General features: G+C 69.3%; 46 protein-coding genes and 1 pseudogene (2 of these 47 only partly in view). 15 read left to right on the top strand and 32 right to left on the bottom strand.

Features of this window, described 5'->3' with window-relative positions:
- Window positions 1-20 carry the 3' end of a copper homeostasis periplasmic binding protein CopC gene (copC, locus tag ACEI37_RS04080; RefSeq protein ID WP_373377455.1) on the top strand. The gene continues 367 nt to the left of window position 1, outside the view, so 20 of the gene's 387 nt are visible here — the last part of the coding sequence; its start codon lies off the left edge, out of view; the stop codon is at window positions 18-20.
- Window positions 21-959, top strand: coding sequence for a copper homeostasis membrane protein CopD (gene copD / locus ACEI37_RS04075; protein WP_373377454.1), 939 nt, complete (start codon window positions 21-23; stop codon window positions 957-959).
- Between the two features lie 30 nt (window positions 960-989).
- On the opposite strand, the gene ACEI37_RS04070 is transcribed toward copD, so the two are convergent.
- The 8 genes from ACEI37_RS04070 to ACEI37_RS04035 form a co-directional block, all read right to left on the bottom strand.
- Complete coding sequence (locus ACEI37_RS04070; protein WP_373377713.1) at window positions 990-2,141, bottom strand: HlyD family efflux transporter periplasmic adaptor subunit; 1,152 nt, start codon at window positions 2,139-2,141, stop codon at window positions 990-992.
- A gap of 41 nt (window positions 2,142-2,182) precedes the next feature.
- Window positions 2,183-4,321 carry a type I secretion system permease/ATPase gene (locus tag ACEI37_RS04065; RefSeq protein WP_373377712.1) on the bottom strand — a complete coding sequence of 713 codons (2,139 nt, stop codon included), beginning with the start codon at window positions 4,319-4,321 and terminating at the stop codon, window positions 2,183-2,185.
- Window positions 4,322-4,400: 79 nt separating this feature from the next.
- Window positions 4,401-5,753 (bottom strand): TolC family protein, encoded by a 1,353-nt coding sequence (locus ACEI37_RS04060; RefSeq protein ID WP_373377453.1) that lies wholly within the window; start codon window positions 5,751-5,753, stop codon window positions 4,401-4,403.
- Window positions 5,754-5,986: 233 nt separating this feature from the next.
- Window positions 5,987-12,643 (bottom strand): Ig-like domain-containing protein, encoded by a 6,657-nt coding sequence (locus ACEI37_RS04055; protein ID WP_373377452.1) that lies wholly within the window; start codon window positions 12,641-12,643, stop codon window positions 5,987-5,989.
- 166 nt (window positions 12,644-12,809) lie between these two features.
- The gene (locus ACEI37_RS04050; protein ID WP_373377451.1) at window positions 12,810-13,829 is read right to left on the bottom strand and encodes a helix-turn-helix transcriptional regulator; all 1,020 of its coding nucleotides are present in this window, start codon (window positions 13,827-13,829) and stop codon (window positions 12,810-12,812) included.
- Between the two features lie 449 nt (window positions 13,830-14,278).
- Complete coding sequence (locus tag ACEI37_RS04045) at window positions 14,279-14,791, bottom strand: DUF6644 family protein (protein ID WP_373377450.1); 513 nt, start codon at window positions 14,789-14,791, stop codon at window positions 14,279-14,281.
- Window positions 14,792-14,804: 13 nt separating this feature from the next.
- Window positions 14,805-15,185, bottom strand: coding sequence for a DUF6152 family protein (locus tag ACEI37_RS04040; protein WP_062803601.1), 381 nt, complete (start codon window positions 15,183-15,185; stop codon window positions 14,805-14,807).
- A 73-nt stretch (window positions 15,186-15,258) separates the two neighbouring features.
- Window positions 15,259-16,593 (bottom strand): tetratricopeptide repeat protein, encoded by a 1,335-nt coding sequence (locus tag ACEI37_RS04035; protein WP_373377449.1) that lies wholly within the window; start codon window positions 16,591-16,593, stop codon window positions 15,259-15,261.
- Between the two features lie 208 nt (window positions 16,594-16,801).
- On the opposite strand from ACEI37_RS04035, the gene ACEI37_RS04030 reads away from it, so the two are divergent.
- Complete coding sequence (locus ACEI37_RS04030; RefSeq protein WP_373377448.1) at window positions 16,802-17,245, top strand: FKBP-type peptidyl-prolyl cis-trans isomerase; 444 nt, start codon at window positions 16,802-16,804, stop codon at window positions 17,243-17,245.
- Here the strand turns inward: ACEI37_RS04030 and ACEI37_RS04025 are convergent.
- The gene (locus ACEI37_RS04025; RefSeq protein ID WP_373377447.1) at window positions 17,242-18,066 is read right to left on the bottom strand and encodes a VacJ family lipoprotein; all 825 of its coding nucleotides are present in this window, start codon (window positions 18,064-18,066) and stop codon (window positions 17,242-17,244) included. The genes ACEI37_RS04030 and ACEI37_RS04025 overlap by 4 nt on opposite strands.
- 38 nt (window positions 18,067-18,104) lie before the next feature.
- Complete coding sequence (locus ACEI37_RS04020) at window positions 18,105-20,741, bottom strand: MMPL family transporter (protein ID WP_373377446.1); 2,637 nt, start codon at window positions 20,739-20,741, stop codon at window positions 18,105-18,107.
- A gap of 188 nt (window positions 20,742-20,929) precedes the next feature.
- Between ACEI37_RS04020 and ACEI37_RS04015 the strand changes: the two genes are divergently transcribed.
- Complete coding sequence (locus ACEI37_RS04015; RefSeq protein WP_373377445.1) at window positions 20,930-21,574, top strand: phospholipid-binding protein MlaC; 645 nt, start codon at window positions 20,930-20,932, stop codon at window positions 21,572-21,574.
- Between the two features lie 30 nt (window positions 21,575-21,604).
- Here ACEI37_RS04015 and ACEI37_RS04010 read toward each other — a convergent pair whose 3' ends face one another.
- From ACEI37_RS04010 to ispH, 6 genes are read right to left on the bottom strand one after another with little or no spacing between them, the layout of a single operon-like run.
- Entirely contained in the window at window positions 21,605-22,597 is a 993-nt protein-coding gene (locus ACEI37_RS04010; RefSeq protein ID WP_373377444.1) for a lysylphosphatidylglycerol synthase domain-containing protein, read from the bottom strand.
- A 9-nt stretch (window positions 22,598-22,606) separates the two neighbouring features.
- Window positions 22,607-23,422 (bottom strand): hopanoid biosynthesis-associated protein HpnK, encoded by an 816-nt coding sequence (gene hpnK, locus ACEI37_RS04005; protein ID WP_373377711.1) that lies wholly within the window; start codon window positions 23,420-23,422, stop codon window positions 22,607-22,609.
- 38 nt (window positions 23,423-23,460) lie between these two features.
- Complete coding sequence (hpnJ, locus tag ACEI37_RS04000; RefSeq protein ID WP_373377443.1) at window positions 23,461-24,885, bottom strand: hopanoid biosynthesis associated radical SAM protein HpnJ; 1,425 nt, start codon at window positions 24,883-24,885, stop codon at window positions 23,461-23,463.
- Window positions 24,882-26,168: a bacteriohopanetetrol glucosamine biosynthesis glycosyltransferase HpnI gene (gene hpnI / locus ACEI37_RS03995; RefSeq protein WP_373377442.1), complete on the bottom strand. Its 1,287-nt coding sequence runs from the start codon at window positions 26,166-26,168 to the stop codon at window positions 24,882-24,884. Before hpnI ends, hpnJ begins: the two co-directional genes overlap by 4 nt.
- A 10-nt stretch (window positions 26,169-26,178) precedes the next feature.
- Window positions 26,179-27,351 (bottom strand): adenosyl-hopene transferase HpnH, encoded by a 1,173-nt coding sequence (hpnH, locus tag ACEI37_RS03990; protein ID WP_373377441.1) that lies wholly within the window; start codon window positions 27,349-27,351, stop codon window positions 26,179-26,181.
- A 20-nt stretch (window positions 27,352-27,371) separates the two neighbouring features.
- Window positions 27,372-28,367 carry a 4-hydroxy-3-methylbut-2-enyl diphosphate reductase gene (ispH, locus tag ACEI37_RS03985; RefSeq protein WP_373377440.1) on the bottom strand — a complete coding sequence of 332 codons (996 nt, stop codon included), beginning with the start codon at window positions 28,365-28,367 and terminating at the stop codon, window positions 27,372-27,374.
- Between the two features lie 232 nt (window positions 28,368-28,599).
- Between ispH and hpnA the strand changes: the two genes are divergently transcribed.
- Window positions 28,600-29,607 (top strand): hopanoid-associated sugar epimerase, encoded by a 1,008-nt coding sequence (gene hpnA / locus ACEI37_RS03980; protein WP_373377439.1) that lies wholly within the window; start codon window positions 28,600-28,602, stop codon window positions 29,605-29,607.
- A 9-nt stretch (window positions 29,608-29,616) separates the two neighbouring features.
- Here hpnA and ACEI37_RS03975 read toward each other — a convergent pair whose 3' ends face one another.
- The 3 genes from ACEI37_RS03975 to ACEI37_RS03965 form a co-directional block, all read right to left on the bottom strand.
- Window positions 29,617-30,777, bottom strand: a complete 1,161-nt coding sequence (locus ACEI37_RS03975; protein WP_373377438.1) for a glycosyltransferase — start codon at window positions 30,775-30,777, stop codon at window positions 29,617-29,619.
- Between the two features lie 76 nt (window positions 30,778-30,853).
- Window positions 30,854-32,233, bottom strand: a complete 1,380-nt coding sequence (locus ACEI37_RS03970) for an amino acid permease (protein ID WP_373377437.1) — start codon at window positions 32,231-32,233, stop codon at window positions 30,854-30,856.
- A gap of 274 nt (window positions 32,234-32,507) precedes the next feature.
- Window positions 32,508-33,281: an IclR family transcriptional regulator gene (locus tag ACEI37_RS03965; protein ID WP_373377436.1), complete on the bottom strand. Its 774-nt coding sequence runs from the start codon at window positions 33,279-33,281 to the stop codon at window positions 32,508-32,510.
- Between the two features lie 96 nt (window positions 33,282-33,377).
- Here ACEI37_RS03965 and ACEI37_RS03960 point away from each other — a divergent pair, with 96 nt between their 5' ends.
- From ACEI37_RS03960 to ACEI37_RS03940, 5 genes are all read left to right on the top strand, one after another.
- Complete coding sequence (locus tag ACEI37_RS03960) at window positions 33,378-34,355, top strand: Bug family tripartite tricarboxylate transporter substrate binding protein (RefSeq protein ID WP_373377435.1); 978 nt, start codon at window positions 33,378-33,380, stop codon at window positions 34,353-34,355.
- Window positions 34,356-34,397: 42 nt separating this feature from the next.
- Window positions 34,398-35,081, top strand: coding sequence for an RraA family protein (locus ACEI37_RS03955; protein WP_373377434.1), 684 nt, complete (start codon window positions 34,398-34,400; stop codon window positions 35,079-35,081).
- Window positions 35,078-36,013, top strand: coding sequence for a hydroxyacid dehydrogenase (locus ACEI37_RS03950; RefSeq protein ID WP_373377433.1), 936 nt, complete (start codon window positions 35,078-35,080; stop codon window positions 36,011-36,013). Before ACEI37_RS03955 ends, ACEI37_RS03950 begins: the two co-directional genes overlap by 4 nt.
- 94 nt (window positions 36,014-36,107) lie before the next feature.
- Window positions 36,108-37,079, top strand: coding sequence for a Bug family tripartite tricarboxylate transporter substrate binding protein (locus tag ACEI37_RS03945; RefSeq protein WP_373377432.1), 972 nt, complete (start codon window positions 36,108-36,110; stop codon window positions 37,077-37,079).
- A 23-nt stretch (window positions 37,080-37,102) separates the two neighbouring features.
- Window positions 37,103-38,026 carry an SMP-30/gluconolactonase/LRE family protein gene (locus ACEI37_RS03940; protein WP_373377431.1) on the top strand — a complete coding sequence of 308 codons (924 nt, stop codon included), beginning with the start codon at window positions 37,103-37,105 and terminating at the stop codon, window positions 38,024-38,026.
- Window positions 38,027-38,084: 58 nt separating this feature from the next.
- On the opposite strand, the gene ACEI37_RS03935 is transcribed toward ACEI37_RS03940, so the two are convergent.
- Complete coding sequence (locus ACEI37_RS03935; protein ID WP_373377430.1) at window positions 38,085-39,029, bottom strand: DUF808 domain-containing protein; 945 nt, start codon at window positions 39,027-39,029, stop codon at window positions 38,085-38,087.
- On the opposite strand from ACEI37_RS03935, the gene ACEI37_RS03930 reads away from it, so the two are divergent.
- Complete coding sequence (locus ACEI37_RS03930) at window positions 38,992-39,339, top strand: hypothetical protein (RefSeq protein ID WP_373377429.1); 348 nt, start codon at window positions 38,992-38,994, stop codon at window positions 39,337-39,339. The two genes, ACEI37_RS03935 and ACEI37_RS03930, sit on opposite strands and share 38 nt — an antisense overlap.
- An 80-nt stretch (window positions 39,340-39,419) precedes the next feature.
- Here ACEI37_RS03930 and ACEI37_RS03925 read toward each other — a convergent pair whose 3' ends face one another.
- From ACEI37_RS03925 to ACEI37_RS03890, 8 genes and pseudogenes are all read right to left on the bottom strand, one after another.
- Window positions 39,420-39,980 (bottom strand): dihydrofolate reductase family protein, encoded by a 561-nt coding sequence (locus ACEI37_RS03925; RefSeq protein ID WP_373377428.1) that lies wholly within the window; start codon window positions 39,978-39,980, stop codon window positions 39,420-39,422.
- A gap of 101 nt (window positions 39,981-40,081) precedes the next feature.
- A complete protein-coding gene (locus ACEI37_RS03920; protein WP_373377427.1) occupies window positions 40,082-41,938 on the bottom strand; it encodes an ABC transporter ATP-binding protein in 1,857 nt (618 codons plus the stop codon).
- Window positions 41,939-42,059: 121 nt separating this feature from the next.
- Window positions 42,060-43,088, bottom strand: a complete 1,029-nt coding sequence (locus ACEI37_RS03915) for a tripartite tricarboxylate transporter substrate-binding protein (RefSeq protein ID WP_373377426.1) — start codon at window positions 43,086-43,088, stop codon at window positions 42,060-42,062.
- Between the two features lie 108 nt (window positions 43,089-43,196).
- On the bottom strand, window positions 43,197-43,598 hold the full coding sequence (locus ACEI37_RS03910; protein WP_373377425.1) for a DUF4387 domain-containing protein: 402 nt from the start codon (window positions 43,596-43,598) through the stop codon (window positions 43,197-43,199).
- Window positions 43,595-44,956, bottom strand: a complete 1,362-nt coding sequence (locus ACEI37_RS03905; RefSeq protein ID WP_373377424.1) for an acyclic terpene utilization AtuA family protein — start codon at window positions 44,954-44,956, stop codon at window positions 43,595-43,597. Before ACEI37_RS03905 ends, ACEI37_RS03910 begins: the two co-directional genes overlap by 4 nt.
- 195 nt (window positions 44,957-45,151) lie before the next feature.
- Window positions 45,152-46,141, bottom strand: a complete 990-nt coding sequence (locus ACEI37_RS03900; RefSeq protein ID WP_373377423.1) for a sigma-54 interaction domain-containing protein — start codon at window positions 46,139-46,141, stop codon at window positions 45,152-45,154.
- Between the two features lie 136 nt (window positions 46,142-46,277).
- The gene (locus tag ACEI37_RS03895) at window positions 46,278-46,592 is read right to left on the bottom strand and encodes a multidrug efflux SMR transporter (RefSeq protein ID WP_373377422.1); all 315 of its coding nucleotides are present in this window, start codon (window positions 46,590-46,592) and stop codon (window positions 46,278-46,280) included.
- A gap of 429 nt (window positions 46,593-47,021) precedes the next feature.
- A pseudogene (locus ACEI37_RS03890) lies at window positions 47,022-47,264 on the bottom strand (EamA/RhaT family transporter); the annotation flags it as partial.
- A 197-nt stretch (window positions 47,265-47,461) separates the two neighbouring features.
- Here ACEI37_RS03890 and ACEI37_RS03885 point away from each other — a divergent pair.
- Both ACEI37_RS03885 and ACEI37_RS03880 read left to right on the top strand, forming a co-directional pair.
- Window positions 47,462-49,066, top strand: coding sequence for a DUF1800 domain-containing protein (locus ACEI37_RS03885; protein WP_373377421.1), 1,605 nt, complete (start codon window positions 47,462-47,464; stop codon window positions 49,064-49,066).
- A gap of 17 nt (window positions 49,067-49,083) precedes the next feature.
- The gene (locus tag ACEI37_RS03880) at window positions 49,084-50,424 is read left to right on the top strand and encodes a DUF1501 domain-containing protein (RefSeq protein ID WP_373377420.1); all 1,341 of its coding nucleotides are present in this window, start codon (window positions 49,084-49,086) and stop codon (window positions 50,422-50,424) included.
- A gap of 36 nt (window positions 50,425-50,460) precedes the next feature.
- On the opposite strand, the gene ACEI37_RS03875 is transcribed toward ACEI37_RS03880, so the two are convergent.
- Window positions 50,461-53,064, bottom strand: a complete 2,604-nt coding sequence (locus tag ACEI37_RS03875) for a penicillin-binding protein 1A (RefSeq protein WP_373377419.1) — start codon at window positions 53,062-53,064, stop codon at window positions 50,461-50,463.
- A 332-nt stretch (window positions 53,065-53,396) separates the two neighbouring features.
- On the opposite strand from ACEI37_RS03875, the gene ACEI37_RS03870 reads away from it, so the two are divergent.
- Entirely contained in the window at window positions 53,397-54,464 is a 1,068-nt protein-coding gene (locus ACEI37_RS03870) for a porin (RefSeq protein ID WP_373377418.1), read from the top strand.
- Between the two features lie 186 nt (window positions 54,465-54,650).
- Here the strand turns inward: ACEI37_RS03870 and ACEI37_RS03865 are convergent, their stop codons facing one another.
- Entirely contained in the window at window positions 54,651-55,124 is a 474-nt protein-coding gene (locus ACEI37_RS03865) for a DM13 domain-containing protein (RefSeq protein ID WP_373377417.1), read from the bottom strand.
- Between the two features lie 162 nt (window positions 55,125-55,286).
- Here ACEI37_RS03865 and ACEI37_RS03860 point away from each other — a divergent pair, with 162 nt between their 5' ends.
- Window positions 55,287-55,520, top strand: coding sequence for a hypothetical protein (locus tag ACEI37_RS03860; RefSeq protein WP_062803537.1), 234 nt, complete (start codon window positions 55,287-55,289; stop codon window positions 55,518-55,520).
- Window positions 55,521-55,546: 26 nt separating this feature from the next.
- Here ACEI37_RS03860 and ACEI37_RS03855 read toward each other — a convergent pair whose 3' ends face one another.
- Both ACEI37_RS03855 and gltS read right to left on the bottom strand, forming a co-directional pair.
- A complete protein-coding gene (locus ACEI37_RS03855) occupies window positions 55,547-57,106 on the bottom strand; it encodes a TAXI family TRAP transporter solute-binding subunit (protein ID WP_373377415.1) in 1,560 nt (519 codons plus the stop codon).
- Window positions 57,107-57,119: 13 nt separating this feature from the next.
- A protein-coding gene (gltS, locus tag ACEI37_RS03850) for a sodium/glutamate symporter (RefSeq protein ID WP_373377414.1) crosses the window boundary here: on the bottom strand, window positions 57,120-57,671 show its 3' portion. It continues 639 nt past the right edge of the window; the window shows 552 of its 1,191 coding nt (coding positions 640-1,191); its start codon lies off the right edge, out of view; it ends in the stop codon at window positions 57,120-57,122.

Genomic DNA, 57,671 nt, shown 5'->3' with positions numbered 1-57,671 from the left:
TCACGTTCACGGTGAAGTAATTGGCGCAGCCGGAATGGCTGGCCGCCGGGCTGCGCCTGGCGCTTTATCTCGACCTCGCGCTGGTGTTCGGGCTGCCGCTGTTCTGCCTCTATGCGCTGCGCCGGAACGAAAGTAGCGGCAGCTTCGCGCGGCGTTGCGGGGCACTGGCGCTGGGCAGTGCGGTCGCGGGCATCTTGCTGTCGCTGGGCGCCCTGGTCGAGATGGCGCGCGCCATGACGGGCGTGTCAGATTATGCGGCCTTGCAGGCCCACGTCTTCACCATGATCGTCACCGGGACGGATTTCGGCGTGGCCTGGTGCGTGCGCGTAGCGGCGCTGCTGCTGTTCGTACTGGCCGGCATGCAGGCGCGCCGGTCACGAGCCTCCGGCGCGGTGCTGGCCGCGTATGGCGGCGTGGCGTTGGCCACGCTGGCGTGGGGCGGGCATGGCGCGATGCACGACGGCGCGGTGCGCTACCTGCACCTGGCCTCGGACGTGACCCACCTGCTGGCCGCGGGCGCATGGGTGGGGGCGCTGGCGGCGTTCCTGCTGCTGGCATGGCCCGGGTCGATGCCGCACGGCGAGGCCCTTGCGCTGCTGAGTCGCAGCGCCAACGGCTTCGCGCGCATCGGTACCGGCATCGTGGCCTTGCTGGTCATCACCGGCGTGCTGAACTACTGGCTCATCGTCGGGCCGGTGATGCCCGAATTCGCGCCGATGTCCTACGGCGGGCTGCTGGCGGCAAAGCTTGCGCTGTTTGCCACCATGCTCGGGCTGGCGGCGGCGAACCGGTTTGCGCTGGCGCCGCGGCTGGAAGCGGCTGCGCGCACGGGAGAGCGGGGCCCGGCGCTGCAGGCAGTCCAGGCGCTGCGGCGCAGCCTGCTGCTCGAAGCCGGCACCGCCGCGCTGGTGCTGGCGCTGGTGGCGGTGCTGGGCATGCAGTCGCCGACCCCGGCATGATGGCCGTGCTGCGGGGCGGGCGGACAACCCTTAGCGCTCGCGCAAGGCCTCGGCGGCGCGGCGCAGCGGCTTGAGCAGGTAATCGAGCACGGTGCGGCGGCCGGTGCGGATCTCGGCCGTGGCGACCATGCCGGGCAGGATGGGATGGCGCTTGCCGTCGCTGGTTTCCAGGTAGGCATGGTCGGTCAGCACGTAGACGCGGTAGTAGTAGATGCGCTTGTCGACCTGGTCTTCGATGGTGTCGGGCGAGATCCGGTCGACGCGGGCCGGCAACGTGCCGTAGATCGACGGCTCGAACGCCGTGATCTTGACCGTGGCCGGCTGCGCCGGGTGGATGAAGGCGATGTCGCGCGGGCTCAGCCGCGCCTCGATCAGCAACTGGTCCCCCAGCGGTACGATTTCCATCAGCACGCCGCCGGGGCTGACCACGCCGCCGATGGTGGAGACGCGGATGTCCTTGACGATGCCGCGCGCCGGCGAATTGATGGCGGTGCGGCGCAACTGGTCGGCACGGCCTTCACGCACCTTCAGCAGCGGGCCCAGGTCGGCCATGGTGGTGGCGTAGTCGGCCTTCAGCGCCACGTAGTATTCGCTCTGCGTGGCGGCTAGCTTGGTCGAGAACTCGGCCACCTTCTGCCGCAGCCGCAGCACCTCGACTTCATTGGTGGCGCCGGTGCGCAACAGCGGGATAGCGATCTGCAGCTCGTTTTCGGCCAGGCGCAGCTGCTCGCGCAGGTTGCCGACATTCTCGCGGAAGGCACGACGGTTGGCGGTGAAGAGCTGACGCTCGCGATCGACCACCGCGGCGTTGCCGGCCAGCTCTGGCGGGAAGGCAACGTTGGCGGCATCGTTCATTTCCGCATGCAGCCGCGCGGCGCGCGCCTGCAGCGCCGCGATCCGCTCCAGCGTCTCTTCCATCGAAGCGCGCGCCTGCACCGGGTCGAGCGTGGCCAGCTGCTGTCCGGCTTCGACCACGTCGCCCTCGCGCACCGCCAGCTCGGCCACGATGCCGCCTTCCAGGCTCTGGATGATCTGGCCCTTGGACGCCGGCGTGACGCGGCCCTCGCCGATCGCCACTTCATCCAGCCCGGCCAGAGCCGCCCATAGCAGGAACAGCGTCAGCGCGCCGACGATCACCCACAGCAGGTAGCGCGGGCCCTGGGGCTGTCCGCCGATGTGCATCCAGTCCGCGGCCCCGGCCGCTCTTGTGCCCATGCCCATGTTCAGCCTCCTGACGGGTCCAGCGGGCTGGCCGCCTGCGCGCCCTTGCCACGCAGCGCGGCCAGCACCGCATCCCTGGGGCCGTCGCGCACGATGCGTCCGTTGTCGACGACGATAATGCGATCGACCAGCGCCAGCACCGCGTAGCGGTGCGTCGCCACCACCAGCGTACGCTGGCCCAGCGAGGGCCGCAGCCGCGCGATCACGGCCTGCTCGGTGGCCTCGTCCAGCGATGCGGTGGGCTCGTCCAGCAGCAGCACGTTGGGCGCGCGCAGCAGCGTGCGCGCCAGGATCAGCGCCTGCTTCTGGCCGCCGGACAGGCCCACGCCGTTCTCGCGGATGGTCAGGTCGAGCCCGTGCACCTGGTTCAGCAGCAGCCGGTCGGCGCACGCCAGCCGCAGCGCCTGCAGCATGGCCTCGTCGGTGGCGAGCGGGTCGGCCACCAGCAGGTTGTCGCGCAAGGTGCCGTAGAACAGGCTGGATTCCTGCATCACCATGCCGACGTCGCGGCGCACGTCGGCGGGATCGATCAGCGGCAAGGGCGTGTCGTTGAACAGGATGCGGCCCTGCACCGGCGTCGCCAGCCCGCCCAGCAGGCGCAGCAGCGTGGACTTGCCGGCGCCGACGCGGCCCAGCACCGCAATGCGCTCGCCGGGCGCGATCTGCAGCTGCGGGATGTTGAGCACCGGCTTTTCCTGCGGGTCGAAGCCGTACACCACCTGCTCGAAGCGATAGCGCCCCACGAGTGCGGGCCGGTGGTACGCGTCGCGCGCCGGGTCGTGGTCCAGCGGCAGGCTCAGCAGTGCGTCCAGTCCCTGCTTGCCGACGCGCGCGTTCTGGATGCGCCCCAGCACCGCGGGAATCTGCGACAGCGGCGCGATGGTGCGGCTGGTCAGGATCGAGCAGGCCAGCACCGCGCCGAACGACAGGCCCCCATCCAGGATGCCATGCACGCCAGCCACCAGCACCCCGACATAGGCCAGCTGCTGCACCGTCTGCGACAGGTTCAGCAGCAGCCCGGCGATAAAGCGCTGTTTCAGGCCGATCTCGCCGTTGACCGCGTTGACCTGGTCCCACAGCTTGCGAAAGCGCGGCTCGGCCTGCAGGGTCTTGATGTCCTCGGCCCGGTAGATCGATTCCATCAGGATCGCGTTGCGCAGCGCGGCCTCGCTCATGCCCTGCTGCGACAGCCGCGCCAGCGGAATCTGCGCCACCAGCCCGGGCAGCACCAGCAGCGGGATCGCCACCAGCGGCACCAGCACCAGCCAGCCGCCAAGCAGCCAGATGATGACCAGGAAGCCGGCGACGAAGGGCAGGTCGATCAGCACCCCGAGCGTGCTCGAGGTGAGCAGTTCGCGCAGCTGCTCCAGGTCGCGCAGCTGCGCCACCAGCGTGCCAGGCGAGCGCGGGCGCGCATCGTTGCGGATATCCAGCACGCGCGCGAAGAACATTGCCGACAGCCGCTGGTCGACCTGCTTGCCGAAATGGTCGGCGATCGACACCCGCACGGTGCGGATCAGCAGCTCCAGCACCAGTGCCAGCGCCACGCCGCTGGCCAGCACCCACAGCGTATGCAGCGAGCGCGCCGGCACCACGCGGTCCCACACCTGCATCGCGAACAGCGAGGTACCGACCGCCAGCAGGTTGCCGAACAGCGAGCCCGCGCCCAGCTCCACCAGCGTGCGCCAGTTGGCGGTGAAGATGCTGCCGAGCCAGCCTTCCGGGCGCGCTGCCAGGTAGGCGTCGAGACGGCCGCTGCGCGGCGCCACGCGTTCGCGCACCAGCAGCAGGCGCACGCTGCCGTCGCCGTCCTGCCGCGCCAGCGCCGCCAGCGCGGGCGTGCGCTCGATGGTGCCGGCGTCGGTGGGCAACTGCAGCACCGCCTTGCCGTCGGCGATGCCCGTCAGCAGGCCGATCTGCTCTCCGTCCAGCACCACCAGCGCGGGCAGCAGCAGCGGCGACAGCGCAGCCGCGGGCAGGTCGGCAAACTGGGCCGACAAGCCGGCGGCGGCGGCCATCTCGACCACCGCGCGCCCGGCGTCGGCGCGGTCGGTCCAGGCGGCGGCGCCCCGCACCAGTTCCGGCGAAGGCGACAGTCCCAGCTGGCGGGCCGCCAGCAGCAGCGCCTCGGCCCAGGCCAATGCCGGCTGCGCCGCCTGCGCCTTAGCGCTGCCATCGTGGGGTCTGGCGCCCGCCGGCGTGGTGCCGGCGCTCGGTGCATCAAGGGTGGCTTGCACTGTCGTGCTCCCGCAGCAAGGCCACGAACCTGCCGGTGGCGGCGTGCGCCTTGATGCGCGCCAGCATGCCGTCGGCGACCGCGCCGATCCATTCCTGCTCGGCCAGGAAGATCTCGCGCTCGGGATTGAGCACGTCGGTCAGGGTCCGCTTGTTGAGGATGTATTCCTGCCAGTACAGGTCCCGCGAAGCGCGCAGCAGCGCGATCATCTGCGCATAGCTTTGCGTGCGCGCCGCGGCGCCGGCCGCCTCGGTGGCGGCGGAATGCAGCGTGGTGCGGGCCAGCAGCCGCTCGTTGTCGAGCGCCTGCTGGGCGGCGCGCTGGCCCGCGCGGGCGGCGTCGATGCGGTGCCGGTTCAGCCCGCCCAGCGAGAAGTCGCCGGCGATCGCCACGCCGATCCAGGTGTCGTCATTGGCATTGGCGCGCCCGGTCGACACCGAGCGGCTCACGCCGACGCTGACCGACGGGAAGCGCTCGGCCTCGGCCAGCGTCACGCGCGCGTGCGCGGCTTCGGCCGCGGCGGCGGCGGCCAGCACCTTGGGCGTGTGCTCGATGTCGTCGCCCTCGTTGCCCAGGCCGCGGACCTCGTCTTCGGTGCGCGTGAGTTCGGCCACGCGCTCGGGCCGCACGCCGATCAGCTCGGCCAGGCGCGACGCGGCCACGTCGAAACGGGTGCGCGCGCGCAGCACCTCGGTACGGGCACGCTGGATCGCCACGTCGGCCATGGTGCCGTCCGAACTGACCGACAGCCCCGCGCGCACGCGCTGGCCAATCTTGTCGCGCGTGACCGCCAGCGTTTCGAGCTGGCGCTGCGCGGCCGCCATCACCGCCTGGCTGGCGGCCAGTTCGATATAGATGGAGGCGGTGTTGTAGGCGATCTGCTCGACCGTGTCGGACAGCTCATGGCGGCGCTGCACCAGCGAAGCGTCCGCGGCCGAGATCTTGCTGGCGGTGCGGCCGAAGTCGTACAGCAGCTGGCTGACGCCGACCGAGGCGCGTGCGCCCATGTCGTTGCCGCCGCTGCCGAAGCTGCCGCCATAGCCCGGGCGCACGCCATATTCGAGCTTGGGGTACCAGGCCGAACGCGCCACCGCGATCTCGGCCTCGCTCTGCGCCACCACCGCGTTGGCGCGGCCGATATCGGGATGCCGCGAGATCGCGATGCCGACAGCCTCGTGCAGCGCCATGCCTGCCAGCGGGATGCGCAAAGCCGCTGGCACGCCGTTCGATGTGACGGCATTCGGCGCCGGCGCGGTGGGCAGCGTCGCCGTCGCGGCAAGCGCTGGTACCGGCGCCGCAACCGCCGGCCGGGCCATCGACATGGCCGCGAGCAGCATCGCGAGCAGTGTGCCGAAAAGCGGTTTTGCCGCGCGCGAGGCGGTGAAACCGGGAAAACAGGAGAGGCCGAAGCCGGGGCCGGCGCTCGCGCCGGCGTCAAGGGTCAGTCTGACTGTGAACAAAATTGCGATGCCGTCCGGAATGTGTCGATTGCGCCGGCATGCATGCACGCATGCCGTCGGCACGGACGGCCCGGCTGCTCGCGCATGCTGCCGGGCCGGGGGCTGCGGGGTCAGACCAGGATCTGTTGGTTGGCCAGCAAGGTCTCCAGGTTGGTGGTCACGTTGTTCAGCGTCACCAGCGTCTGTGCGCTGTAGTCCGTGCCGGCGCCGTCGCGGTCGATGGTGATCACCGTATCGGCGCCCTGCTGCGTGGCGCTGAGGTACTGGCCGATGTTGTCGCCCGCATCGATGGTGGCCACGCCGTTCTGGTAGTGGGCCGGGCCGTTGGCGTCGGCAGCGTAGCCATTCAGCAGCGCGGACACATCCAGCACGTCGTTGCCGGCCTGCCCCGGCGCGGTACCCACGGTGAAGTCCGTGATCGTGTCGGTGCCGTTGCCGCCGGTGCCGTCGGTGCCGCGGGCCTCCCACAGGAACACGTCGGTGCCGGCGCCGCCGCTCATGGTGTCGTTGCCGGCGCCGCCGATCAGTACGTCGTTGCCGGCCTCGCCATTCAGGATGTCGTCGCCGGCGCCGCCGCGCACCAGGTCGTTGCCGTCGCCGGCATTGATGGTGTCGTTGCCATCGTAGCCGTAGAGCCGGTCATTGCCCGCGCTGCCCGTGAGCGTATTGCCTGCGCCATCGCCCTCGATGATCGCCGACGGCGGGGTCGCGCCGAGCAGGTTGGTCAGCACGCCGGCGCTGACCAGCTGGCTGCCGGTGGACGTGGTGGTCAGCCCGGTGGTGTCGGTCGCGGTGATCGACATGGAGTCGAGCAGGCTTGCGCTGACGCCCAGCAGGCCGCCCTCCAGCGTGATCGAACCGAGCAGTTCGTTCAGGCTCAGGTTGTCGATCGGGCCGCCGCCGATGGCGCCTATCGTCATCGTGGACGTGGGGGCGATGAACACAGTGCCAGGGTCGTTGACCACGTTGAAGGTGAGTCCCAGTTCCGCGGCCAGCGCCTGGCTGGCGTCGAGCCGCTGCATGCCAATCCCCAGCAGGCTGCCATACTGGATTACCACGCTGCTAATGTTCTCGTTGTAGTCGCTGGCGGTGAAGAACTGCTGCGCGCTCAGGTCGATCAGCCCGAGCAGGTTGGCATCGGCGATGCCCAGCAAGCCGCCGGCTTCGTTCACGGCAGCCTCGGGCGCCGCCTGCTGCGCAACCGTGAAGTTCTGGGTGGTGACCGCGCCGATATTGCCAGCGCTGTCGGTCACGTGGGTAGTGATCGTATAGGTGCCGTCCGCGAGCTGGCCGGTGGGGAACCATTGCCACGTGTTGCCGGTGACCACCGCATCGGTCCAGGTCAGGCCGCCGTCGATGCTGACTTCCAGCCTCTCGTTGGGGGCCAGCGCCGCGCTGAGCGTGCCGCTGACGACGGGCGTGGTGTCGGCAGTGATCCAGTCGCCAAGAGTGCCGGTGTCGTCGGTGAGCGCGGTGACCGCCACCGTGGCGGTCGGCGCAGCGGTATCGACGGTCAGGTCAAAGGTGGTGGTCGGCGCGCTGACATTGCCCGCGGCATCGGTCGCCGTGGCGGTCAGCGCATAGACGCCATCGGTCAGCGGCGTGGTCGGCGTGAAGGTCCAGGTCCCGGTGGTGGCATCGGCGGTGACGCTGCCGAGCAGTGTGGTGCCGTTGAAGATGCTGACGGTGCTGCCCGCTTCCGCGGTGCCGGTGAGGGTCGGCGTGTCGTCGTTGGTGCTGTCGCCGGAGTTCAGCGTACTGGTGACCGGCGCGACGTCGTCGGTGACGGTCGTGATGGCCGGCGCGGACGGTGCGAAGGCATCGACGGTGGCGGTAGCCGGTGCGCTGGTGTTGCCGGCGGCATCGGTCGCGGTGACGCTGATCGCGGTGCCGTCGGGCAGCGGCGTGCCGGGCGAATAGGTCCACGCGCCGGTGGTGGCATCGGCCGGGACGGTAGCGTCCGGGGTGCCGTCGCCGTTGGTATCGATATTGACCGTGCTGCCGGCCTCGGCGGTGCCGGAGATGGTGTTGCCGTTGGCCTGCGCGACCGTCGGCGCAGTCGGCGCAGCGGTGTCGACGGTCAGGTCGAAGGCGGTAGTCGGCGCGCTGATATTGCCTGCCGCATCGGTGGCGGTCGCGGTCAGCGCATAAGGCCCATCGGTCAGCGGCGTGGTCGGGGTGAAGCTCCACACCCCGGTGCTGGCATCGGCGACGGTGGTGCCGACCAGCGTGGCGCCGTTGAAGATGTTGATGGTGCTGCCGGCATCGGCCGTGCCGGTGAGCGTCGGCGTGCTGTCGTTGGTGCTGTCGCCAGAATTCAGCGGGGTGGCGACCGGATTGTCGTCGGTGACGCTGGTGATCAGCGGAATTGCAGGCGGCGTGGCGTCGATGGTCACCGTTGCAGGAGCGCTGGTATTGCCGGCGGCATCGGTGGCGGTGACGCTGGCGACGGCGCCATTGGGCAGTCCGCCGGCGGGCGAGTAGGTCCACTCGCCGGTGGTGGTATCGGCGGTGACGGTGCCCTCCGGGTTGCCGTCGCCGTCGAGGTCGATACCGACGGTGCTGCCGGCTTCGGCGGTGCCGGACAGGGTGGTGCCATTGGCAACAGTGATGACCGGGTCAGCGGGTGCTGCCGTGTCCACCGTCAGGTTAAAGGCAGCGGTCGGCGCGCTGATGTTCCCTGCCGCATCGGTGGCGGTAGCCGTCAGCGCATAAGGCCCATCGGTCAGCGGCGTGGTCGGCGTGAAGCTCCATTGGCCGGTGGTCGCATCGGCGACGGTGGTGCCGATCAACGTGGCGCCGTTGTAGATGCTGATGGTGCTGCCGGCATCGGCGGTGCCGGTGAGTGTCGGCGTGGTGTCGTTGGTACTGTCGCCGGAGTTCAGCGGGGTGCTGACCGGGTTGTCGTCGGTCGCGCCGGTGATGGCCGGGATCGCAGGCGGCGTGGCGTCGACCGTGGCGGTGGCCGGCGCGCTGGTATTGCCGGCGGCATCGGTGGCAGTGACGCTGATCCCCGTGCCGTCAGGCAACGGCGTGCCTGGCGAATAGGTCCACGCGCCGGTCGTGGCGTCGGCCGTCACCGTAGCGTCGGGCGTGCCATCGCCATCGAGGTCGATATCAACGGTGCTGCCGGCTTCGGCGGTGCCGGAGATCATGGTGCCGTTGGCCTGTGTGATGACCGGGTCGGCGGGTGCAGCGGTGTCGACAGTAAGGTTGAAGGCAGCGGTCGGCGCGCTGACGTTGCCCGCCGCATCGGTGGCGGTGGCGGTCAGCGCATAGGGACCGTCGGTCAGCGGCGTGGTCGGGGTGAAACTCCACGCGCCCGTGGTGGCATCGGCAACGGTGGTGCCGATCAGCGTGGCGCCGTTGTAGATGCTGATGGTGCTGCCGGCATCGGCAGTGCCGGTGAGCGTTGGCGTGGAATCGTTGGTGCTGTCGCCGGAAGCCAGCGGGGTGCTGACGGGGTTGTCGTCGGTTGCGCCAGTGATGGCCGGGACCGCAGGGGGCGTGGCGTCGACCGTGGCGGTGGCCGGCGCGCTGGTATTGCCAGCGGCATCGGTGGCGGTAACGCTGATTCCGGTGCCATCGGGCAGTGGTGTGCCGGGCGAATAGGTCCACACGCCGGTAGTCGCATCGGCGGTGACCGTTGTGTCGGGCGTGCCATCGCCATCGAGGTCGATAGCGATGGTGCTGCCGGCTTCGGCGGTGCCGGAGATCGTGGTGCCGCTGGCCTGCGTGATGCTCGGCGTGCCAGGTGCGGCGGTATCGACAGTCAGGTCGAAGGCAGCAGTCGGCGCACTGACGTTGCCTGCCGCATCGGTCGCGGTGGCAGTCAGGCTCACAGGGCCGTCGGGCAGCGGCGAGGTTGGCGTGAAGCTCCACACGCCGGTGGTCGGGTCAGCGGTGGTGGTGCCAATCAGCGTGGCGCCGTTGTAGATGCTGACGGTGCTGCCGGCTTCGGCGGTGCCCGTCAGGGTCGGGGTGCTGTCGTTGGTGCTGTCGCCGGAAGCCAGCGGGCTGGCGACCGGGTTGTCGTCGGTCGCGCCGGTGATGGCCGGGATCGCGGGCGGCGTGGCGTCGACCGTAGCGGTGGCCGGCGCGCTGGTATTGCCGGCGGCATCGGTCGCGGTGACGCTGATCGCGGTGCCATCGGGCAGCGGCGTGCCAGGCGAGTAGGTCCAAACGCCAGTGGTGGCGTCGGCCGTGACTGTGGCGTCCGGCGTGCCGTCGCCATCGAAGTCGATATCGACGGTGCTGCCGGCTTCGGCGGTGCCAGAGATCGTGGTGCCACTGGCCTGCGTGATGCTCGGCGTGCCGGGTGCGGCGGTATCGACAGTGAGGTTGAAGGCAGCAGTCGGTGCGCTGATGTTGCCGGCCGCATCGGTGGCGGTGGCGGTCAGGCTCACGGGGCCGTCGGGCAGCGGCGACGTGGGCGTAAAGCTCCACGTGCCGGTGGTGGCATCGGCAACGGTGGTGCCGATCAGCGTGGCGCCGTTGTAGATGCTGATGGTGCTGCCGGCATCGGCAGTGCCGGTGAGCGTTGGCGTGGAATCGTTGGTGCTGTCGCCGGAAGCCAGCGGGCTGGCGACCGGGTTGTCGTCGGTCGCGCCGGTGATGGCCGGGATCGCGGGCGGCGTGGCGTCGACCGTAGCGGTGGCCGGCGCGCTGGTATTGCCGGCGGCATCGGTCGCGGTGACGCTGATCGCGGTGCCATCGGGCAGCGGCGTGCCAGGCGAGTAGGTCCAAACGCCAGTGGTGGCGTCGGCCGTGACTGTGGCGTCCGGCGTGCCGTCGCCATCGAAGTCGATATCGACGGTGCTGCCGGCTTCGGCGGTGCCGGAGATCGTGGTGCCGTTGGCCTGCGTGATGACCGGGTCGGCGGGTGCAGCGGTGTCGACAGTAAGGTTGAAGGCAGCGGTCGGCGCGCTGACGTTGCCCGCCGCATCGGTGGCGGTGGCGGTCAGCGCATAGGGACCGTCGGTCAGCGGCGTGGTCGGGGTGAAACTCCACGCGCCCGTGGTGGCATCGGCAACGGTGGTGCCGATCAGCGTGGCGCCGTTGTAGATGCTGATGGTGCTGCCGGCATCGGCGGTGCCGGTGAGTGTCGGCGTGGTGTCGTTGGTGCTGTCGCCGGAAGCCAGCGGGGTGCTGACCGGGTTGTCATCGGTCGCGCCGGTGATGGCCGGGATCGCGGGCGGCGTGGCATCCAGCGTCAGCGTGAAGGCGGTGCTGGGCGCGCTGGTGTTGCCCGCGGCGTCGGTGGCGGTGACGGTCAGGCTCACGGGGCCATCCGGCAGCGGTGACGTGGGCGTGAAGGTCCAGGCGCCGGTGGTGGCGTCGGCGGTGGTGGTGCCGACCAACGTGGTGCCGTTGTAGATGCTGATGGTGCTGCCGGCTTCGGCAGTGCCGGAAAGTGTCGGGGTGGCGTCGTTGGTGGTATCGCCGTCGGCGAGCGCGCCGGTCGACGGGGAGGCGTCGTCTGTGACGCTGCCAATCACCGGCGCGGCCGGTGCGCTGGCATCGATCGTGGCGGTGGCCGGCGTACTGGTATTGCCCGCGGCGTCGGTGGCAGTGACGCTGACCAGGGCGCCGTCGACCAGGGCCGGGGACGGCGTGTAGGTCCAGTTGCCGCTGTCGTTGGCGGTAACGGTGACATCGGGCGTGCCGTCGCCGTCCAGGTCGATATGGATGGTGCTGCCAGGCTCGGCAGTGCCGGCGATCACGCTGCCGTCGCTCGGCGTGATCACGGGCGCCGCAGGCGCCGCGCTATCGATCGTCAGTAGGAAGGGCGCGCTGGCGGGGCCGGTATTGCCGACCGCGTCGGTGGCGGTGACCGTCAGCGCATGGTCCCCATCGGACAGGCCCGACGGCGGCGTGAAGCTCCAGCGGCCGTTCACGTCGGCAATGGTGGTGCCGAGCAGGGTGGTGCCGCTGTAGATGCTGACGGTGCTGCCCGCCTCGGCGCTGCCGGAAAGCGTGGGCGTGGTGTCGCTGGTGCTGCCTCCGGCAACGATCGCCGTACCGGCATCGTTGCTGGCCGCGTTGATCGCGGGCGCTGCCGGGGCCGCGCCGTCGACGGTCACCGTGGCCGGCGGGCTGGTGTTGCCGGAGCCGTCGGTGGCGGTAACGCTGACCACGGTGCCGTCGGGCAGCGGCTGCGCCGGCGTATAGGTCCAGTTGCCCGCTGCATCGGCGGTGACGGTGGCATCGGCCTTGCCGTCGCCATTGAAGTCGATGCCGACCGTGCTGCCGGCCGGGGCGGTGCCGGACAGCGTGGCGCCGTTGGTGGGCGCAACCTTGGGCGTGGCCAGCGGGGTGCCGCCGCCAACGCCGCCACCGCCGCCATCCCCGCCGCCACCGCTGGCCGCGGCCGCGATGATGCCGGCACCGGCCGCGGCGCCCAGCAGCCCCAGCAGCAATGCCGTCGAAGTGCTGTCGCCGATCGGCTCGAACAGCATGGCGGCCTCGGCCACGCCATCGCCCTGCGCACCCAGCGCCTGGCTGAAATCGGCCAGCCATTGGCCGTCTTCCTGCACGAACACCAGGTTGTTGTACTGGGCCCCGTTGGTGAAGAACCCCTGGATGCGCAGCGTGCTGCCATCCCGCATCGTCAGCAGCAGGTCGTTGCCTTCGCGCGCGAAGTTGGCGACGCTGTCGCGCTGCGCGGCGATCAGGAAGTTGGCCGGGCCGTCAGGTGAAGCAACGGTGCGGGTGCCGGGGGCGACAGGAACATCCGTGTGGTTGAGCAGAACGCCTGACGAAGCCATGCTGAGTCTCCTTCATCCTGAGTGACCGGTCGGTAGTGCATGCACAGTATTCGCGCACACACACGTTCGTCCATGCGTGATCTGTTTCAGATTCGATACAGTGCGCCGGTTTGATAGGCGCTGCGCAATCCCGATAGCGGCAGGCCCGGTGCGGCGCGCGCGCGGCTCAGCCGGGCATGCCGCCGCGGCTGGCGAAGGCCTCGTCGTTCGACGCGCTCTGGCGCGTGCGCAGCGTCTCCGAGGGCGTTTCGCCGAAGGCCATGCGGTAGTCATGGGCGAACTGGCCGAGGTGGCTGAAGCCCCATTGCCGCGCGATCTGCGCCACCGAATCCTCGAGCTCGCCGCCGCGCAAGGCGCTGTAGACGCCTTCCAGCCGCACGCGCTTGGCGTACTGCATCGGCGAGCAGCCCTGGAAGCGCGCGAACCCGGCCTGCAGCGTGCGCACGCTGACGCGCGCCGCGCGGGCAATGTCGTCCAGCGCCAGCACGGCGCGCGCATTGGCATGGATATAGTCGATCGCGCGCTTGACGTGGCGCGGCGAAGGGCCGGCGTGGCGCTGCTCCAGCAGCAGCGAGTAGTTGTGCGGGATATCGTCCAGCACGGCGTAGACCAGGGCATCGGCCAGGCTCAGCGCCAGCTCGGTCGCGCACGCGCGCATGCGCGCATCATCGCGCCGCAAGCCGGGCGCCGCGCCGGCCAGTGCGCGCGCCAGCTGCAGCGCCGGGGCATCGGCCGGGATCGACTGGTGGAATTTCACGCGCTGCACCAGTGGTCGTTCCAACAGGTGCCGCAACCGGTTGTGCAGGCGCGCGCCGTCGATCATGACCATGTCGTAGCTGCCCGGCTGCCAGCGCCAGACCCCGACCTGCTGCATGTCGAGCATAAAGGATGGCGGCATGGGCGACAGCGGTGCGGCCGGCGTCTTGCCGGTCTCGAGGCCGGCGCCTTGCGCGGCGGTCAGCAGCAGGTAACCGTCAAGGCGCTGCATCATGTCCAGCTGGATCGCCGTGGTGGTCGACAGCCGGATCACCGCCAGTTCGCCGAACTGGTGCTGCTGCAGCTCGAACTCCAGCGCCGGCGATGCAGTATGTACCGCAACCCCGGGATAGAGCTGCGACAGCGCTGCGCGGACCTGTTCCGGGCTGTTGCCCGCGACGCGCGCGGTCTGGATCGTGGCTTTGGTCATGTGCCGATGCCTTTCCTGGGTGATGGCCGAAGCCGGCCTGGCGGCGCGGATGCGCCGCCAGGTTTCCCCCACGAAAATCACGGCAAGGCCGTGATGGCAAACCGGACCTCATGATGACCCCGCGCCCTTGCCGGTCAACGCCATGCAAAGGGGTTCCCCATGTGCCGCGGCATACGGACCTGCCTGCAAGGCTCGCCGCGGCCCAATGACAGGCCGCATCCGCGGGAGCCAGGTATTGCCAGGCAAAGGCCGTCGCCGGTTTTTATCGGCAAACCAGATTTAAATAAAAATAATATCTGGCGGTGAGATTCACATTTACGACAATGTGTATCACTTTAATCGAATATTGGGGAATGTGAATACATTGTGCTTGCCGGCAAATCGACCGGGGATTGGCGTTTACGCGCAGTCGGCCGGGCCAGACGGGGGCATGGCGGCGGCGTGCCGCTTCAGACGTAGGCGATCAGCCGTCCGGCGCAGATCACCAGCAGCCACGCGGCAATCGACAGCATGGCATTCAGCCGTGCGCCGGCAGGCGGCGCCGCGTCGGCGTCCCAGCCGCGCTCTCGGTCGTGCAGGCTGCGGCCTGGTCCGGCGTGGAACCACAGCACGTTGCCCAGTGCCAGCACGATCAGGCCCAGCTTGGTGAGGAATGCCGGGTTGCCGGCCAGCTCGTCGGCATGGGCCACGAACAGCAGCACGCCGCTGGCCGCGACGGCGATGAAGGCGCCGACGGTGAACGGCAGCGCATGGCGCAGCAGCAGGCTGACCGGCAACCGCCGGCCAAGCCCTGCCAGCCGCATGTCGACCACGAAGATAGAGCCGAACAGCAGCGCCATGCCGGCCAGATGGACGATCTCCACCGCGGGATAGGCCCACGCCGAACTGCGCAGCGCTGCCGCGAACGGCAATCGCGCCAGCGTGCTGGCCCATTCCGTCCACGTGGTGAAGAGCGCCGGCATGCGGCGTGCCGGCTCAGCGCAGCTCGACCGTCTTGCCGTCCACGGTGATGCGCTCGGCGCGCAGTTCGTCCGGTTTTTCCTTGCTGGCGTAGCCGACCAGCGTGACCTCGCGGCCCACCGCGACCTTGTCCGAGGTCGCTCCGCGCGCTTCCATGCGCGACACGGGGGCCAGCACCGCGAGCCAGCGCTTGCCGCCGGCGTCGATGCGGATGTGCGCGTGCGGGTTCTCGTAATGGCTTTCGACGATCTTGCCGGTCAGCGTCATCGGTTTGGTCTCGTCATAGGTCGACCAGCCGTGGTGGGCGATGGCCGGCACGGCCGCCATGGCCAGGGCGGCGGCGCCAAGGATGGGTCGGAGCAGGGCGGGACGGAACAGGGCGCGGATGCTGGGCATGGCGGGTCTCCGGTCAGGACAGGTGCAGTATAGGCGCCGGTTCCCATCCCTGCCGCCACTCCCCTCCCATGCGTCAGGGTTGCGCGCGGCAGGTGTCGGCGCGCTGCACCAGCCGGCGCAGGCTTGGGCTGACGGGCTTGAGCGCGGCGCGCTCGGCGGTGAGCGCGAGCGCCAGGTTGCCGCTGCCGCTGCGCAGCGCTGCTTCGAGCAGGGTCAGCCCGATCACGTCGCGCTGCGCGTGGCTGCCGCCGAAGCGGTGGGCCACCAGGCGCACCGGCACCAGCAGCTCGATCGCGGTGGCGTAATCGCCCTGCGCAAACGCGATCAGCGCATCGGCCACCGGCAGCCCTACTTCCCGCGACATCATCGCGTTGGTGCCGTTGCCCAGCGCGGCCCGCTCCAGCGCGGCGCGCACCTGGTCGGCCGCGGCGGGGCGCTGCGCGCCCAGGCTGGCCATCACCGCATGCACGTCGTTGAAAGCGTAATAGCCAGCCGCGCCGCGGCCGAGCCAGTCATCCGCCACCGCATGCCAGCGCCGGCCCACGTCCACGCCGCGCAGCTGCAGCCGCCACAGCAGCGCGGAGGCATCGACCAGGTCCAGCGCGATCGCCGGCGCGGGTCGGCTGATGGCGCGGTCGTACAGCGCCAGCACCTCGTCGGTCCGGTCGTCTTCCAGCAGGAACAGCGCCAGGTGCCACCAGTTATGCACCGCCAGCATGTTGTCCTCGGCCCAGTCCTGGCGCCGGCCTTCGAGCCAGGCAATGCCGTCGGCGAGCCGGCCCTGCATCTCCATTACGTGCGCCACCGCATGCACCGCCCACGGATCGCGCGGCTGGCACTCCAGCGCGCGCCGTCCGGTTTCCTCGGCGCGCTCGTAGAGCTGGGTTTCTTCCAGGCCGAACGCGTGCATGCCAAGGACGTAGCCGTAGCCGGGCATGCCGGCATCCCAGTGCGGCAGCGCCTGCGCCACGCGGTCGCGCAGCATGGTCGACTGGCCCAGCAGGAAGTCGCCCAGGTGCGCGGTCTGCAGCGCGAGCAGGTCGCGTGGATAATCGATCACGATGTCGCCATAGCAGCGCACGGCGCGCTCGAAATCGCCGTCGAGCCAGGCGCGCGCCGCGGCGATATGGCGGCGCTCGCGCTCGTTGGCGCGGGCGTGCAGCGCTTCGCCGGCCTCGACGCTCTGGCGCAGCATGGGCTCGGCGGTGCCGTCGCCTGAGGTCACCATCAGCGCGGCGCGCAGCGCGTGGCCCATGGCGAAGCCGGGGTCGTCGGCCAGCGCGGCGTCGATCACGGCAAGCGGGTCGCCGTAGTAGCCGTTCAGCAGGCGCAGGGCGGTCTCGTACTGCGCCACCGAGCGCGTGTTCAAGGTTGAGACCACGAGGTCCCTGGAATCCGTCAGTGCCATGACCGTCTCCGTGCGCCCGCGCGGCGGCAGGCTGTCACGAACCATCGTAGACGGCAAAACGCCCGGTGTAACGGGCGCGCCGCGGTGCGGCGCACCATGCCTGCGGGCGGTGCGGCCGCGGTGCGCGATATGCCGCCGCCGCCATACCGGCGGCGCGCGTCGGTTAAACTGCCGCATCCCCAATCACGACCTCGAGAGCAGGCCTTCCATGAAAACACTCGCGCTTTTCCTTGGCACCCTGACCCTTGCCGGCGCCGCCTGCGCTGCCGGGCCGGCCGCTTCGGCGCCTGCCGCCCCTGCTGCCCCGGCCGCGGCGCCGCAGACGCTGGCATCGGGCATGACCATCCAGCACCTGATCAAGGGCACCGGCGCCTCGCCCAAGGCCACCGACACGGTACAGGTGCACTACCGCGGCACGCTCGCGGACGGCACCGAATTCGACAGCTCGTACAAGCGCGGCCAGCCGATCTCCTTTCCGCTCAACCGTGTGATCCCGTGCTGGACCGAGGGCGTGCAGGCCATGCAGGTGGGCGGCAAGGCACGCCTGACCTGCCCGCCAGGCACCGCCTACGGTGCGCGCGGCGTGCCGGGCACGATTCCGCCGAACGCCACGCTGACCTTCGAAGTGGTGCTGCTGGGTATCGGCAGCTAAGCGCCCTGTCGGGGTGCCTGCGGTGCCTGCGGCGCCTGCGGCTGCGCGGGCGCCGGCGTGCCGGCGGGGGCTGCCGGTGATGCTGGCACCGCGTCCCCGCCGGCGTCCTCGTCATCCCCGTAGTCCGGCAACGCAGTGTTCTCGCCGAGCAGGTAGCGCCGCCGCTGCAGGTACGCGTCGCGCACAAAGGCGTACTTGTCCAGCGCCGCCAGCTTGAGCAGGTCGGTCGCGCCCAGCAGGTTGGTGCGCACGTCGACCACGTTCATCCCGTACACCGAGTTGCGCACCGCCGGCTCGGCATAGGTGGTGGGATCGAACCAGAAATTCACATACAGGCCCGCGCCGTCGCGGAACGAGCTGGGGCCAAACAGCGGCAGCACCAGGTAGGGCCCTGACGGCACGCCCCACGTGCCCAGCGTCAGCCCGAAATCCTGCGAGTGCTTCGGCAGCCCTGCCGGCGTGGCGAGATCGATCAGCCCGCCCAGGCCCAGCACGGAATTCATCGCCACCCGCATAAAGCTTTCCGCCGCCGCCACGCCCTTGCCCTGCAGCAGGTTGTTGGCAAAGTTGCCGATGTCCGCGAGGTTCGAATAGAAATTGCTGACCGCGGCGCGCACCGGCTCCGGCGTGACTGCCTTGTAGCCCTTGGCCACCGGCGTGGCGACATACTGGTCCAGCTTGTCGTTGACGGTGAAGAGGGCGCGGTTCATCGGCTCCAGCGGATCGTCCGGAGTGGCTTGCGGGCCGGTGGCGCAGCCCGCGAGCACAGTTGCGGCGATGGCGGTTGTGGCGAGCGTCGGAAAGCGAAGCGGAACGGGCATCGAGACAGGGTGGGTCGGTCGCGCGGGCGGAAAGAGCGTCAGGGCCGGGCCGGCTGGTCCGGTCCGAGGGGACCCTCTTCGCGCGGACGGCCCATCAGGATCGGCTGGAAGAACACCGCGCCGACCAGCGTGCAGGCCAGCGCCAGCGCCAGCAGCTTGCCCATGCTGGCGGTGCCGGGATGCTGCGACAGCCACAGGCTGCCGAAGGCAACCGCGGTGGTTGCGGCGCTGTACAGCACGGCGTGCGTCAGGCTGGACTGCAGCAGCTGGGTCTTGCCGTGCCGCCAGGCAATCACGTAGTAGATCTTGAAGGCAACCCCCACGCCTAGCAGCAGCGGCAGCGCGATCACGTTGGCAAAGTTCAGCGCAATGCCGAACACCACGCACAGCTCCAGCGTGACGATGGCCGATACCAGCAGCGGGATGAGCGTGCGCAGCACGTCGCCGAAGCGGCGCAGCGTGATCCACAGCAGGATGGTGATCGACAGCACCGCCCAGGCCCCCGCCTGCGCAAACGCGGTCATGATGGTATCGGCCGAGCCGCGGATCGAGATCGGCCCGCCGGTGGCGGTGGGCGCCACGCGCTGCACCGCGGCGATAAAGCTTGCCAGCGCGGCTTCGCGCTGCGCACTGGCGGGTGGCGGCAGCTTCGGGCTGACGTTGACCAGCGCGCGCCCGTCCGCGGCAATCCAGTCTCGCACCAGCTCGGGTGGCAGCGTCTGCTGGCTGACCGCCTGCGGCGTCAGCGCCAGCTTCAGTTTTGCCAGTGCCAGCTGCAGCGGCAGGGCGATGGCGCGCTCGGCACGGTCGCGCATGGGCGCATCGGCTGCGGCCAGCTTCTTCAGCGTGGCGGAAAGATGCGCCGCTTCGGCGGCGCCGGGACCAGGATGCTCGTCGGCGGCGATGGCCAGCTGCCGCGCGGCGTTGCGCAGCGCATTGACGCGTGCGCCGTCGGTGGCGGGCGCCGCGGGGGCTTGGGTCAGCGCCGGCATCAGCGCGGCAGATGCCGCTGCGATGGCCTGCAGCTTGGGCGGCTGGTCGTCGGGAATAAAGCTCTGCAGCGTGACCGCGCGCGCCACTTCGGGCAGCGCCGCGAGCTGGCCCGCCAGCGCGTGCGCGGCTGCCAGCGACGGCGCCAGCACGCTGACATCGTCGGTGCCGGCCTGCGGCGCGTCCTGCAGCGACAGCAGCGTGGCCATCGATTCGGACTGCGGGTCCTTCAGGTGCAGCGGGTCGAAGTCGAAGCGCAGGTGCGGCAGCAGCGGCGCGCCCGCGAGGATGGCGAGCAGCGTCACCAGCAGCACCGGCTTGCGGTAGCGGTCGAAGAAGCGGTCCGCCGGCGCCAGCCAGGCAAAGCCCGGCGACGCAGATTCGCCACCGGGCCTGAGCACGGCGATCAGCGCCGGCAGCAGCGTGAAGGTGGTGGCGAACGCCACCACCATGCCGACGCCGGCGATCAGGCCCAGCTCGGCCACGCCGCGATAGTCGGTGGGCAGGAAGCAGAAGAACGCCGCCGCCGTAGCCGCGGCGGCCAGCGCCAGCGGCGCGCCGACGGCGCGTGCGGCCAGCCCCAGCGCATCGACGATATGGTCGCGGTCATGGCGCTCGGCGCGGTAGCGCACGCCGAACTGGATGCCGAAGTCCACGCCCAGTCCGACGAACAGCACCGCGAAGGCCACCGAGATCATGTTCAGCGCGCCCACCATGGCCAGTCCCAGCGCGGCGGTGATCAGCAGCCCGGCGAACAGGCTCGCCAGCACCGCCACGATCAGCCGCGCCGAACGCAGCGCCAGCCACAGGATCAGCACCACCGCCAGCACCGTCAGCGCGCCGTTGAGCACGGCGCCGTCGCTGACCGAGGCGAATTCATCGTCGGCCAGCGCCTGCGGCCCTGTCAGGCGCACCGAAGCCTGGTAGCGCTGCGCCAGCTGCAGTTCGTCCGCGGCGTGGCGGATCGCGCGCGCGGCCGCGGCGCCGGCTTTGAGGTCGCTGTAGTCGAGCACCGGGCTGAGCGCGACATAGCGGTAGACCTGGCCGTCGGGGCCGGGCTTGAGGCTGTCGTCGAGCAGCCCCGCCCACGACAGCGCGGCGGGCTTGCCGGCCAGCACCTGGTCCAGCGTGCGTGCGCTGCTGCCCATCAGCCCGGCCATGTCGCCCAGCTTGACCTGCCCCATCTGCAGCGGCAGCGCCAGCGTGGTGGTAAGCACATCGGACAGGCCGCGCAGCGTCGGGTCGCGCGCGAGGGCGTTGACCAGCGGACGCGCCTGCGTCAGTTGCTGCGTCAGCTGGTTGACTTCATCGGTGCCGGCGAACAGCAGCCCGTTGCGCGCGAAGAAGGCGCCGCCGCCGGGCTGGCTGACTGCGGTAAAACGCGCCGGCTGCCGGCGCAAGGCTTCGGCCAGCGCATCGGCGGCGGCATCGGCCAGCTCCGCGGCCGGCGCCTGCACCACCGCCAGGATCATCTGGCCACGCTGCGGAAAGGCCTTGGCGATGGCCTCGTCGCGCAGCGCCCAGGGCGCGTCGGAATCCAGCAGGCGGCCGATGTCGGTGTTGATGGCGAAGTTACGGGCCACGTAGGTGCCGCTGGCCGCCGTCAGCAGTGCCGCCAGCAGGATGACGCGCCACGGCCAGGCGGTGGCAAGCCGGACGATGCGTGTCAGCAGCGAAGTCAGCATGGGCGGATCCGGAAGGAGCACGAACCGCGAGTATATCGGCTGGCGCCGTGCGGCATGCGCCATGCGGTCCCCGGCGCAGCCGCGATGCGGGCCGATCCGCTATACACTGTCAGCCGGTGCCGGCCGGGGCGCCGTGTAGCACGGCGCCGCCGCCACACCCTCTTCAGTCATTCCCCGCTCTTGCATCCATGGCGATTCACCGTTTGCTTTCCGTGGCGCCGTTTGCGGCGATGGCCATGGCATCCGTCGTGCACGCCCAGGCAATCCAGCCCGGCGACCTGCGCGCCAGCCCCGAGCGGCTGGTACAGGCCGCGGTGGAGGGCGTGATCGGCACCATCCAGTCCCAGCCCGAGACCCGCGCCGGCGACCTGGGCAAGATCACCGCGGTCGTGCAGAAGCAATTCCTGCCTTACACCGATTTCCAGCGCACCACGCGGCTGGCGCTGGGCAGCGCCTGGCGCACGGCCACGCCGGAGCAGCAGCAACAGCTGTACGAGCAGTTCCAGACGCTGCTGGTGCGCAGCTACGCGGTCTCGCTGGCGCAACTGCGCGAGCAGAACGTCAGGTTCCGCTACCAGCCGGGCAAGGCCGCGAGCGGGGCGACAGATGTGGTGGTGCAGACGCGCGTGATCAACAATGCCGACGAGATGCAGATCGACTACCGGCTGCAGCGCACCGCGACCGGCTGGAAGATCTATGACATCAACATGATGGGGGCGTGGCTGATCGAGGTGTACCGCAAGCAGTTTGCCGACATCGTCGCGCGCAACGGTGTCGACGGGCTGGTGAAGTACCTGACCACGCACAACGCGCGCCAGGCGTCGGAGATCTGAGCAGGCCTTTGCTGCCGCGGCGGCCGCGCACTAGGGCGCGGCCTGCCGGCGCCGCCAGCGGCGCAGTTCCACCCACTGCCATGACAGCAGCGCCGGCACCCCGAACAGGATCTCGCGCGCGCGCCTGACCAGCGCCAGCGCCAACGCAACCTCCGCGCTCATCCCCAGCACCTGGCCCAGCAGCATCACCACCGCTTCCTGCACGCCCAGCCCGGCCGGCACGAAGAACGCCACGTGGCGCGCGGCCTGCGTCAGCGACTCGATCGCCAGCGCCTGCCAGAACGGCACCGGATGGCCCAGCAGCCACAGCGCCAGCCAGATCTCCAGCGTGCCGCTGAGCAGCCCGGCCAGTTGCCAGCCCAGGGCCTTGGCCAGTTCGCGGTGGCGCCGGTTGAGCGCGCGGATATGCGCGTCCAGGCGCGCGCCGTCGATCAGCGCGACGATGCGGTGGTCGGCCCCGAACAGCCGGCGCGCCGCGCCTTCCAGCTTCTCGAAGAGCCCGGCGTGGCGCAGCGACAGCGCGAACAGCACCGGCACCGGCAGCGACAGCAGCAGGCCGGCCAGGATGATCCACGCGCCGGCGCGCTGCTGCAGCGCGACCACCAGCATCAGCACGCCGGTGGCGGCAAACAGGTATTGCGAGAACATCGTCACCATCACTTCGACCACCACGCTGGCGGTGACCGCGGTGGTGTCGTGGATGCGCAGCCGCGTCAGGCGGATGCCGACCAGCTCGCCGCCCACGCCGACCGTGGGCAGCAGGCGGCCCACCGCCTCGCGCACTGCGGCGACCCACCACAGGAAGCCGACGCCGGCACGTTCGTCGGGATCGGCGGAGGTCAGCAGCACGCGCCAGCCCTGCGCGTCGAGCAGCAGCGGCAGCGCGTGCAGCGGCACCAGCCACAGCAGCGGCCAGCCGCCCCGGGCCATCACGGCGGCGATATCGCTGGCGCCCTGGTGGATCACCAGCGCGGTCAGTGCCAGCAGCCCGAGCAGTCCGGTCAGGTAGGCCAGGCGTTTCATCGGCAATCGTCAGCCGAACAGCCTGCCGCCGAGCACATCGGCAAAGCCGCCGCGCCGGTGGGCAGCCTGCTCCAGCGCCGCGCGCACGCGTGGCGACAGCAGCGCGGCGAGTTCGTCGGCATGGCGGTAGCCGTGCATGGATGGAGCGATGGTGGCGCCGGACACCACCGCCGGATGCAGGTAGATCTCGCCCACGCCCGCGGGCAGTTGCGCCAGCGCCTGCAGCAACGCGGCCTCGTCCATCTGGCCGCTGCGCGCGATGCCGACCACGTAGTCGTTGTGCGCAATGCCGGCGCGGTCCAGCCGGCGGCGCAGCAACGCCAGCCACGGGCGCAGCAGCCAGGGCGCGCCCGCCTCGCGCGGCAGCCGCATGGCGCGCAGCCCGTAGTCGCGCCCGATCGACAGGATCAGCGACAGCACGGTCGGATGCAGATGGAAATGCTTGTGCGTATTGACGTGGTCCAGCGCCAGGCCGGTGGCGGCGAAGGCCTCGAATTGCGCGCGGATTTCCGCGGCAAGCTGGCGGCGCACCGCGGGCAGGAAAAAGTAGCGGCAGCCATCCAGCGCCATGGCCGAGCCGAAGCGGCCGTGTGCGTCGACCAGCGCGGGGATGCGCGCGCGCGGCAGCGTGGCGGGGCCGTCGGCCAGCACCAGGTGCAGCCCCACGCGCAACGCGGGCAGCCGGCGCGCGCGCGCCACCGCATCGGCCACCGCGGGCGCGCCCACCATCAGGCTGGCGGCGTTGAGCACGCCGTCGCGGTGGGCCAGCTCCACCGCTTCGTTGACGGCCGGGTGCAGCCCGAAGTCGTCGGCGGTGACGATCAGCGCGCGTTGTTCCGCAGCGGTAAGCGCCCGGGCCAGGATCAGGCCTCGTGCGAGCGCAGGAAGCGGAAGAACTCCACGCCTTCGCGCAGGCGCCGCTTCATCATGTCCCAGCTGCCGAGCATCTCGCGCACGATCTCCCAGATCTTGCCGGGGCGGAAGTAGAAGCGCCTGTAGAAGGTCTCCACGCCGTGGTAGATATCCTCCTTCGACAAGTGCGGGTAGCTGATCGCCGCCAGCTGCACGCCCTGGTCGTTGACCAGGTTGATGACCTTGTTCTCCTCGAGCCAGCCGTTCTCCACCGCCTGGCGGTACAGCGTGGTGCCGGGGTAGGGCGCGGCCAGCGAGACCTGGATGGTGTGCGGGTTGATTTCCTTCGCGTACTCGATGGTCTTCTCGATGGTCTCGCGGGTCTCGCCCGGCAGGCCCAGGATGAAGGTGCCGTGGATCTGGATGCCGAGCTTGCGGCAGTCCTCGGTGAAGCGGCGCGCGATGTCGGTGCGCAGGCCCTTCTTGATGTTCAGCAGGATCTGGTCGTCGCCGGACTCGTAGCCCACCAGCAGCAGGCGCAGCCCGTTTTCCTTCATGATCTTGAGCGTGCTGTACGGGACGTTGGCCTTGGCGTTGCACGACCACGTCACGCCCAGCTGGCCCAGCCCGCGCGCAATCTCTTCCACGCGCGGCTTGAAGTCGGTGAAGGTGTCGTCGTCGAACATGATCTCCCTGACCTCGGGCATGTTCTCCTTGATCCATTTCACCTCGGCGATCACGCTTGCGGCCGAGCGCGTGCGGTAGCGGTGCCCGCCCACGGTCTGCGGCCACAGGCAGAAGGTGCAGCGCGAGCGGCAGCCGCGCCCGGTGTAGATCGACACGTAAGGATGCTTCAGGTAGCCGATGAAGTAATTCTCGATCTTGAGGTCGCGCTGGTAGACCGGCGCCACGAACGGCAGCGCGTCCATGTCCTCGATCATCGGGCGCTGGCCGTTGTGCTCGAGCGAACCGTCCGGCAGGCGATAGCTGAGCCCCAGGATGTCCTTGAGCGGCTTGCCCGCGGCCACGTCCTGGCAGGTGTAGTCGAACTCCTCGCGGCAGACGAAGTCGATGGCGTCGCTCGCGCCCAGCGTGCCGCCGGGATCGACCGCGGGCTTGGCGCCGACCATGCCGATCATCACGCCGGGATGGCGCTGCTTCAGTGCCTCGGCGAATTTGGCATCGGTGGGGAACGACGGCGTGCTGGTGTGGATGATTACCAACTCATAGTCCGCGGCAATCTCCAGCGTCTGCTGCACGGTCAGGCCGTCGGCCGGGGCATCGAGCACGCGGCTGCCGGGCACCAGCGCGGCGGGCTGCGCCAGCCAGGTGGGATACCAGAACGACTTGATCTCGCGCTTGGCCTGGTAGCGCGATCCCGCGCCGCCATCGAAGCCGTCGAAGGACGGGGCCTGCAGGAACAGGGTTTTTTTCATAGCGGCCTCTCGGTATGGATGCCGGTGAAAGGTGGGGTGGGTGAGGACTTCGTGGCGGCGCTGGCCCTCTCCCCCAGCCCCTCTCCCGCGCGCGGGAGAGGGGAGCGAACCCTCGGGACTTCTGCGTCCGCTTGTTTTCTCCCCTCTCCCGCTTGCGGGAGAGGGGCGGGGGAGAGGGCCGGCGCTTGCCCGGAGTGCTGCCCGTGATCGACCGGCAGCACCTGCTCCCGCCACCACACCCGCTTGCCCGCCAACGCCAGCGCCCAGCACGCCAGCAACAAGGCATCGCGCAACGGCGCCCGCAGGGCCGCCGCGACGCTCCCCGCCAGCACGCTGCGCGCCATCACGCCGACGGCCGCCGCGGCGATCACCAGCGGCAGCGGCGCGAGCCACACGCCCAACGCCAGCATCGGCCAGGTGAAGGTGACGAAGCTGAACGCATAGCCCGCAGGATTCAGCGACGCGATCGTCCGCATCCACCGCAACTCATGCCGCCACAGCAGCGTGAAGCCGTCTTCGGTGATATCGGTCTTCACCACCACCTCCGACAACACCGTGCGCAAGCCCTGCCGCCGTGTCAGTTCGCCCAGCCAGAAATCGTCCGCCAACAGGTTGCGCAAGGCCTCGAATCCGCCGATCGCCGCCAGCGTGTCGCGGCGCAGCGCGATGGTTGCGCCAAAGGCAAAGCGGCGCGAGCCGCCCGCATGGGCGATGCGCACCGCCGGCGCGAACCAGTCGTCGATGAACTGCGCGCCCAGGCGCGACCAGAAGCCGCCGATGGCATGGCCGCGGTACAGGCAGGTGACCACGCCGACGTTGTTCTCCGCCAGCGGCGCCGTCACGAACGCCAGGTAGTCCGGTGCCACCGCGACGTCGCTGTCGGCGATGACCAGCGCATCGTGCCGGGCCGCGCCGGACAGGTTGATCAGGTTGCTGACCTTGAGGTTGCTGCCGTGCACCCGCGGATCGATCACCAGTGCGATGTCGCAGCCCGGGAAGTCGCGCCGCAGCCGCTCCACCACCGCGATGGCGGGATCGTCCGCGGCACGCACCCCGAACACCAGCTGGAAGCACGGATGCCGTTGCCGGCAGAAGGTTGCCAGGTTGGCGTGGAGCCGGGGTTCTGCGCCGCACAGCGGCTTGAGCACGCTGACCGGCGTGGCAGCCATGGCTCCGCGTGGCGCAGGCTTGCGCCGCGACAGCCAGGCCGCGGCCAGTGCATAGCCAGCCGCCACGCAGACCAGCGCTGCGCCGGGCAGGATGCTGGCAAGTCCGGCGGCCATGGCAATGGCTTCAGTGCGTGGCGGCGCTGGCAGGCGCCTCGGCCGGCCGCGGCTGCTTCGCTGGCGGCCGGGTGCGCTGGATTTCCTCGAGCTTGATCTCGACGTGGCGCGAGAACACGTATTCGGCCGGCCGCTGCCGGTCCAGCGCAATGTCCGGCGCCATCGGGCCGCTGGTACGCACGCCGCGCAGGCTGACGCCGAGCGCCTTGAGCGGATGCGCAAAGGTGTCTGCCACGGCGGTGGCTTCGTAGCCGCTGTGCACCATGCAGTCGGCGCATTTCTCGTAGTTGCCGGTGCCGTAGGCGTCCCAGTCGGTCTCTTCCATCAGTTCGCGGAAGGTCGCGGCATAGCCTTCGCCGACCAGGTAGCACGGGCGCTGCCAGCCGAATACCGTGCGCGCCGGGTTGCCCCACGGGGTGCAGTGGTAGGTCTGGTTGCCGGCGAGGAAGTCCAGGAACAGCGTCGACTGGCTGAACGCCCAGTTCTTGCCCGCGCGGCCGCGGCTGAGGATGTCGCGGAACAGCTGGCGGGTCTTGCCGCGGTTCAGGAAGTGCTGCTGGTCCGGCGCGCGCTCATAGGCATAGCCCGGCGACACGGTGATGCCATCGACGCCCAGCGCCTTGACCGAATCGAAGAACCTGGCCACGCGCTCGGGCTGCGCGTCGTTGAACAGCGTGCAATTGATATTGACGCGGAAGCCGCGCGCCTTGGCCGCGCGGATCGCCTCGACGCAACGGTCGTACACGCCTTCCTGGCACACCGAGCGGTCATGCATCTCGCGGTCGCCGTCCAGGTGCACCGACCAGATGAAATACGGGCTGGGCTGGTACTGGTCCAGCTTCTTCTCCATCAGCAGCGCATTGGTGCACAGGTAGACGAACTTGCGCCGCCGGATGATGCCTTGCACGATCTGCGGCATGTCCTTGTGCAGCAGCGGCTCGCCGCCGGCGATGGACACCACCGGCGCGCCGCACTCGTCCACCGCCTCCAGGCATTGCTGCACCGACAGGCGCTGGTTCAGGATCGGGTCGGGGTAATCGATCTTGCCGCAGCCCGAGCACGCCAGGTTGCAGCGGAACAGCGGTTCGAGCATCAGCGCAAGCGGATAGTGTTTCTGCCGCGACAGATGCTTGCCGACGATATAGGCGCCCACGCGGGCAACCTGCAGGAGCGGAATGGCCACGACAGCTTCCTCTGGTTGGTTCAGCCTGCAATGTTCTCGTTGGCGGCAGGCGCGGCATCCGTGCCGGACTGAAGCGATGCCGCCGGCGGCTTCACGTCGGCCAGCTCGGCCGGCAGCCGGAACTCGGCATGCTCTTCGCGCCCGGCCATGGTGCTGACCTCGACCGGGCCCAGCCGGCGCAGCGCCGCGATCACGTCTTCGACCATGGCCTCGGGGGCCGAGGCGCCGGCGGTGATGCCGACCACGTTGGCGTCGCGCACCCAGGCCGGGTCGAGCTCGCTGCCTTCGGCGATCAGGTAGCTGGGCACGCCGCTTTCGGTGCCGATCTCGCGCAGGCGGTTGGAGTTGGAACTGTTGGTCGCGCCGATCACCAGGATCACGTCGGCCAGCTTGCACAGGTCGCGCACCGCGCTCTGGCGGTTCTGCGTGGCGTAGCAGATATCGCGCGTATCGGGGCCGACCAGGTTGCTGAAGCGCCGTCCGAGCGCGGCGATGATGTTGCGGGTGTCGTCCACACTCAGCGTGGTCTGCGTGACGTAGGCGACCGGGGTGTCGTCGGGCAGGTCGAGCTTGCCGACGTCGGCCTCGTTCTGCACCAGGATCACCTTGCCGGGAATCTGCCCCATGGTGCCTTCGACCTCGGGGTGGCCGGCATGGCCGATCAGGATCACGGTGCGGCCGCTGGCGGCGTACTGGCGGCCCTGGGTGTGGACCTTGATCACCAGCGGGCAGGTGGCGTCAATGGCATGCAGCTGGCGCTGGCGGGCATCGGCGACGACCTCGCGCGAGACTCCGTGCGCGCTGAAGATGGTCACCGCGCCGGCCGGCACTTCGTCCAGTTCTTCGACGAAACGCGCGCCCTTGTCCTTCAGTCCCTGTACGACGTGCTTGTTATGCACGATCTCATGCCGCACGAACACCGGCGCACCGTGCTTCACGAGGGCGCGGTCGACGATCTCGATCGCGCGCACCACGCCGGCACAGAAGCCCCGGGGCTGAGCAAGAATCACCTGCATGGAGTAGGCCCCCGACCCTTTTGCTACGGGTTTCAGTGTTTGGGATCGCGCAACGGAAAACCATGCCCGGGATCGAGCCAGACCCACCGGAGCCAGACCCACCGGAGATCCGCCGCGGATCACATTTTCCTCGCACGGTGGTTACTATATACCCGACACGCCGGCTTTGTCTGGCGCCGCCATGGTCGGCGCAGGGCCGGCCGGCGACGCCGCCTTGCGAGGAAACGGGCTGATGAGCAAAAACGATGACGTGCTGGTGACCGGTGCTGCGGGTTTCCTGGGCTCGGCGGTGGCGCGCCAGGCGCTGGCGCGCGGCTGGCGCGTGCGCGTGCTGGTGCGCCCGCAGAGCCCCCGCACCAATCTAGCCGGGCTGCCGCTGACGGTGGTCCAGGGCGACATGCGCGATGCCGCCGCGGTGGCCGCGGCGCTGCAGGGCGTGCGCTACCTGTTCCACGTGGCCGCCGACTACCGGCTATGGGCGCGCGATCCCGAAGACATCGTGCGCACCAACGTCGACGGCACGCTGGCGGTGATGGAGGCCGCGCAGCGGGCCGGCGTCGAGCGAGTGGTCTATACCAGCAGCGTGGCGACGCTGCGCGTGGCCGGCGCGCAGGCACCGGTGGACGAGACCGCGGCGATGCGCCCGCATGAAGCCATCGGCGCGTACAAGCGCAGCAAGGTGCTGGCCGAGCGCGTGGTGGAGCAACGTATCGCCGAACATGGCCTGCCGGCGGTCATCGTCAACCCGTCCACCCCGATCGGCCCGCGCGACGTGCGGCCCACGCCGACCGGCCGCATCATCGTCGAGGCCGCCACCGGCAAGATCCCGGCCTTTGTCGATACCGGGCTGAACCTGGCCCATGTCGACGACGTCGCCCACGGGCATTTGCTGGCGCTGGAGCGTGGCCGCACTGGCGAGCGCTACATCCTGGGCGGCCAGGACGTGATGCTGCAGCAGATGCTGCGCGATATCGCCCAGCTGTGCGGCCGGCGCGCGCCGACCCTGCAGCTGCCGCGCTGGCCGCTGTATCCGCTGGCCTACGGCGCGGAAGCGGCGGCGCGGCTGACCGGCAGGGAGCCGTTCCTGACTGTCGATGGACTCAATATGTCCCGCTACCGGATGTTCTTTACGTCAGACAAGGCGCGCAAGGAACTGGGGTATCAGCCACGCCCGTACCAGGAGGGGCTGCGCGACGCGCTGGCATGGTTCCGCGCGCACGGATACCTTGGCCATCCCTGAGCCGCCGGCTCAGGGGCGCAACGGGGCCTGGTTGCGGCCCTTCCACTGCCCGCCGCGCCGCAGCCGGTAGCGCCGCGCCGAGTCGAGCGTCGCGCCCAGGTAGAACAGCGCCGTCACCGGCAGCAGCGGCGCCAGCCACCACGGCTGCCGGTATTCGCGCAGCATCGGCAGGTAGGCCAGCGCCATCGCGGCCCAGGCCAGCCATGCCGGCCATAGGCCCCAGCCCAGCGCCAGCACCGGCGGCACCAGATAGGTCAGGGCCATGCCGGCGACCGCGCCCGCCAGCCACAGCGGCGAATGGCGCAGCTGCGTGTAGGCGCTGCGCGCGATCATGTCCCACAGGCTGCGCCAGTCGTCATAGGGGCGCAGCGACACGCTGTCCTCAGCCAGGTCCAGCCGGATGGCGCCGCCGGGCTTGATGCGCGCGGCCAGGCTGCAGTCGTCGATCAGCTCGCCGCGGATCGCGGCAAAGCCGCCGATGCGCGCCAGCGCCGCGCGGCGCGCCAGCATGCAGCCGCCGGCCGCGGCGGCAACGCGGCTGCGCGGATCGCGCACGCGGGCGAACGGGTAGAGCTTGGCGAAGAAAAAGACAAAGGCCGGCACCACCAGCCGTTCCCATGCCGAGGTGCAGCGCAGCCGCACCATCAGCGAGACCAGGTCGCGCCGTTCCGCCTCGGCGCGCGCCACCAGGCCGGCCAGCACGCCCGGGCCGTGGCGGATGTCGGCATCGGTCAGCCAGACATAGCGTGCGTGCGGCGCGATGCGGTCGGCGGTGGCCAGGCCTTCGGACTGCGCCCAGACCTTGCCGCTCCAGCCGGCCGGCAGTTCGCGCGCGCCGATGACGGTGAGCGCATGCGGGCGCGCGGTGGTGGCCGCGGCGGCGCGGGCGATATCGGCGGTGCCGTCCGCGCTGTGGTCGTCCACCACCACCAGCGCCAGCGGGCCCGGGTAGCGCTGGCCCAGCACTGCGGCCACCGCGCTGCCGATGACCTCGGCCTCGTCGCGCGCGGGAATGATGGCGACCACTTCCGGCCAATGCGCCGGCGCCGGCGCGGCCGGTGGCCGGCGCACGCGCCAGAAGCCGGCGCGCCCGAACAGCAGCACGGCCCAGATCGCGAGCGACAGCAGCGACAGCGCCATGGCGGCGTCGGGCACGGTGGTCTCAGTCATGCGGCCCCCTGCGTTGGCATGGTTCGGGGGCCATTTTAGGCGATGGCCAGCCGGCGGGCGCGGACCCGCCGTTGGCTCAGGCGCGGTAGCTGACCGGCCCGCGCGAGCGCATGTCGAGCGCGTAGTAGCAGATCGTCAGCAGCACCAGCCAGCCCGGCCCCACGTACAGCGCCACGCGGGTATCGGGGAAGTAGGCCATCAGCGCCACCACCAGCGCCAGGAACGCCAGCGCGATATACGAGCCATACGGCCAGAACGGCATGCGGAACGCCAGCGCCTGGCGCGCCGCCGGGGCCAGCCCGCGGCGGAACTGGATCTGCGTGACCAGGATGACGGCCCAGGTCCAGACCGCGCCGAAGGTGGAGATCGCGGTCACCCAGACGAAGACCTTCTCCGGCACCAGGTAGTTGAGCAGCACGCCGGCCAGCAGCGCGGCGATCGACACCAGCAGCGCTCGGCGCGGCACGCCGTTGCGGTCGACCTTGGCGAAGGCCGCCGGCGCCTGGCCCTGCAGCGACAGGTTGTACAGCATGCGGCCGGTGCTGAAGATGCCGCCGTTGCACGACGACAGCGCCGCGGTCAGCACCACGAAATTGATGATGCCGGCGGCGGTCTTGATGCCCAGGCGCTCGAAGGTCAGCACGAACGGGCTGCCCTGCGCGCCGATCTCGTTCCACGGGTACAGCGCCAGGATCACGAACAGCGCGCCGACGTAGAAGATCAGGATGCGCCAGAACACCGAGTTGATCGCGTCCGGGATCGACTTCTTCGGGTTGCGCGCCTCGCCGGCGGTCAGGCCGATCATCTCCACGCCGAGGTAGGCGAACATCACCATCTGCAGAGACATCAGCACGCCCGAGGCGCCGTTGGGCATGAAGCCGCCGTGCGCCCACAGATTCGAGATGCCGGTGGCGACGCCGCCGTTGCCGAAGCCGAACACGATCATCGCGCCGCCGCCGATCAGCATCAGCACGATGGTGACGATCTTGATCATGGCGAACCAGAACTCGAACTCTCCATAGGCCTTGACCGCCATCAGGTTGACCGAGCCCATCGCCGCCAGCGCGGCCAGCGCCCAGATCCAGCGTGGCACGTCGGGGAACCACATGCCCATGTAGATGGCCACGGCGGTGATCTCGGCCACGCAGGTCACCAGCCACAGGAACCAGTAGTTCCAGCCGGTCAGGTAGCCCGCCAGCGGGCCCATGTGGTCCTGCGCATAGCGGCAGAACGAGCCGGCCACCGGGTTGTGCACGGCCATCTCGCCCAGCGCGCGCATGATCAGGAAGATCACCGCGCCACCGATCAGGTAGGCCAGCATGATCGCCGGGCCGGCCATCTTGATGGCATTGCCCGCGCCCAGGAACAGGCCCACGCCGATGGCCGATCCCAGCGCCATCAGCCGGATATGGCGTTCGCCCAGGCCGCGTTGCAGATGTTCTGCGCTTGCACTCATTCTTCGTTGTCTCCGTGTGATCTGAATGGCCGCGCCAGTCCTTGTGGGACTGGCGGGGGCAGAGAACTTTTGCGTTTGCGGCGCACGCAAACGGAAAAGAGCGGGCAGGTTAATCAGATAACGGGGATATTTGTTGCTGAATTCGTGCTGAAATGCAGGAAAAGTTGCTGGCGTCGCGGGATGGTGGGTGGCTGCGCGCAATGACATGGCACGCCCGGGGAGGGCGCGCAGGGAGCCGGCACGGTGGCCGGCCGGGAATGCAAAGACGAGGCGGTCAGGGATGCCAGGTTGCCGGCTGCCTGTCGCCTTGCAGCGCGGGCCGCTGACTGCCCGCCATCGCATACGACAGCTTGTTCGCGGCGTCGACCACGGTCTGCGCCAACTCCAGCAGCCGCTCTTCGCCAAGCCGGGAAGTCGGCCCGGAAATACACATTGACCCCAGCAGGCGCCAGTGCAATCCGAACACCGGTGCGGACACGCTGGAGACTTCGGCCTCGCGCTCGCCGAGCGACAGGTGGAAGCCGCGCCGCCGGATCATTTCATATAGCTCGCCCGGCTCGCCGGAAAACGCCAGGATCACCCGCCCGGGCGAGCCGCTGTCCAGTGGCAGCGCCGCGCCGATCCTGACGTGATGGCGGATCGCCTGCGGGCCCTCGACACGGACCAGGCAGGTTCGCTGCTGGCCCTCGCGCACGTAGAACGAAGCGCTTTCACCGGTCTTGATCGTCAGTTCGCGCAGCACCGGCTCGACCACTTCCTGCTCGTTGAAGGTGGCCTGGTAACACGCGCCCAGCCAGCCGGCGGCGCGGCCAAGGCGCCAGTTGCCGTCTTCCTTCTGCACCAGGTAGTTGTCCGCCGCCAGAGTGCGCGCCAGCCGCAGCACCGTGGTCTTGTGGATGCCGGTGCGCCGGCTCAGCTCGGCCAGCGACAGCTGCGGGTCGTTAACGCCGAAGGCTTCCAGCACGCGCAGCGCGCGCGTCACGGCAATCACGGCGCCGGAGCCTTCCTCTGCGGCTGAAGCGTTGATGGAATCACTTTTAGGGTTCATGGCACGAAATGCGGTGCACTGTGTGAAACGGCATTGTATGCCGTGAAACGATGCACCACAATCCGAATCACAACGAAACCAGATTCGGAGACACCCATGCAGTCGAGATCCCGCCGCGTCATCCTGGCTCTTGCCACCCTGCTGCTGGCATCCGCCAGCGTCCATGCCGCGTCGCCATATCCCACGAAGCCCATCCGCGTGATCGTGCCGTTTCCGGCCGGCGGTGGCACCGACATCATCGCGCGCGAGGTCACCAATACCGTGGCCAAGTCGACCGGCTGGGTCTTTGTCGTGGAAAACAAGCCGGGTTCAGGCGGCAACCTCGGCGTCGACGCGACGGCCAAGGCGCCGGCCGACGGCTACACCATCGCCCTGGGGCAGACCAGCAACCTGGCCATCAACGCCTCGCTGTACGAGCGGCTGCCGTATGACCCGTTGAAGGACCTGGCGCCAATCAGCCTGGTCGCCTCCGCGCCGCTGGTGCTGGTGACGCACGTCAACTCGCCGTACAAGACCATGAAGGACGTCATCCAAGCCGCCCGGGCCAAACCGGCATCGCTGAATTTCGCCTCGCCCGGCAATGGCACCGTCGCCCACCTTGGCGGCGAGCAGCTGCAAAGCACCGCGAAAGTCAGGTTCACCCATGTCCCGTACAAGGGCGCGGCACAGGCGGTCAACGACCTGATGGGCGGACAGGTGGACCTGTACATGGCGTCGGTGCCGACACTGCTCGGCCATATCAAGAACAACAAGCTGCGGCCGCTGGCAGTGACGTCGGCGAAGCGCGTGGCGGACCTGCCCCAGATTCCGACCGTGGCCGAGTCCGGCTATCCCGGCTTCGAGACGGCGACGTGGTTCGGCTTTGTCGCGCCGGCCGCGACGCCGAAGGACATCGTGGTGCGGCTCAATGCCGAGTTCAACAAGGCGCTCCAGTCCCCGGCGCTGGCCAGGAAGCTGAACGAGCAAGGCGCGTCGGTGCTGACGGGCACGCCCGAAGCCTTCACCACGCTGATCAGGCAGGACATCGGACGCTGGGCCGCGGTCATCAAGGCCTCCGGCGCCAAGCTGGACTGATCGTTGCCGACCCCTATCCCTTTCATCTTGCCGGAGTTTTCCATGACCTTGCCCAACATCATCAAATCGTTCGAGCGCGTGCCCGCCGCCGTGGTCGAGCGTGCCGCCCGCTTCCAGCCGGCGATCCTGTCGGATGTCGGCGGCCGCCGCGGCGCCCTGCATGGCCGCATCCGCGCCCTGCGTCCGACCATGAAGGTCGCCGGCCCCGCCTTCACCGTCGAAGTCCGTCCCGGCGACAACCTGATGATCCACGCCGCGCTGGCGCTGGCGCAGCCCGGCGATGTGCTGGTGGTGGACGGCAAGGGCGACCAGACCTCCGCGCTGATGGGAACCATCATGATGCATGCCGCGCGCCAGCGCGGGCTGGCGGGCGTGGTGATCGATGGCGCCGTGCGTGACAGCCTGGAACTGGAGGACATGCAGTTCCCGGTGTTTTCGGTGGGCACCAATCCCAATGGCCCGACCAAGGAAGTCGGCGGCCGCATCGGTCACCCGATTTCTGTTGGCGGCGTCACGGTGAATCCGGGCGACTATATCTGCGGCGACGCCGACGGCCTCGTCGTGGTCGAGCGCGGCAAGATCGAAGCGCTGCTCGATGCCGCGGCGAAGAAGGAAGAGGCCGAAGCCATGCGCATCGCGCAGATCAAGGAGGGCAACACCACCGCGCCCTGGCTGCTGGCATCGCTGGTGACGGCCGGCGTCCTCAAGCAGGGAGAAGCGCTGTGACCGGCAGGGACGTCATTATCGTCACGGGTGCGGACCTGGCACCGGAAGCGCTCGCGCTGCTTAGTGACTACCAGATCGTGTTCGCGGGCAAGAAGCCGCAGACCGACGAACTGGTCGCGTTGGCGCGGCAGCACAACCCGGTCGGCATCATCGTGCGCTATGGCAGCGTGACGGCCGAGGTCATGGATGCGGCGCCGGCCTTGAAGGTGATCTCGAAGCACGGCAGCGGCATCGACGTGATCGACCAGAAGGCCGCGGCCGAGCGCGGCATCGCGGTGAAGGCCGCGGTCGGCGCCAACGCCGCCGCGGTGGCCGAACATGCCTGGGCGCTGATCCTCGCCTGTGCCAAGGCGGTGCCGCAGCTAAACGAGCGCATGCGCGCGGGCCATTGGGACAAGTCGATTCACAAGACCATCGAGCTCAATGGCCGCACCCTGGGCATCGTCGGCCTGGGCGAAATCGGCCGCCGCGTTGCGGCGACCGGCCTTGCCATGGGCATGCGCGTGATCGCCTTCGATCCTTATGCGCAGGCAGTGCCCGCAGGTGTCACATTGGTCAGCGAGCTGCCGCAGCTCTACCAGGCAGCGGACGTGGTGTCGCTGCACTGCCCGCTGACCGACGAAAACCGCGGCATGCTCAACCGCGAGACCCTGGCCCTGTTCAAGCCAGGCGCGATCCTGGTCAACACCGCGCGCGGCGGCCTGATCGACGAGCCGGCGCTGGCCGAGGCGCTCGACGGCAAACTCTACGCGGCCGGCCTCGACAGCTTCGCGGTCGAGCCGATGGCCGTGCCGCACCCGTTCCAGAAGATCCCGAACCTCATCCTGTCGCCGCATATCGGCGGCGTCAGCGATGCGGCTTACGTGAACATGGGGGTGGGGGCCGCGAAGAATGTGATTGCCGTGCTGCAGGGCTCTGCCGCGGCGGTCTGAGCGAGGCTTCGACGTTTCATTGGGCAATAAAACATGCGGGCAGCGCGGCCGGCTGACATCAAGCCGGATCGGCCGCGGCTGCCGGGAGACAATGATGGTTCATCGTAAATTTGGTCTGTTTGCACTGCTCGCCGCGATTGCCGCTGCCAGTGCGGCGCCGGCGTTGGCGGTCTACCCGGACAAGCCTGTGCGCATTGTCGTGCCGAATCCTCCGGGCGGCGCCGTCGATGTGGTGACGCGCAAGGTCGCGCAAAAGCTTACCGAGCAGACCGGCCAGAGTTTCGTGGTCGAGAACAAGCCGGGCGCTTCCGGCACCATCGGCACCACGCTGGTCGTCAAGGCGCCGGCCGACGGCTATACGCTGCTGGCCAATGACAACTCCTACACCACGCTGCCCTACGTCTTCAAGAAACTGAACTGGGACCACCAGACCGCGCTGGTGCCGATCGCGCCGTTCGCGTTCTCGCCGGTCGTGGTTGGGGTCAAGGCCGATTCTCGCTTCAAGGACCTGGCCTCGCTGATCCAATACGCCAAGGCGCATCCGGGCGAAGTGACATTTGGCACCGGCGGCCCGGGCAGCTCGCCGCATTTTTCCGCCGAGGCCTTCCAGCAGGCCGCCGGGATCAAGCTGATGCACGTGCCGTACAAGGGTGCCGGCGAAGCCATGGTCGGCCTGCTGGGCGGCAGCGTCGACCTGCTGGTGGTGTCGACGCCGACCGCGCTGGCACAGGTCAAGGGCAACCAGATGCGGCTGCTTGGCATCAGCGGCAAGAGCCGGCTCGAGGTGTTCCCCAATGTGCCGACCTTCGCGGAAGCCGGACTGCCGACGTTCAACCTGTTCAACTGGTCGGGCCTGGCGGCGCCGAAGGGAACGCCGGCCGAGGTGATCACCCGCCTGCAGGCTGAAATTCAAAAAGCGCTACTATCGCCTGACATGAAGCAATTCCTGGCACAAATGGGTTCGCAGCCGGGCAGCCTGGATAGCAGCGGCTTCGCACAGCTGATCCAGCGGGAAACCGCGCAATGGGCGGCCGTGGCACAGAAGGCCAATATCGAAAAGCAGTAACGCAAGTAACACCGGGGACCACGATGATGCTGCTTCAGCAACCCACCGTCCGCGACGCCACGGTGCTTACCCGCCTGCCGGAATCGTTTCGGCGGCAGGACCGGGACAACGCGTGGTCGCTGGCCAATCGCGGCGGCGCGGTGACCGAGTCATTCCTCGAAGGCCCGGTCTGGGCCGACGGCCACCTGTGGGTAACCGATATTCCCTATGGCCGCGTGTTCCGCGTATCGCTGCAGGGCGACTGGGAAGTGGTGGCCGAATACGACGGCGAGCCGAACGGCATGAAGCGCCTGGCCGGCGGCGACTTCCTGATGACCGACTACCGCAACGGGCTGATGCGGCTGAACCCGCAGACAGGGGCGGTGACGCCGTTCCTGGAACGCCGGAATTCGGAACGCTTCCGCGGCGTCAACGACCTGACGTTCGATTCGGCGGGCAACCTGTACTTCACGGACCAGGGCCAGACCGGCATGCATGATCCCACTGGCCGTGTCTACCGCCTGTCGCCCGCGGGCAAGCTCGATGTGCTGCTGGACAATGCGCCAAGCCCGAATGGCCTGGTGCTGTCGCCCGACGAGAAGGTGCTGTATGTCGCCATGACGCGCGGCAACTGCGTGTGGCGCGCGCCGCTGCAGGCCGACGGCTCCGTCAGCAAGGTGGGGCAGTTCTTCACGTCATACGGGCCGAGCGGTCCGGACGGGCTGGCCATGCGTGCCGACGGGTTCCTGCTGGTCGCCAATCCAGGGCTCGGCTATGTCTGGGTACTGAACCATCGCGCCGAGCCGGTCGAAGTCATTCGCACGCCGGTGGGCGCGTCGTTGACCAACCTGTGTTTTGGGGGCGATGACGGCAAGATGCTGCTGATGACGGAATCCACGACGGGCTCGATCCTGAGTGCAGGCGTGCCGGAAGGGGGCGCGCCGGTGCATGGGGGCGTGTCGGCTTGACTATCCCGACGGGCGTCGAGCCCATCGGAGTGCGGGTGAAGCGAATCGGTGCCCGCGCCTACCGCGCCGAAGGCCGCACCGCCCGCATCCCGGCCTTCACCATGCTCACCACCGCCAGCACCAGCCCGCCGGCGACGATGCCGGCAATGCCGTCGATCACCACCGGCGCCAGCACTGCCAGCACGCCGCCGATTGCCGGCACCGAAGCCACGGCCAGTGCCGCGGCTTCGGTGACGTGGTGCATGGCCGGGATGCCGTGCATCAGGATGCCGCCGCCAACCAGGAACATCGCTGCCGTTCCGGCAAATGACAAGGTTTTCATGAGCAGCGGTGCCAGCCGGAGCAGGCCCTGCCCCAGCCAGCGCAGTCCCGCCGATGCCTGCTTGCTCAGGTACAGGCCGGCGTCATCGAGCTTGACGATGCCGGCCACCAGGCCATAGACGCCGACCGTCATGATGACCGCGATCGCGCACAGGACAGCGAGGCGCTGGCCGAAGGGCGCGTTGGCGACGGTGCCCAGCGAGATCACGATGATCTCCGCCGAAAGGATGAAGTCGGTGCGGACCGCGCCCTTGATCTTCTCTTTCTCGAAGGCCACCATGTCGACGGCCGGGTCCGCCACGGCCTGGACTTCACGCGCGTGGTCTGCGGCGTCCTCGGCCTTGCTGTGCAGGAACCGGTGTGCCAGTTTTTCAAAGCCTTCGTAGCAAAGGAACGCGCCGCCGATCATCAGCAACGGCACCACGGCCCACGGAGCCCAGGCGCTGATCGCCAGCGCCGCCGGCACCAGGATCACCTTGTTGCGGATCGATCCCAGCGCGACTGCCCATACCACCGGCAGCTCGCGCTCCGCCTTCACGCCGCTGACCTGTTGCGCGTTCAACGCCAGGTCATCGCCCAGCACGCCGGCGGTCTTCTTGGCCGCCATTTTGCTCATGACGGCGACATCATCCAGGATGGTGGCGATGTCGTCGATCAATACCAGCAAGCTCGAACCGGCCATGTCAGGACCTCCGTGCGCGGCAAAGCTGCCGCTGATGCAGCCAGTGTGTCATTCGGTCATGCTCCTCGATGTCGTGGATCCGCCAAAGCAGGTTTTATACCGGCCGCCGTTGCATATCGCGCCGGCCGGTATCGTCGATGGTGGCCAGGCCTTCGGGAAGGCTGCCGGTACTGCGGGGTTTCAGGGTTCAGCCGGCGAGATTGTAAAACATACGATCCGTTCCGCACCGGCAGGCATCCCGACCTGGATGTGGTTTGCTGTGGCGGGTTTTTCGCAGGCTCAACGTCCTGGATCCAATTCCGGTGCGTGATGCAAATCGCCCCGGTTCTGCTCCGCCTGCCTCTTGGCGTTCAAAGCTGTGGTTCAGTGGCGGACCGCTGCAGCCGGGTGTCAGTCACGCGTGCGCCGGTAGTGCAGGGCAACCACGCCGTTGCTGAGCGGCTCTGCCGAGACCAGCTCAAGCCGCCGTGTGCCGGGCAGCCCGCTCTGGTACAGGGTGGGGCCGTGGCCGGCGATCATGGGGTGAACGAGGAACCTGTACTCGTCGATCAGACCCAGCCGGTCCAGTTCGTTCGCGAGCTTGCCGCTACCGAGGAGCACGCCGGCCGGCGTCGCGTCCTTGAGCCTTTGCACGCCCGAGCACAAGTCGCCGCCGATGTGATGGCTGTTGGTCCATGGGAAGTCCGTTCGCGTCGACGACACCACGTACTTCGGCTTGGTCTCCAGCTTGATCGCCCATTCGCGCACCATCGGGGGCGCCTCCACATCGCCGCGGGCGACCGCCGGCCAGTAGCTCTCCATCATCTCGTAGGTGGCGCGGCCCCACAGCATGGCCCCAACCTCGTCCATGAGGCGGGTGAAGAAGGCCCGCGTCTCGTCGTCGGCGATTCCCTCCTGGTGGTCGACGCAGCCGTCCAGGGTGACGTTGAGGGTGAAGGTCAGAAGTCCCATGCGAGTCTGCTCCGAGTCGTGCGGTCAGCCGGAATATCCTTTATGGCCAGGTCATGGCCGGGCCGCCTGGCCGTGTACTTGCCTGACAATCGCCCGCCGCGTTATTGCACCGCGTCCGAGACCTCGTCCTGCTCTTCTCCGAGGAAACCGCCGCTCTGGTGCCGCCACAGCCGCGCGTAGGTGCCGTTCTTCGCCAGCAGCTCGGCGTGCGTGCCTTGCTCGATAATGCGGCCCTGGTCCATCACGATCAGGCGGTCCATCGCGGCGATGGTGGAGAGGCGGTGGGCGATCGCGATCACGGTCTTGCCCTCCATCATTTCGTCGAGGCTTTCCTGGATCGCCGCCTCTACTTCGGAGTCCAGCGCGCTGGTGGCTTCGTCCAGCAGCAGGATGGGAGCGTTCTTGAGCATCACGCGCGCAATCGCGATGCGCTGGCGCTGGCCGCCCGAGAGCTTGACGCCGCGTTCTCCGACCAGCGTGTCGTAGCCGGTGTGGCCATGCTGGTCGCTCAGCTGGCGGATAAAGTCATCGGCCTGGGCGTGCACGGCGGCGTGGCGGATCTCCGCATCGGTGGCATTGGGGCGGCCGTAGGCGATGTTGTCGCGGATCGAGCGATGCAGCAGCGAGGTGTCCTGCGTGACCATGCCGATGGCGCTGCGCAGGCTGTCCTGCGTCACCCGGGCGATGTCCTGCCCGTCGATGCGGATGTGCCCGTGGTCCACGTCGTAGAAGCGCAGCAGCAGGTTGATCAGCGTCGACTTGCCCGCGCCGGAGCGGCCCACCAGTCCGATTTTCTCGCCGGGGCGCACGGTCAGGCTGAGACCGTCGAGCACCTGGCGTTCGCCGTTGTAGTTGAAGCGGACCTGGTCGAATTCCACTTCGCCGCGCCGGATTTGCAGGGCCGGCGCGCCGGGCGCGTCCTGCACCTTGGCCACGTGCGTCAGCGTGGCAATGCCGTCCTGCACCGTGCCGATATTCTCGAACAGCGAGGCCATCTGCCACATGATCCAGTGCGACATGCCGTTGATGCGCAGCGCCATGGCGGTGACCGCGGCCACCGCGCCGGTGCCGATCTCGGCGCGGTGCCAGAGCCACAGCGCATAGCCGCCCGCCGCCAGGATCAAGCCCACCACCAGGGCCTGATTGACGATCTCGAACTGGCTGACGAGGCGCATCTGCCTGAACCCGGTTTCCTTGAAATCCTCCATCGCCGCGCGCGCGAAGTGCGCCTCGCGCCGGGTATGCGAGAACAGCTTGACGGTGGTGATATTGGTGTAGGCGTCGGTGACGCGGCCGGTCATCGACGAGCGCGCATGCGCCTGCTCCTGGCCGACCTTGCCCAGCCGCGGCACGAAGTACAGCATGGCCAGCCCGAACAGCACGATCCAGCCGATGAAGGGAAGCATCAGCCGGAAATCGAAGCCGCCCGCCAGCGCGATGATGGTGATGAAGTACACGCCGATGGCAAGCACGATCTCGATAAAGGTGAACAGCACCTCGCGCACGGCCAGCGCGGTCTGCATGACCTTGGTGGTGACGCGCCCGGCAAACTCATCGGAGAAAAAGGACAGGCTCTGCCTGAGCATCAGCCGGTGGAAATCCCAGCGCAACCGTAGCGGCAGGTTGATCGCCAGCACCTGGTGCTGCACCACGGTGCGCAGCGCCACCAGGCCGATGCTGGTCACCAGCACGATGCCGATTCCCCACAGCACGCGCTGCTCCTGTGCCGAAGCTTCCCGGTTACCCTGCCACGCCGCCAGCAGGTCCACCACTTGCCCGAGGAAAGAGAACAGCCACGCTTCGTAGATCGACACGCCGGCACTCAGCAGCGCCAGCGCGACGAAGTAGCGGCGGGTGCCGCGGGTGCAGGCCCACAGGAAGGCCGCCAGGCCCTTGGGCGGCGGCGGTGCCTCGTCGGGCGGGAAGGGATCAAGCAGACGTTCGAACGCGCGCAGCACGGGGTCCTCCGAAACGGCAGAAGACCAGCGATCCAGCCGGCATGCGGACCGGGCGGCCTTCTTCGGTGTGAGGCGCAGATTCTACCCCCGTCGGCGAGGCGGTGCAGGGCGTGGGCCGCGCCTATTCCGCGACGATCTTGCGTTCCAAGGCGATGCGCTTCCACTGCGCGAGGTCCTGTTTCATGCGCGCGCCGAACTCCGCGGGCGTCGCGGCCAGCGGGCGCGAGCCGTCCGGCTCCAGGATTGCGCGCACCTCCGGCGACGCAGCGATCTCGGCAATCTCGCGATTGAGTCGCTGCACCAGCGCGGCGGGCGCGCCTGCCGGCGCCAGCACGCCGACCCAGATCTCGATGCCATAGCCCGGCACCGACGCGGCCAATGGCGGCAAGTCCGGAAACGCGGGATTCGGCGCCGCGGAGGTTACGGCCAGCGGCCTGACCTTGCCGGACTTGATCTGCGTGGCGATGGAACTGTAGTTGGACATCATCACGTCGATCTGCCCGGCGGCCAGGTCGATCAGCGCGTTGGCCGCGCCCTTGTACGGCACGTGCATCATCTGGACCTTCGAGGTGTCGCACAGCAGTTCCGTGGCGAGCTGGCCCAGCGATCCGACCCCGGCCGAGCCGTAGCTGATCGCTCCCGGCCGGGCCCGCGCCGCGGCGATAAGCTCGGCGGGCGTGCGGATCGAGCGGGATGCCGCGATGGTGGACGATACCGCCAGCAGCAGCGGACCGTCGGCCACCAGCGCCACCGGCGCGAACGCGGTCAGCGGGTCATACGGCGAGCGCGCCTGCGTGGCCGCCGCGGTCAGGAAGGTCGATGAGGTCAGCAGCAGCACCGAGCCGTCGCGCGGCCCCTTGGCCACGTAGTCCGCGCCCAGCACGCCCGCCACACCGGGGCGGTTCTCCACGATCACGGTGTTGCCAAGGCGCTTCGCCAGCGCCGGCGCGATGGCGCGCGCGATCACGTCGTTGCTGGCGCCCGCCGAGAACGGCACCACGATCCGCATCAGCGGCGGGACCGCGGCTGCATGTTCGGGCGGCGCAGCGGTGGCGGGCAGTGGGGAGGCGGCCATCGCCGCCGCGGCCACCGCTGCGGGCAGGCGGCATGCCAGCCGGTGCCAGATGCGCTTGAAACAGGTCTTGTCCATACGTCGTTCCGGAAATCGTCGTGTTGCAGCAAGGCAGCGCGGCAACGCTGCGGAAGCGGCCGGCGCGTGGCCCGGACCATCCGGGCCACGGCAGGCCGCGCGGAAGGATCAGGCGGGAATCTCCAGCGTCAGCAGCGGCGCATATTGCTGCGCGCCGAAGATATCGCCATCGCCCGCACTGCCGCTGGGCTGCGCGCGGTACATGGTGAACTTGATGGCGAAGGCCGGTTCGTATTCGACGAAATCCGAAATGCGCGAGACCGGCACGCCGAACAGCGCGGCCATGCTTTCGCGGGTCAGCACCCGCGATCGCTTGACCCGTTCATATTCGGCTTGCTCGCGGAAAATGATGTCGAAGGTGATCTTGTTGACCCCGGCGTTCTTGCTGCGGATGGTCTTGGCGAGCGCGTGCAGCGGCTGCGTCGATGCCGCGGTGGAGGCGGCGGCCGGGAAGGGCGATGAGTGGCTGGCAATGGTCATGGTGGCTTCCTTGGCAATGGGGTGCGTCAAACGCCGGCTTCGACGACATGGGTGGGGAAGAGCGCGAGCGGATCGCGCACTGCCAGCGTATGGTTCAAGGTCCAGCGATAGGCGGGGCTGGCGTGCAGCACCTCGTCCAGCGGGAACGACACCGAGCCAGCAGTACCTTTCACATCCGGCAGTCGCGCGTAGAACATCTGGCGCAGGCCGATCATCGCGACTTCCTCCGCCATCTCGCGCGTGGGCGCGACGCCCTGCACCATCACGCACAGCTCGTGGCCGGGGCGGTCGCGCAGCGGTTCCAGCTCGCCCATCACGCCGTCGCGTCCATATACGTTGTAGTGCAGCGAATAATCGGTGTCGCCGAAGCGCGCGCGCACCTGTTCGCGCGCCCAGGCAATGACGCGGTCGACGTTGGCGATGGTGTACGGGTCGCGGATGCCGCACAGGCCCACGTAGCGCTCGCCGACCTTGCCCGAGCCTTCCAGCTTGACGCGCACCTGCGGCGCGGGTTCGAAGCGGGCGCCGGTGATGCGGGTGGTGCGCGGATCGAGCTGCTCGTAGCGGCACTGGCTCATGTCGAGCCTGCCGCCGGCGACGAATTCCTCGAACGGATTGGAGCGCTCGTACATCGCATGTCCGGCCACCGAGGCAATGGTGCAGCGCTGCTCGGGATGCATGGCCGTGACGCGGACGTCATCGCGGGTGATTTCGCCCAGCACGGTCTCCTTGCCGCCGTACGGCTCCGCGCAGAACGAGGCGCACTCCAGCACCTTGCCCAGGTAGTAGGCATGGTCGGCGGCAAAGCCGTGATGCAGCGCCGGCGCGGCGAACACCGCGGCATCGGAGCTGCGGCCGCCGATGATCACGTCGACGCCCTGGCGCAGCAGTTCCAGGTACGGGTGCACGCCGGCCATGGCGACGATGCGGTCGGTGGCGTCCAGTTCGGACAAGGTCAGGTCGGCAAAGCCGTCGAGGCCGCGGATGGTTTCGCCCTCGCTCATTTGCTCCCGCACCAGCGACTTCGGCACTTCGGAATAGAAATACCCGATGCGAAACCGCGGCAGGCGGTGCCGTTGCGCGAGGTCACGCAGGATCTCGACATAGCGGTCGACGCGGCTGTTGGTGCCGGTATCGCCGGCCGAGCCGATGATCATCGGCACGCCCAGCCGCCGCGCGGCCAGCAGCATGTGCTCGAGATCGTGGCGCTGCCACGCTTCGGGGCTGGTGGAGGTATCGGAGCCTAGCGGCACCGGCCCGACATCATCGCTGCCCGAATCGGCCGCGATGTAGTCCGGTCCGGCGGCCACGCCGATCTCGAAACTGCCCGTGCGCAGCGGGGCAAAGCCGAGATGGCCATTGGGGCAAATGATCTTCAGCGACTGCATTCAACATTCTCCGGTTAGGTGTCGCTTCGTTGGAGCGAGTCACGCGACACCCATTACGCAGAAGCTGTGCCAGCCGGGCGATGATGAAATTTCCTTTGAAGATCAAAGGCTTGTGACGAGGGAGAAGGATGGCGCGCGGACTTCACGCGCCGGGTTGGCGTGAATTCCACGCCATTGCGCGGGATGCGCGCCGCGTCAGTCGGCGGGTAATCCGAGCTTGCCCATCTGGTGCCGCAACGCATGGCGGCTCAGCCCGAGCCGGCGTGCGGCCTCGGCGAGATTGCCGCCGCAGGCCGCCAGGGCCTGTTCGATCAACCCCGCCTGGAACTGTGCCGTGGCGGCGTGGTAATCCAGCGGGCCGGCCGGCGCAGCAGCCATGGGCATCAGATCCGCGGGCGCCGCCGCGGCCAGGTTCATCTCGCGCAGGATCCGCGCCGGCAGGTGGGCCGGCAACACGCAGTGGCCGGGTTCGAGCAGGCAGATGCGCTCCAGCAGGTTCTCCAGTTCGCGCACATTGCCGGGCCAGCGGTATGCGCGGAAGATGCGCTCGACTTCCGGGTCGAGCCGCTCCATGCGGCTGCCGTACTGGCGGTTGTAGCGCTGCAGCGCGTTGTGCGCGAGCAGCAGGATGTCGTCGCCGCGTTCGCGCAAGGGCGGGATATTGATCGAGATGACCTGCAGCCGGTAGTACAGGTCCTCGCGGAACTTGCCGGCATTGACCTCGCTGAGCAGGATCTTGTTGGTGGCGGCAATAAAGCGCACGTCGACACTGATCGGCCTGATCGCACCGACGCGGCGGAAGCGCCGGGTATCCAGCAACGTCAGCAGCTTGGACTGCATCACCAGGTCAAGCTCCCGCACCTCGTCCAGGAACACCGTGCCGCCATTGCCGGCCTCGATCAACCCTTCCTTCTTGCCCACCGCGCCGGTGAACGCGCCGCGTTCATGGCCGAACAACTCGGATTCCAGCAACTGCCCAGGGATTGCCGCGCAATTGATGTCGATGAACTCCGCGTGCGCGCGGCTGGACTGCTGGTGCAGCAGGCGCGCCACCAGGCTCTTGCCGGTGCCGGTTTCACCATAGAGCAGGACGGTACGCGCCTGGCTTCTTGCCACGCGCGCGACCAGGTCGCGCAGGGCGGCGACCGACGGATGGTTTCCGATGAGTTCCAGGGGAGCATTCATTGCGCACGGTGTGAATGACAAGGCAACGCGCCGGATCCGTCCGAATCGCGGCGCGTGCGAGGCATTCTAAACGAGCGGCGAGGGCGGCCGCGGGGCGGGAGTCTGCGTCGGGCGCAGGCCAACGCATGCAGAAGCTTCAGGAAGCCATCTTCATCATGACGAGTCCGCTGACGATCAGCCCCGCCGCCAGGACCCTGACTGCGCTGGCGGGTTCGCTCAGCACGAACAGCCCCACCAGGAAGGCGCCCACGGCGCCGATGCCGGTCCAGATGGTGTAGGCGGTGCCGAGCGGCAGGCTTTTCATGGACAGGGAGAGCAGGGCAAAGCTGGCAATCATGGCCACGATGGTGATGGCCGAGTAGCCGGGGCGCGAAAAGCCCTCGGACAGCTTCATGGAGTACGCCCAAAGAACCTCGAGCACTCCTGCGATGACGAGAAATATCCAAGCCATGATGGCTCCTTGATCAAGAGCCGGGCCGTCCCGGACATTCATACCCGGTGCGGGCGAGGTCGTCCTCGAAGGGGGGCATTGTACCGGATCGATGGGGCTGCGATGCGCTGTGGCGAAGGGCAGCATGGTATCGTCGGCATGTCATGGTCATGCCCTGGGACGTCCAGAATCGGGGGAAAAAATGAGAACGAGGCGGGTGCTGTGGTTCGTCGCAATGGTGTTGCTCTTGCCGTCGTTGGCCCTGGCCAGCGAATTCGGCAGCAAGGGCGGGCCGGAGCCCGCCAACCTCGAACAGATCGCGTCACGGCTGCGCGAAGACCCGTATGACCTGGAACTGCTGATCAGCTTCGGCACCTCCAAGGGCGGATCCGCCGGCCATATCGCGCTGGCGCTGCGCGACGATGCGGCGGGCGAAGAGAGGGTGTACTCGAGGCCCTGCATCAGCGCGCCGGCCAGCAGGTGGCGCGGCGCCTCGCGCAGCGGCGGCCAGGCCGCGCGCGCGGCCAGCGACCAGGCCACGAACATCAGCCCGGCCACGGCAAAGCGGGCCAGCAGGAACAGGCTGGTGTCGGCCAGCGGCACGATGGCCTTGCCGACGATAAAGCCGGTGGACCAGACCAGGACGAAGGCCACGGCGGGCAGCCAGGCGACGGTGGACAAGGGGCGCGACATGCAGGCAGGCGTTTCCGCTCGGGAGCGGGAAGGGCAGGCAAAACGCAAGGCTAGCGAGGCGCGGCGCCGCTGTCTTGGCAAATCCGGCAATCTCGCGCTGAAAGCATTGGTAACACTCGTCTGCCGTCGCCGCGTCAACCGGTCCGGGCCTGCCACGTAACATGGTGATGGGGATCGAACCGGACGAGGTGAACCACATGGATCCAGCGCAGCATCCGAGACCACCCGGCCGTGGGCGCGTGGCCGCCTGGCGCGCCGCGGCCGCGCTGACGCTGGCCGCGTGCCTGGCTGGCTGTGCGCAGCTGCACGCGGGGCCGGGCAACGGCGACGACCGTGGCGCCACGGCGGCCGCCGACCTGCGCTGGCTCAATACCGTCACCTACGGCGCCGACCAGGCCTCGCTGGACGCGCTGCGCCGGCTGGGCCGCAAGGACTTCCTCGCGCAGCAGCTGGCGCTGCCGCTGGCCGATCCGCCCGAGCTGGCGGCCGCCATCGCCGCCTTGCCCAACCTGCGCGACGGCGCCGCCGCGCAGGTCCAGGCCGCGCGCGAGGCGCGCCAGCGCATCGATGCCCTGCCGGACGACGCCAGCCGGCAACAGGCGCGCCAGGCGCTCAACATGCAGGGCCGCGAGATCGTGGCCGATGTGGCGCGGCGCCACCTGCTGCGCGCGCTGTATTCGCCGGCGCAGCTGCGCGAGCAGATGACATGGTTCTGGATGAACCATTTCAACGTGTATGCGGGCAAGGGCCAGGTCGGGCTGCTGCTGGCCGAGTACGAAGAGCGCGCGATCCGGCCGCATGCGCTCGGCCGTTTCCGCGACCTGCTGATGGCGACGGTGACCGCGCCGGCGATGCTGCTCTATCTCGACAATGCCCAGAGCAGCGCCAACCGCGTCAATGAGAACTACGCGCGCGAACTGATGGAACTGCATACGCTGGGCGTCTCTGGCGGGCCCAGCGGATCGCGCTATACGCAGCAGGACGTGCAGGAGCTGGCGCGCGTGCTGACCGGCGTGGGCGTGAACCTGCGCGGCACGCCGCCGCCAAAGCTGCCCCCGGCGCGCGCAAGCCTGTACCGCGGCGACGGCCTGTTCGAGTTCAATCCCGCGCGCCACGACTTCGGCGCCAAGCTGCTGCTGGGCCAGCGCATCGAGCCGTCCGGTTTCGACGAAGTGGCGCGCGCGGTCTCGATGCTGGCGCGCGAGCCGGCCACGGCGCGCTTTGTCAGTGCCCGGCTGGCGGCCCACTTCATTGCCGACAACCCGCCACCGGCGCTGGTCGAGCGCATGGCGCAGACCTTCACGCGCACCGACGGCGATATCTCGGCGGTGCTGCGCACCATGTTGCTGGCGCCCGAACTGGACCGGCAGGCGGCTGCGTCGCCGCGCAAGTTCAAGGATCCGATGGTCTATGTGGTGTCGTCGCTGCGGCTGGCGTATGAGGGCCGGCAGGTGGCCAACCTGCGCCCGGTGATGAACTGGCTGAACCAGCTGGGAGAGCCGCTGTACGGCCACGTGGCGCCCGACGGCTATCCGTCGGCGGAAAGCGCGTGGGCCAGCTCGGGGCAGATGGTGCGGCGCTTCGAGATCGCGCGCGCCATCGGCTCGGGGCCGGCGGGATTGTTCGCGGGCGATGGCACCACGCCGCGCGGCGCGCGCTTCCCGACGATCGGCAACAAGCTCTACTACGACGCGATCGAAGCCACCCTTGGCCCCGCCACGCGCGCCGCGCTGAGCCACGCCGAGTCGCAGGCGGAATGGAACACCCTGCTGCTGGCTTCGCCCGAATGGATGCAGCGCTGAAGGCAACGGAGAGCACCATGCAACGCCGACAATGGCTCAAGACGATGGTAGGCGCCGCGCTCGGGCTGGCGCTGCCGGCCATCGCCTCGCGCGTCTACGCGCTGCCCGCGCAGGCCGATGCGCGCTTTTTGCTGGTATTCCTGCGCGGCGGCTATGACGCCGCCAGCGTGCTGGTGCCGGCCGGCAGCGATTTCTACTACGCGGCGCGGCCCAATATCGCCATCCGGCGCCCGCCCGCGCCGGGTGCCGATGCGGATCCCAATGCCGCAGTGGCGCTGGCATCCGCCTTTGGCGCCGACAGCGCCGCGCGCGGCATCGGCGACTGGGCCCTGCACCCGGCGCTGGCGCCGACTCTGCTGCCGCTGTGGAAGCAGGGCCAGCTGGCCTTCGTGCCGTTCGCCGGCACGCACGACCTGTCGCGCAGCCACTTCGAGACCCAGGACGGCATCGAAGCTGGCCTGCCAGGGGGCGACGAGGACCGCCAGGCCGTGGCCGCGCTGCGCGGTAGCGGCTTCCTCAACCGGCTGGCCCAGGCCATGGGCGGCCAGGCCGCGCCGGTGGCATTCACCGACGGGCTGCCGCTGGTGCTGGCCGGCCCGCGCGACGTGCCCAATGTCTCGCTGAAGGGCGCCGGCCGCGCCCCCTTCGATGCGCGCCAGGCCAGGCTGCTGGCGCAGATGTATCGCGGCACGCGCTTCGAGTCACTGATCGACGAGGGCTTCGAGCTGCGCGAGACCGTCGCGCGCCAGGCGCAGGCGGAAGCGCCAAGGGGCGGCATGGGCGGCATGGCTGGCGCCGGCCCGGCCACGATGGCGTCGCGCCAGCAGGAAATGCAGGCCGCCAGCCGCCGCGCGCTCAGCGCGCGCGGCTTCGAGGTCGAGGCCCGGCGCATGGCGGGGCTGATGCGCGAGCACTTCAACCTGGGCTTTATCGACGTGGGCGGCTGGGACACCCACGTCAACCAGGGCGCCGCGCAGGGTCAGCTGGCCGGGCTGCTCGACAACCTGGGCCGCGGTTTGTCGGCCTTTGCCGCGGAGATGGGTCCTGCATGGAGCAAGACCACCGTGGTGGTGCTGTCCGAGTTCGGCCGCACCTTCCGCGAGAACGGCACGCGCGGCACCGACCACGGCCACGGCACGGTCTACTGGGTGCTGGGCGGCAGCGTGCGCGGCGGCCGCATCGCCGGCGAACAGGTCGCGGTGGAAGCGGCCACGCTCAACCAGGATCGCGACTGGCCGGTGCGCAACGAGTACCGGGCGCTGCTGGGCGGGATGTTCCGCAGGTTGTACGGGCTGGATGCGGCTCGGCTGGCGCAGGTGTTTCCGGGGGTGGCGGGGCGGGATATCGGGTTGGTGTGAACCGCGCTCCGGCAGACGGAACACCTGGGTCAGCGATCAGCGTTGGCCGGCCGGGGTGATGATGGTGGGTGCGAGCGGCGTGATCGGTGCCGCTGGTGCTGGTGCGGGCGTTGGCGTTGGAGCCGGAGCCGGAGCCGGAGCCGGAGCCGAGGCGGGGGGCAGCGTGGGGGGCGGGGCCGGTTCATTGGCCGGGGGCGGCGCAACCGGCGCGCTTCCCGCGGTGACGTCCGGGGGCGGCACCGCCATCACCGTCTCCCCCCGATCCAGTGCCAGACTGGATTCATCGTGGTCACCGTCCGCCACCGCCGCCGAGGCCGCGCCTGCCGGTGGCGCGATCTCGGCTTCCTGCGCCGGCAAGGCCGGGCGGCGCGGCGCCGGGCGCGGTGCCGGGGTTTCGCTGGCCTTGTCGCGCGTGAACAGCTGGCTGAACCAGCCGCGCAGCTGCGTGCCCAGCGACGCGAACACATGCGTTTCCTCGTGCTCGGCAAAGCGCGCGCGGCCGTCGATGATGCGCGCGCGCAGGGCGCGCTGGTAGAAGTCGCCCACCATCGGCAGCGCGCTGTGCGCGCCCTGGCCCCAGTAGTCGCTGCGCAGCGTGATGCGGCTGTCGTTGAAGCCGACCCAGGCGCCCGCCACCAGTTCCGGATGCATCAGGATGAACCAGCCGTCTGCATTGTCCTGGGTGGTGCCGGTCTTGCCGGCGACGTCGGCGCGGATGCCGAAGCGCGAACGGATGCCGGCGCCGGTGCCGCGGTCGATCACGTCGCGCATCACGTCGAGCAGGGTTTGCGTGGCGGCGGCGGGCAGCGCGTGCTCGGGGCGTGCGGGGCGGAACACCTGCAGCACATTGCCCTGGCGGTCTTCGATGCGCGTCACCATGGTCGGCGCGATGTAGTCGCCGGCATTGGCGATGGTGCCGTAGGCGGCCACCATTTCCTTCAGCGTGACCGGGCTGGTGCCCAGCGCCAGCGACGGCACCACGTCGAGCTCGCTGTCGCGCACGCCCATGTTGCGCGCCAGCCGCGCCACGCGCGCGGGGCCCACTTCCTGCATCAGCTGCGCGGTGATGGTGTTGCGCGAATAGACCAGGCCGTCGCGCAGCGTCATGGCGCGGCCGGTGGGGCGGCCTTCGTCGCTGGGGCGCCAGATCTCGCCCCCGGCCAGCTCGATCTCCACCGGCTGGTCCACCAGCGTGTCGTCGGGGGTCTTGCCCTCGTCGAAGGCCGCGCCGTAGACGAAGGGCTTGAAGGTCGAACCCGGCTGGCGCCGCGCCTGCTGCACGTGGTCGAACGCGTCCTGGGTGTAGTCGCGGCTGCCGACCCAGGCGCGGATCTCGCCGTTGCGCGGGTCGAGCGCCAGGAAGCCGGCCTGGATCCGCGTCTTGTTCTGGTGCAGCGCACGCAGGAAGGCGCTGTCGGCCATCAGGTGGCGCAGCGCCTCGTCCGGTGCCGTGCCGGCGGCGACCGCGGCGCGGTACTCCGGCGTCTCGCGCACGAAGGCCTGCACCAGCGGCTTGTTGGCGGCCCAGCCCGCGCGCGGCGCCCAGGCGGCGTTGGCGACCGCCTGCAGGCGGTTGCCCTGCTGCGCCACCGCCTGCGTGGCCATGGCCTGCAGGCGCGCGTCGATGGTGGTGTGGACCACCAGCCCGTCGGCGTAGATGTCGTAGCCGTTGCGGTCGGCCCAGCCGATCAGCCATTTGCGTAGTTGCTGCGCAAAATGGGGCGCGGGCCCGGGCGGCTCGGTCTGGCGCTCGAAGTCGATGCGCAGCGGCCGTTTCTTCAGCTGCTCGTAGCGCGCCGCGTCGAGCTTGCCGCGCTTGACCATCTGCCCCAGCACGGTATTGCGCCGATCCAGCGCGCGCTCGGGGTTGAGCACCGGGTTGTAGTAGCTGTTGCCCTTGAGCATGCCGATCAGCGTGGCGCTCTGCAGCACGTCGAGCGAGCGGGCGGGGCGGTCGAAATAGGTGCGCGCCGCCATCTCGATGCCGAAGGCGTTGTACAGGAACGGCACCGTGTTGAGATAGGTCTCGAGGATCTCGTCCTTGGTGTAGAGCGCCTCGATCTTCAGTGCGGTGATCGCTTCCTTGAGCTTGCGCGTCAGCGTGGGGGCGCGGCCGATCTCGTCGGGATAGAGATTGCGCGCCAGCTGCTGCGTGATGGTGGACCCGCCCTGGCGGTCGCCGGAAAACGTATGCAGCGCGGCCGAGGCAATGCGGCGCCAGTCCAGGCCGTGGTGCTGGTAGAAGCGGTGGTCCTCGGTGGAGATCAGCGCCGCCACCACGTTGGGCGAGATCTGCTTGAGCGGGACCCAGTCGCGGTTGGCCCACTTGAACACCGCCAGCTCCTTGCCGTCGGCGGACAGCACCTGGGCCGGCTGCTCGGACTTGGCCTTGCGGATATCGCTGATGCCCGGCGTGAACGGGATCAGCACCAGCACATAGAGCAGCAACGCCGCCGGAATCGCGGCCAGGCCGAACAGCAGGCCGCGCCGCGTGGGGCGCAGCGTGCCGGGCCGGGTCAGGCCGGCGCGCGCGGTGCGCGCCGCCAGTCGGGACAGCCCTCGCCGGAGCGGGCCAGGCAGTGAAGCGGGGAACGAGGCAAGCAGGGGGGCAAGCCGGGTCTTGATCTCAGCCAGCTTCATGAGGCGAAGCGGTCGAGGCACAGGCGCGGGGCGGCACGGAACACTGGCATTACCGTCGTCGGAAAAGCCTGCATCCTACCAAAACGTTCCCGCCGGTTACAGGGAAAACCCCCAGCCGGGCGCGATGCGCCACTTCCTGCTGAGAAGCATGGGTCACAAAGCTTTCATATTGCGCCGCCACAATGCCGGGGCCGCCACTCGTGCGGACGATGCGCCGTTGCCGGGTTGCCCGGCTGGGCCGCGATCGTCATGACTTGCCATGACTCGCCATGACGATCGGGCCTTGGGTCCGGTGCGGTGTCGTGCCTCAAACAGAACACAGAGAAACTACAGTGAAGAAAGCTCTCCTTGCAATGACGGCAGCAGCGGCCGCGTCGGCCGCAGCCGGGGTGGCGTCGGCCCAATCCACGTCCAACGTGACGCTCTACGGCATCGTCGACGCCGGCGTCGAAGTGATCAGCAACGTGCCGGGCAGCGGCGGCGCCGAAGGCACGGCCGTGCGGCTGAACTCGGGCAACCTGTCCGGCTCGCGCTGGGGCCTGCGTGGCACCGAAGACCTGGGCGGCGGCCTGAAGGGCATCTTCGTGCTGGAAAGCGGCTTCGACGTCGACACCGGCACCTCGGGCCAGGGCAACCGCCTGTTCGGCCGCCAGGCCTACGTCGGCCTGCAGGGCGGCTGGGGCGCGGTCACGCTGGGCCGCCAGCAGAACGCGCTGTACGACCTGTTCGGCGCCTTCGACCCGATGGGCGTGGGCCCGCGCTACTCGCTCAACAGCGTGGATTCGGCCTTCAACGGCCGCGCCGACAACGCCGTCAAGTACACCGGCAAGTTCGGCGGCCTGACCGCCACCGGCTTCTACAGCTTCGGCCGCGACAACAACGAAATCCCGGGCGAGACCAAGGTCGGGCGCAACTTCGGCGGCGGCCTGTCGTATGCGGCGGGCGGCTTCTCGGTCGGCGCGGCTTACGACCAGTTCCAGGGCGGCACGGTGGCGCTGCAGGACCGCGCCGCCAAGCGCGCGGCCGTGGGTACGGCCTACGCCTTCGGCGGCGCCAAGGTGTTCGCGGGCTACCGCTGGCTGCGCGACGACGGCGTGTCCAGCGCCACCGCCGCCACGACCCGCAGCAATGTCTACTGGGCCGGCGCGCAATATCGCTTCACCCCGGCGTTCCTGCTGACCGGCGCGGCGTACTACAACGACACCCGCAACAGCGATGCGGATCCGTGGATGTTCGTGCTGTCGGCGGACTACTCGCTGTCCAAGCGCACCGACGTGTACCTGAACGTGGGCTACTCGAAGAACAAGTCGGGCTCGGCGCTGGGTCTGAACGGCGTCGGCACCGTCGTGGCCGGCGAGAACCAGACCGGCGCCACCATCGGCCTGCGTCACCGCTTCTGAGTATTGCCTGATGCCCGCCCGGCAGGCGCCCATGCCTGCACGGGCGGTGCTTGACTCTCATATCGACACCTGCGGCTGGTCTTGCGGGGGTTCGTTGGGCCGGTTGCTTTGATCGGCCCTTTTTTCCTTTGGCCGGGTGCTTCGCTGCTCCATCGGCGCCATGGCTCCGCAGTCTGCCCGCGGTCGCTACCGATACCCCGCCGCCCCAATAAACTGCCCGAACCGCTCGCACCAGATCACCACCGCTGCATACCGGGACGGATCCACCCCGGGCGGCAGATCCACGGTGAAATTGCCGAAGGTCTTCAGTTCACTCACCTGCAGGGACTGATCCTTAATCCGCAGGAAGGCTTCCTTGTTGTCGACGAACGCCGGCGCCAGGTAGATCCGGTAATCCGGTCCAGGTGCCACGCTGCCTTCGAAGGCGAGCGCCCTGGCCGAGACATGGAGCCGGCCGCTGGCCCAGTGCAGCGCGTCGCTGCCGGCCAGGTCCTTGCGGAAGGTGCCGGAATAGCGCGACTGTTGCGATATCGCCTGCACCTGTCCGGCGCTGGCGCCGGGCTGCGCCGTCAGGATCGGCAGCACATAGATGCCCGCGGCGAAGCCGACAGCCAGCATGGCGAGGTGGGTCACGACGAGAAGGGCGGGCCGGGCAGGCATGTCTGGCTCCAGGAAGCACGATGATGCCGGTATGTCGGCGCTGGCGCCGGAACCTGACAGCGCCGTCGCATGCTGGCGCCCTTGGCACATTCGCAACGGTTTCACCAATCCAACACATGGAAGTGGTTATGATCTGGTAGTTGCCCTGTCGAGAAGCTGCCTATGACCCTCCACGTCACGATCCGCACCATCCGTACCGGCACGATGCAATCCGCGCGCTACCAGGCGCGCGTCTACCTGACCACCGACGCCGAGGCCCTGCCGTTGCTGGCAACGGATTGGAGCGAGCGCGAGGCCGAAGCCTTCCGTACCGCACAGTTCTGGGCGCAGCGCCACGCTTATGTGGTGTCTAATCCACGCGCAGGAACGTTCTACGGCGTATCAGGCCGGCGCTGAAGCCGGCCAGCGCGTCCCCGCATCCCCTATCTGACCTGCGTCCCGGACGCTGCCGGCGGCCGGAGAGGCCGTGCCGAGCCCGGCGTGGTGCCGGCCGGGCCCATGGCGTCCAGCGCCTTGGCCGCCGCCAGATGCTGCGGAATCATCAGCCCCTGGCGCGCCGTGGCCACCGCGATCTGTCCGCCCTGGGCGCTGCCGCGCGCGACCAGGTCGCGCCCGTTGCGGTAGACCAGCCGCGTCAGGTCGGCCACTTCGGCGTCGGACAGGTCCGGGCCGGTCACCAGCACGGCCGCGGTGGCGATAGTGCGCACCGGTGCGCTCAGGCCGGGATAGGTGCCTGGCGCGATCGATGCGCGGAAATAGCCCGCCTTGCGGCCCACCAGCGCGGCGATGGCCTTTTCGTCGAGCGGCAGCAGCCGCAGCGGCATTTCGGCGAGCGCATCGCGGATGCTGTCGGCAGGCACGCCGATCACCTGGATCACGGCGTCGACCTGGTTCTGGCGCAGCGCCACCAGGCCAGTGCCCAGCCCGACCTCCTCGGCCTTGAAGTCCTTGTCCGCCAGCCCGTGCGCGGCCAGCACGCGCAGCGCGGTGCCGCGCGAGGCCGAGCCGCGCTCGCCCACCGCGATGCGCTTGCCGCGCAGGTCCGACACCGAGCGCGCCGGATCGCCTTCGCGCACCAGCACGTGCACCGGCTCCGGATAGAGGCTGCCGATGGCGCGCAGCGACGCCTGCGGGCCGTCGTCGGCGAAGGCGTCCTTGCCTTCGTAGGCATCCAGCGCGGCATCGCCCTGCGCCAGCGCCACCGAAACCTTGCCCGCGCGCAGCAGGCGCAGGTTCTCTTCGCCGCCGTGCGTGACCAGCGGGATCGCGCGCACGCGCGTGCCAGCCACCAGCGCCTGCGCAAAGCGCAAGTACTGGCCGTGCTCGGCACCGGCGGCGATGGCATAGCCTTCGTTGACCCGCGCCAGCCGCGCGCGGATATTGGCGTGCGCGGTGGTCAGCTCCTGCTCGATCACCGCGCGCTGCGCCGGCGAGGCCTCTTTCTGCACCGAGTCGATCACCTTGCGCATCGCGTCAAGAATCGCCGCCGGGCCGGTCTGGGTATCGGTGGCGACGGCCGGGGCTTCGGCCGGACGGTAGCCGGCCGGCAGCACGCCGACCCAGCGCTCGCCGTCGCGCCGGTACAGCGCGGTGCCGTGGGCGCGGATGATGTCGCCGGCCTTGTTGCCGCCGCTGGTGATGCCGGTGATGCCGCGCGGACCCGCGCCCAGCGCCGACACCAGGCCGGCCACGCCGGGCGAATCCCAGGCGCCGAAGTCATAGTCGCGCAGCAGCTTCAGTTGCGCGTCGAAATAGACGATGCGGCGGATCTCGCCGGCCGGGGCCTTGGTGTCGGCCTGCGAGCCGCGGCGCTGCAGCTCCACCACCTGTACCGTGCCCGGCGGCAGCGCCAGCGCCAGCCGTTCTTCGACGCCCGCGCGAATGCCGTCGGCTGCAGGGCCGCCGCCGCATCCCGCCAGCCAAACACTGGCCAGCACGGCGAACAGCAGCGTCAGCCGTGTCAGCAGGGAGGGGCGCCGCATCTCAGCCCCCATCTCAGCCCCCGATCAGCGGCAGCGCCAGCATCATGGTCAGCACGAAGGCGTTCATCAGGTCGACGAAGAACGCGCCGGCCAGCGGCGTGATCAGGTAGCTGGTGGGCGCCGGGCCGTAGCGCGCGGTGATGGCGCGCATATTGGCCATGGCGGTGGCGGTCGAGCCCATGTTGAAGCCGATGAACGCGGCCGAGCTGACCGCGGCCTCGTAGTCGCGCCCCATGAAGCGGAAGCACACCAGCACTACGTAGAGGACGATGAACACCACCTGCATCGCGATGATCAGCAGGAACGGGCCGGCGGACAGCGCCACGTCGGCCAGGTCCAGCGCCATCATCGTCATCACCAGGAACAGCGACAGGCAGACATTGGTGATCAGGTCGGTGGCGCGGTCGTCGAAGCGCATGCCGGCAAAGGGCAGCAGGTTGCGGAGGGCGATGCCGAGCATCATGCACCAGAGAAAGCCCGGGATGGTGATGGCGCCGGTCGGCATTTGCGCGGCGATCCAGCGCCCGCCGATCACCGCGGCCAGGATGCCGGCCAGCGACGCCAG

Origin of the sequence: Cupriavidus nantongensis (assembly GCF_041726985.1) — a bacterium.
GTDB lineage: Bacteria > Pseudomonadota > Gammaproteobacteria > Burkholderiales > Burkholderiaceae > Cupriavidus > Cupriavidus nantongensis_A.
Note: the sequence above shows the minus strand (reverse complement) of the source record. Positions and strands in the feature narration are given on the sequence as shown.

Coding starts and splice junctions, on each gene's coding strand:
- ACEI37_RS04070 (WP_373377713.1), bottom strand. CDS start 2,141: ATGCACATCGGCGGACAGCCCCAGGGCCCGCGCTACCTGCTGTGGGTG.
- ACEI37_RS04060 (WP_373377453.1), bottom strand. CDS start 5,753: ATGCTGCTCGCGGCCATGTCGATGGCCCGGCCGGCGGTTGCGGCGCCG.
- ACEI37_RS04055 (WP_373377452.1), bottom strand. CDS start 12,643: ATGGCTTCGTCAGGCGTTCTGCTCAACCACACGGATGTTCCTGTCGCC.
- ACEI37_RS04050 (WP_373377451.1), bottom strand. CDS start 13,829: ATGACCAAAGCCACGATCCAGACCGCGCGCGTCGCGGGCAACAGCCCG.
- ACEI37_RS04045 (WP_373377450.1), bottom strand. CDS start 14,791: ATGCCGGCGCTCTTCACCACGTGGACGGAATGGGCCAGCACGCTGGCG.
- ACEI37_RS04040 (WP_062803601.1), bottom strand. CDS start 15,185: ATGCCCAGCATCCGCGCCCTGTTCCGTCCCGCCCTGCTCCGACCCATC.
- ACEI37_RS04035 (WP_373377449.1), bottom strand. CDS start 16,593: ATGGCACTGACGGATTCCAGGGACCTCGTGGTCTCAACCTTGAACACG.
- ACEI37_RS04030 (WP_373377448.1), top strand. CDS start 16,802: ATGAAAACACTCGCGCTTTTCCTTGGCACCCTGACCCTTGCCGGCGCC.
- ACEI37_RS04025 (WP_373377447.1), bottom strand. CDS start 18,066: ATGCCCGTTCCGCTTCGCTTTCCGACGCTCGCCACAACCGCCATCGCC.
- ACEI37_RS04020 (WP_373377446.1), bottom strand. CDS start 20,741: ATGCTGACTTCGCTGCTGACACGCATCGTCCGGCTTGCCACCGCCTGG.
- ACEI37_RS04015 (WP_373377445.1), top strand. CDS start 20,930: ATGGCGATTCACCGTTTGCTTTCCGTGGCGCCGTTTGCGGCGATGGCC.
- ACEI37_RS04010 (WP_373377444.1), bottom strand. CDS start 22,597: ATGAAACGCCTGGCCTACCTGACCGGACTGCTCGGGCTGCTGGCACTG.
- hpnJ (WP_373377443.1), bottom strand. CDS start 24,885: ATGAAAAAAACCCTGTTCCTGCAGGCCCCGTCCTTCGACGGCTTCGAT.
- hpnI (WP_373377442.1), bottom strand. CDS start 26,168: ATGGCCGCCGGACTTGCCAGCATCCTGCCCGGCGCAGCGCTGGTCTGC.
- ispH (WP_373377440.1), bottom strand. CDS start 28,367: ATGCAGGTGATTCTTGCTCAGCCCCGGGGCTTCTGTGCCGGCGTGGTG.
- hpnA (WP_373377439.1), top strand. CDS start 28,600: ATGAGCAAAAACGATGACGTGCTGGTGACCGGTGCTGCGGGTTTCCTG.
- ACEI37_RS03975 (WP_373377438.1), bottom strand. CDS start 30,777: ATGACTGAGACCACCGTGCCCGACGCCGCCATGGCGCTGTCGCTGCTG.
- ACEI37_RS03970 (WP_373377437.1), bottom strand. CDS start 32,233: ATGAGTGCAAGCGCAGAACATCTGCAACGCGGCCTGGGCGAACGCCAT.
- ACEI37_RS03965 (WP_373377436.1), bottom strand. CDS start 33,281: ATGAACCCTAAAAGTGATTCCATCAACGCTTCAGCCGCAGAGGAAGGC.
- ACEI37_RS03960 (WP_373377435.1), top strand. CDS start 33,378: ATGCAGTCGAGATCCCGCCGCGTCATCCTGGCTCTTGCCACCCTGCTG.
- ACEI37_RS03955 (WP_373377434.1), top strand. CDS start 34,398: ATGACCTTGCCCAACATCATCAAATCGTTCGAGCGCGTGCCCGCCGCC.
- ACEI37_RS03945 (WP_373377432.1), top strand. CDS start 36,108: ATGGTTCATCGTAAATTTGGTCTGTTTGCACTGCTCGCCGCGATTGCC.
- ACEI37_RS03940 (WP_373377431.1), top strand. CDS start 37,103: ATGATGCTGCTTCAGCAACCCACCGTCCGCGACGCCACGGTGCTTACC.
- ACEI37_RS03930 (WP_373377429.1), top strand. CDS start 38,992: ATGTCGTCGATCAATACCAGCAAGCTCGAACCGGCCATGTCAGGACCT.
- ACEI37_RS03935 (WP_373377430.1), bottom strand. CDS start 39,029: ATGGCCGGTTCGAGCTTGCTGGTATTGATCGACGACATCGCCACCATC.
- ACEI37_RS03925 (WP_373377428.1), bottom strand. CDS start 39,980: ATGGGACTTCTGACCTTCACCCTCAACGTCACCCTGGACGGCTGCGTC.
- ACEI37_RS03915 (WP_373377426.1), bottom strand. CDS start 43,088: ATGGACAAGACCTGTTTCAAGCGCATCTGGCACCGGCTGGCATGCCGC.
- ACEI37_RS03905 (WP_373377424.1), bottom strand. CDS start 44,956: ATGCAGTCGCTGAAGATCATTTGCCCCAATGGCCATCTCGGCTTTGCC.
- ACEI37_RS03900 (WP_373377423.1), bottom strand. CDS start 46,141: ATGAATGCTCCCCTGGAACTCATCGGAAACCATCCGTCGGTCGCCGCC.
- ACEI37_RS03895 (WP_373377422.1), bottom strand. CDS start 46,592: ATGGCTTGGATATTTCTCGTCATCGCAGGAGTGCTCGAGGTTCTTTGG.
- ACEI37_RS03885 (WP_373377421.1), top strand. CDS start 47,462: ATGGATCCAGCGCAGCATCCGAGACCACCCGGCCGTGGGCGCGTGGCC.
- ACEI37_RS03880 (WP_373377420.1), top strand. CDS start 49,084: ATGCAACGCCGACAATGGCTCAAGACGATGGTAGGCGCCGCGCTCGGG.
- ACEI37_RS03875 (WP_373377419.1), bottom strand. CDS start 53,064: ATGAAGCTGGCTGAGATCAAGACCCGGCTTGCCCCCCTGCTTGCCTCG.
- ACEI37_RS03865 (WP_373377417.1), bottom strand. CDS start 55,124: ATGCCTGCCCGGCCCGCCCTTCTCGTCGTGACCCACCTCGCCATGCTG.
- ACEI37_RS03860 (WP_062803537.1), top strand. CDS start 55,287: ATGACCCTCCACGTCACGATCCGCACCATCCGTACCGGCACGATGCAA.
- ACEI37_RS03855 (WP_373377415.1), bottom strand. CDS start 57,106: ATGCGGCGCCCCTCCCTGCTGACACGGCTGACGCTGCTGTTCGCCGTG.